General features: G+C 40.5%; 63 protein-coding genes and 1 riboswitch (2 of these 64 only partly in view). Of the genes, 14 read left to right on the forward strand and 49 right to left on the reverse strand.

Going from position 1 to position 57529, the window contains the following annotated elements:
* From QM859_RS07070 to QM859_RS07090, 5 genes are all read right to left on the reverse strand, one after another.
* Positions 1 to 65: the beginning of a glycoside hydrolase family 1 protein gene (locus tag QM859_RS07070; protein WP_414262578.1), read on the reverse strand. It extends 1315 nt beyond the left edge of the window; only the first 65 of its 1380 coding nucleotides appear in the window; the start codon lies at positions 63 to 65; its stop codon lies off the left edge, out of view.
* A gap of 108 nt (positions 66 to 173) precedes the next feature.
* Positions 174 to 2027 (reverse strand): proline--tRNA ligase, encoded by a 1854-nt coding sequence (locus QM859_RS07075; protein ID WP_414262579.1) that lies wholly within the window; start codon positions 2025 to 2027, stop codon positions 174 to 176.
* Between the two features lie 16 nt (positions 2028 to 2043).
* Positions 2044 to 3300 carry an RIP metalloprotease RseP gene (gene rseP / locus QM859_RS07080; RefSeq protein ID WP_223334057.1) on the reverse strand — a complete coding sequence of 419 codons (1257 nt, stop codon included), beginning with the start codon at positions 3298 to 3300 and terminating at the stop codon, positions 2044 to 2046.
* Between the two features lie 21 nt (positions 3301 to 3321).
* Positions 3322 to 4125 carry a phosphatidate cytidylyltransferase gene (locus QM859_RS07085; protein ID WP_414262580.1) on the reverse strand — a complete coding sequence of 268 codons (804 nt, stop codon included), beginning with the start codon at positions 4123 to 4125 and terminating at the stop codon, positions 3322 to 3324.
* Positions 4126 to 4134: 9 nt separating this feature from the next.
* Entirely contained in the window at positions 4135 to 4887 is a 753-nt protein-coding gene (locus QM859_RS07090) for an isoprenyl transferase (RefSeq protein ID WP_223334059.1), read from the reverse strand.
* A gap of 213 nt (positions 4888 to 5100) precedes the next feature.
* Between QM859_RS07090 and QM859_RS07095 the strand changes: the two genes are divergently transcribed.
* The 7 genes from QM859_RS07095 (at position 5101) to QM859_RS07125 (ending at position 13610) form a co-directional block, all read left to right on the forward strand.
* Entirely contained in the window at positions 5101 to 5496 is a 396-nt protein-coding gene (locus QM859_RS07095; RefSeq protein WP_004250587.1) for a helix-hairpin-helix domain-containing protein, read from the forward strand.
* 370 nt (positions 5497 to 5866) lie between these two features.
* Positions 5867 to 6445: a flavin reductase family protein gene (locus QM859_RS07100; protein WP_414262581.1), complete on the forward strand. Its 579-nt coding sequence runs from the start codon at positions 5867 to 5869 to the stop codon at positions 6443 to 6445.
* Positions 6432 to 7001 carry a GNAT family N-acetyltransferase gene (locus tag QM859_RS07105; protein ID WP_414262582.1) on the forward strand — a complete coding sequence of 190 codons (570 nt, stop codon included), beginning with the start codon at positions 6432 to 6434 and terminating at the stop codon, positions 6999 to 7001. Before QM859_RS07100 ends, QM859_RS07105 begins: the two co-directional genes overlap by 14 nt.
* A gap of 29 nt (positions 7002 to 7030) precedes the next feature.
* Positions 7031 to 9685: a valine--tRNA ligase gene (locus tag QM859_RS07110; protein ID WP_414262583.1), complete on the forward strand. Its 2655-nt coding sequence runs from the start codon at positions 7031 to 7033 to the stop codon at positions 9683 to 9685.
* A 109-nt stretch (positions 9686 to 9794) separates the two neighbouring features.
* Positions 9795 to 10727: a group I intron-associated PD-(D/E)XK endonuclease gene (locus QM859_RS07115; RefSeq protein WP_414262584.1), complete on the forward strand. Its 933-nt coding sequence runs from the start codon at positions 9795 to 9797 to the stop codon at positions 10725 to 10727.
* A gap of 17 nt (positions 10728 to 10744) precedes the next feature.
* Positions 10745 to 11965, forward strand: a complete 1221-nt coding sequence (dcm, locus tag QM859_RS07120) for a DNA cytosine methyltransferase (protein WP_414262585.1) — start codon at positions 10745 to 10747, stop codon at positions 11963 to 11965.
* 70 nt (positions 11966 to 12035) lie between these two features.
* Positions 12036 to 13610, forward strand: coding sequence for a hypothetical protein (locus tag QM859_RS07125; RefSeq protein WP_414262586.1), 1575 nt, complete (start codon positions 12036 to 12038; stop codon positions 13608 to 13610).
* Between the two features lie 60 nt (positions 13611 to 13670).
* Here the strand turns inward: QM859_RS07125 and QM859_RS07130 are convergent, their stop codons facing one another.
* From QM859_RS07130 to QM859_RS07190, 13 genes are all read right to left on the reverse strand, one after another.
* Positions 13671 to 14270, reverse strand: a complete 600-nt coding sequence (locus tag QM859_RS07130; RefSeq protein ID WP_414262587.1) for a response regulator transcription factor — start codon at positions 14268 to 14270, stop codon at positions 13671 to 13673.
* On the reverse strand, positions 14271 to 15368 hold the full coding sequence (locus tag QM859_RS07135; protein WP_414262588.1) for a sensor histidine kinase: 1098 nt from the start codon (positions 15366 to 15368) through the stop codon (positions 14271 to 14273). It abuts the gene before it with no gap.
* On the reverse strand, positions 15368 to 16105 hold the full coding sequence (locus tag QM859_RS07140) for an ABC transporter permease (protein ID WP_414262590.1): 738 nt from the start codon (positions 16103 to 16105) through the stop codon (positions 15368 to 15370). The genes QM859_RS07135 and QM859_RS07140 overlap by 1 nt, the downstream gene beginning before the upstream one ends.
* A 1-nt stretch (position 16106) precedes the next feature.
* Positions 16107 to 16991: an ABC transporter ATP-binding protein gene (locus tag QM859_RS07145; RefSeq protein WP_414262591.1), complete on the reverse strand. Its 885-nt coding sequence runs from the start codon at positions 16989 to 16991 to the stop codon at positions 16107 to 16109.
* The gene (locus QM859_RS07150) at positions 16978 to 17172 is read right to left on the reverse strand and encodes a hypothetical protein (protein ID WP_414262592.1); all 195 of its coding nucleotides are present in this window, start codon (positions 17170 to 17172) and stop codon (positions 16978 to 16980) included. Before QM859_RS07150 ends, QM859_RS07145 begins: the two co-directional genes overlap by 14 nt.
* Complete coding sequence (locus QM859_RS07155; RefSeq protein ID WP_049509882.1) at positions 17169 to 17375, reverse strand: hypothetical protein; 207 nt, start codon at positions 17373 to 17375, stop codon at positions 17169 to 17171. Before QM859_RS07155 ends, QM859_RS07150 begins: the two co-directional genes overlap by 4 nt.
* 125 nt (positions 17376 to 17500) lie before the next feature.
* The gene (locus QM859_RS07160; RefSeq protein ID WP_414262593.1) at positions 17501 to 19165 is read right to left on the reverse strand and encodes a DAK2 domain-containing protein; all 1665 of its coding nucleotides are present in this window, start codon (positions 19163 to 19165) and stop codon (positions 17501 to 17503) included.
* A 2-nt stretch (positions 19166 to 19167) separates the two neighbouring features.
* Positions 19168 to 19533 (reverse strand): Asp23/Gls24 family envelope stress response protein, encoded by a 366-nt coding sequence (locus tag QM859_RS07165; protein ID WP_000216443.1) that lies wholly within the window; start codon positions 19531 to 19533, stop codon positions 19168 to 19170.
* A 152-nt stretch (positions 19534 to 19685) separates the two neighbouring features.
* Positions 19686 to 19874, reverse strand: a complete 189-nt coding sequence (gene rpmB, locus QM859_RS07170; protein ID WP_001140948.1) for a 50S ribosomal protein L28 — start codon at positions 19872 to 19874, stop codon at positions 19686 to 19688.
* Positions 19875 to 19980: 106 nt separating this feature from the next.
* Entirely contained in the window at positions 19981 to 20655 is a 675-nt protein-coding gene (locus tag QM859_RS07175) for a LiaF transmembrane domain-containing protein (protein WP_036758119.1), read from the reverse strand.
* A 4-nt stretch (positions 20656 to 20659) separates the two neighbouring features.
* Positions 20660 to 21106 (reverse strand): LytTR family DNA-binding domain-containing protein, encoded by a 447-nt coding sequence (locus QM859_RS07180; protein ID WP_414262594.1) that lies wholly within the window; start codon positions 21104 to 21106, stop codon positions 20660 to 20662.
* Positions 21107 to 21224: 118 nt separating this feature from the next.
* Positions 21225 to 21728 carry a phosphatase PAP2 family protein gene (locus QM859_RS07185; RefSeq protein WP_414262595.1) on the reverse strand — a complete coding sequence of 168 codons (504 nt, stop codon included), beginning with the start codon at positions 21726 to 21728 and terminating at the stop codon, positions 21225 to 21227.
* Positions 21729 to 21841: 113 nt separating this feature from the next.
* Positions 21842 to 22192 (reverse strand): hypothetical protein, encoded by a 351-nt coding sequence (locus QM859_RS07190; RefSeq protein WP_414262726.1) that lies wholly within the window; start codon positions 22190 to 22192, stop codon positions 21842 to 21844.
* A 158-nt stretch (positions 22193 to 22350) separates the two neighbouring features.
* Here QM859_RS07190 and QM859_RS07195 point away from each other — a divergent pair, with 158 nt between their 5' ends.
* Positions 22351 to 23034 (forward strand): hypothetical protein, encoded by a 684-nt coding sequence (locus QM859_RS07195; protein WP_414262596.1) that lies wholly within the window; start codon positions 22351 to 22353, stop codon positions 23032 to 23034.
* 44 nt (positions 23035 to 23078) lie between these two features.
* Here the strand turns inward: QM859_RS07195 and QM859_RS07200 are convergent, their stop codons facing one another.
* Positions 23079 to 23795 (reverse strand): YebC/PmpR family DNA-binding transcriptional regulator, encoded by a 717-nt coding sequence (locus QM859_RS07200; protein ID WP_414262597.1) that lies wholly within the window; start codon positions 23793 to 23795, stop codon positions 23079 to 23081.
* Positions 23796 to 23891: 96 nt separating this feature from the next.
* Positions 23892 to 25262 (reverse strand): MATE family efflux transporter, encoded by a 1371-nt coding sequence (locus QM859_RS07205; RefSeq protein WP_414262598.1) that lies wholly within the window; start codon positions 25260 to 25262, stop codon positions 23892 to 23894.
* Positions 25263 to 25370: 108 nt separating this feature from the next.
* Here QM859_RS07205 and QM859_RS07210 point away from each other — a divergent pair, with 108 nt between their 5' ends.
* Entirely contained in the window at positions 25371 to 25925 is a 555-nt protein-coding gene (locus tag QM859_RS07210) for a GNAT family N-acetyltransferase (RefSeq protein WP_414262600.1), read from the forward strand.
* Between the two features lie 43 nt (positions 25926 to 25968).
* Here the strand turns inward: QM859_RS07210 and recA are convergent, their stop codons facing one another.
* The 6 genes from recA to QM859_RS07240 form a co-directional block, all read right to left on the reverse strand.
* Complete coding sequence (gene recA / locus QM859_RS07215) at positions 25969 to 27117, reverse strand: recombinase RecA (protein WP_006149228.1); 1149 nt, start codon at positions 27115 to 27117, stop codon at positions 25969 to 25971.
* Positions 27118 to 27171: 54 nt separating this feature from the next.
* Positions 27172 to 28428, reverse strand: coding sequence for a competence/damage-inducible protein A (locus QM859_RS07220; RefSeq protein WP_414262601.1), 1257 nt, complete (start codon positions 28426 to 28428; stop codon positions 27172 to 27174).
* 76 nt (positions 28429 to 28504) lie between these two features.
* On the reverse strand, positions 28505 to 29563 hold the full coding sequence (lytR, locus tag QM859_RS07225) for a glycopolymer--peptidoglycan transferase LytR (RefSeq protein ID WP_414262602.1): 1059 nt from the start codon (positions 29561 to 29563) through the stop codon (positions 28505 to 28507).
* A 4-nt stretch (positions 29564 to 29567) separates the two neighbouring features.
* Positions 29568 to 30089 carry a GNAT family N-acetyltransferase gene (locus tag QM859_RS07230; protein ID WP_074324467.1) on the reverse strand — a complete coding sequence of 174 codons (522 nt, stop codon included), beginning with the start codon at positions 30087 to 30089 and terminating at the stop codon, positions 29568 to 29570.
* On the reverse strand, positions 30079 to 30522 hold the full coding sequence (tsaE, locus tag QM859_RS07235) for a tRNA (adenosine(37)-N6)-threonylcarbamoyltransferase complex ATPase subunit type 1 TsaE (RefSeq protein ID WP_414262603.1): 444 nt from the start codon (positions 30520 to 30522) through the stop codon (positions 30079 to 30081). Before tsaE ends, QM859_RS07230 begins: the two co-directional genes overlap by 11 nt.
* An 89-nt stretch (positions 30523 to 30611) precedes the next feature.
* Positions 30612 to 32033, reverse strand: a complete 1422-nt coding sequence (locus tag QM859_RS07240; RefSeq protein WP_036758137.1) for an NCS2 family permease — start codon at positions 32031 to 32033, stop codon at positions 30612 to 30614.
* A gap of 196 nt (positions 32034 to 32229) precedes the next feature.
* On the opposite strand from QM859_RS07240, the gene QM859_RS07245 reads away from it, so the two are divergent.
* On the forward strand, positions 32230 to 33042 hold the full coding sequence (locus QM859_RS07245; RefSeq protein ID WP_414262604.1) for a Cof-type HAD-IIB family hydrolase: 813 nt from the start codon (positions 32230 to 32232) through the stop codon (positions 33040 to 33042).
* Between the two features lie 134 nt (positions 33043 to 33176).
* Here QM859_RS07245 and QM859_RS07250 read toward each other — a convergent pair whose 3' ends face one another.
* The 23 genes from QM859_RS07250 to QM859_RS07360 all read right to left on the reverse strand — a co-directional run bounded on the left by QM859_RS07250 (position 33177) and on the right by QM859_RS07360 (position 53302).
* A complete protein-coding gene (locus tag QM859_RS07250) occupies positions 33177 to 33602 on the reverse strand; it encodes an SP_0198 family lipoprotein (protein WP_414262605.1) in 426 nt (141 codons plus the stop codon).
* A gap of 86 nt (positions 33603 to 33688) precedes the next feature.
* A complete protein-coding gene (locus tag QM859_RS07255) occupies positions 33689 to 34939 on the reverse strand; it encodes a bifunctional folylpolyglutamate synthase/dihydrofolate synthase (RefSeq protein WP_414262606.1) in 1251 nt (416 codons plus the stop codon).
* A 379-nt stretch (positions 34940 to 35318) separates the two neighbouring features.
* The gene (locus QM859_RS07260; protein ID WP_414262608.1) at positions 35319 to 35624 is read right to left on the reverse strand and encodes a DUF1292 domain-containing protein; all 306 of its coding nucleotides are present in this window, start codon (positions 35622 to 35624) and stop codon (positions 35319 to 35321) included.
* A 15-nt stretch (positions 35625 to 35639) separates the two neighbouring features.
* Positions 35640 to 36059 (reverse strand): Holliday junction resolvase RuvX, encoded by a 420-nt coding sequence (ruvX, locus tag QM859_RS07265; protein WP_070678388.1) that lies wholly within the window; start codon positions 36057 to 36059, stop codon positions 35640 to 35642.
* 3 nt (positions 36060 to 36062) lie between these two features.
* A complete protein-coding gene (locus tag QM859_RS07270) occupies positions 36063 to 36329 on the reverse strand; it encodes an IreB family regulatory phosphoprotein (RefSeq protein ID WP_004250500.1) in 267 nt (88 codons plus the stop codon).
* 98 nt (positions 36330 to 36427) lie between these two features.
* A complete protein-coding gene (locus QM859_RS07275; RefSeq protein ID WP_414262609.1) occupies positions 36428 to 37000 on the reverse strand; it encodes an SP0191 family lipoprotein in 573 nt (190 codons plus the stop codon).
* 60 nt (positions 37001 to 37060) lie between these two features.
* Positions 37061 to 37459 (reverse strand): transcriptional regulator Spx, encoded by a 399-nt coding sequence (gene spx / locus QM859_RS07280; protein ID WP_000591164.1) that lies wholly within the window; start codon positions 37457 to 37459, stop codon positions 37061 to 37063.
* Between the two features lie 135 nt (positions 37460 to 37594).
* A complete protein-coding gene (gene mgtA / locus QM859_RS07285; protein WP_414262611.1) occupies positions 37595 to 40255 on the reverse strand; it encodes a magnesium-translocating P-type ATPase in 2661 nt (886 codons plus the stop codon).
* Between the two features lie 344 nt (positions 40256 to 40599).
* Positions 40600 to 40753: riboswitch (M-box (ykoK) riboswitch) on the reverse strand.
* A 53-nt stretch (positions 40754 to 40806) separates the two neighbouring features.
* The gene (locus QM859_RS07290; RefSeq protein WP_414262612.1) at positions 40807 to 41868 is read right to left on the reverse strand and encodes a M24 family metallopeptidase; all 1062 of its coding nucleotides are present in this window, start codon (positions 41866 to 41868) and stop codon (positions 40807 to 40809) included.
* A complete protein-coding gene (gene uvrA, locus QM859_RS07295; protein WP_414262613.1) occupies positions 41861 to 44692 on the reverse strand; it encodes an excinuclease ABC subunit UvrA in 2832 nt (943 codons plus the stop codon). The genes QM859_RS07290 and uvrA overlap by 8 nt, the downstream gene beginning before the upstream one ends.
* Positions 44693 to 45071: 379 nt before the next feature.
* Positions 45072 to 45251, reverse strand: a complete 180-nt coding sequence (locus QM859_RS07300) for a hypothetical protein (protein ID WP_414262615.1) — start codon at positions 45249 to 45251, stop codon at positions 45072 to 45074.
* Between the two features lie 157 nt (positions 45252 to 45408).
* Entirely contained in the window at positions 45409 to 45849 is a 441-nt protein-coding gene (locus QM859_RS07305) for a hypothetical protein (RefSeq protein ID WP_414262616.1), read from the reverse strand.
* A 648-nt stretch (positions 45850 to 46497) separates the two neighbouring features.
* Positions 46498 to 47007, reverse strand: coding sequence for a hypothetical protein (locus QM859_RS07310; protein WP_414262722.1), 510 nt, complete (start codon positions 47005 to 47007; stop codon positions 46498 to 46500).
* Between the two features lie 90 nt (positions 47008 to 47097).
* Positions 47098 to 47622, reverse strand: a complete 525-nt coding sequence (locus QM859_RS07315) for a hypothetical protein (RefSeq protein WP_414262723.1) — start codon at positions 47620 to 47622, stop codon at positions 47098 to 47100.
* Between the two features lie 557 nt (positions 47623 to 48179).
* Positions 48180 to 49679 carry a DNA primase family protein gene (locus QM859_RS07320; protein ID WP_414262617.1) on the reverse strand — a complete coding sequence of 500 codons (1500 nt, stop codon included), beginning with the start codon at positions 49677 to 49679 and terminating at the stop codon, positions 48180 to 48182.
* Positions 49680 to 49698: 19 nt separating this feature from the next.
* Positions 49699 to 50559: a primase alpha helix C-terminal domain-containing protein gene (locus QM859_RS07325; protein ID WP_414262618.1), complete on the reverse strand. Its 861-nt coding sequence runs from the start codon at positions 50557 to 50559 to the stop codon at positions 49699 to 49701.
* Between the two features lie 140 nt (positions 50560 to 50699).
* Positions 50700 to 50975: an XRE family transcriptional regulator gene (locus tag QM859_RS07330; RefSeq protein ID WP_414262724.1), complete on the reverse strand. Its 276-nt coding sequence runs from the start codon at positions 50973 to 50975 to the stop codon at positions 50700 to 50702.
* Positions 50968 to 51309, reverse strand: a complete 342-nt coding sequence (locus tag QM859_RS07335) for a DNA-binding protein (RefSeq protein WP_414262619.1) — start codon at positions 51307 to 51309, stop codon at positions 50968 to 50970. The genes QM859_RS07330 and QM859_RS07335 overlap by 8 nt, the downstream gene beginning before the upstream one ends.
* Complete coding sequence (locus QM859_RS07340) at positions 51306 to 51521, reverse strand: hypothetical protein (RefSeq protein ID WP_414262620.1); 216 nt, start codon at positions 51519 to 51521, stop codon at positions 51306 to 51308. Before QM859_RS07340 ends, QM859_RS07335 begins: the two co-directional genes overlap by 4 nt.
* A gap of 1 nt (position 51522) precedes the next feature.
* The gene (locus QM859_RS07345) at positions 51523 to 51723 is read right to left on the reverse strand and encodes a hypothetical protein (protein WP_414262621.1); all 201 of its coding nucleotides are present in this window, start codon (positions 51721 to 51723) and stop codon (positions 51523 to 51525) included.
* A complete protein-coding gene (locus tag QM859_RS07350) occupies positions 51720 to 52166 on the reverse strand; it encodes a hypothetical protein (protein WP_414262622.1) in 447 nt (148 codons plus the stop codon). The genes QM859_RS07345 and QM859_RS07350 overlap by 4 nt, the downstream gene beginning before the upstream one ends.
* A gap of 293 nt (positions 52167 to 52459) precedes the next feature.
* Complete coding sequence (locus QM859_RS07355) at positions 52460 to 53086, reverse strand: Rha family transcriptional regulator (protein WP_414262624.1); 627 nt, start codon at positions 53084 to 53086, stop codon at positions 52460 to 52462.
* A gap of 15 nt (positions 53087 to 53101) precedes the next feature.
* Positions 53102 to 53302: a helix-turn-helix transcriptional regulator gene (locus QM859_RS07360; protein ID WP_414262625.1), complete on the reverse strand. Its 201-nt coding sequence runs from the start codon at positions 53300 to 53302 to the stop codon at positions 53102 to 53104.
* 206 nt (positions 53303 to 53508) lie between these two features.
* Between QM859_RS07360 and QM859_RS07365 the strand changes: the two genes are divergently transcribed.
* From QM859_RS07365 to QM859_RS07380, 4 genes are all read left to right on the forward strand, one after another.
* Positions 53509 to 53934 carry a helix-turn-helix domain-containing protein gene (locus QM859_RS07365; protein ID WP_414262626.1) on the forward strand — a complete coding sequence of 142 codons (426 nt, stop codon included), beginning with the start codon at positions 53509 to 53511 and terminating at the stop codon, positions 53932 to 53934.
* Between the two features lie 175 nt (positions 53935 to 54109).
* On the forward strand, positions 54110 to 55624 hold the full coding sequence (locus tag QM859_RS07370) for an RNA-binding domain-containing protein (RefSeq protein ID WP_414262627.1): 1515 nt from the start codon (positions 54110 to 54112) through the stop codon (positions 55622 to 55624).
* A 96-nt stretch (positions 55625 to 55720) separates the two neighbouring features.
* A complete protein-coding gene (locus QM859_RS07375; RefSeq protein WP_414262628.1) occupies positions 55721 to 56887 on the forward strand; it encodes a tyrosine-type recombinase/integrase in 1167 nt (388 codons plus the stop codon).
* Between the two features lie 277 nt (positions 56888 to 57164).
* On the forward strand, positions 57165 to 57529 hold the 5' portion of the coding sequence (locus QM859_RS07380) for a magnesium transporter CorA family protein (protein WP_006152791.1). 580 nt of this gene lie beyond the right edge of the window; only the first 365 of its 945 coding nucleotides appear in the window; it begins with the start codon at positions 57165 to 57167; its stop codon lies off the right edge, out of view.

The following is a 57529-nucleotide window of genomic DNA, read 5'->3' on the forward strand; positions in this document are numbered from 1 at the left end:
CGCCCTTCTGTCTGTGGCCCAGAAGTTGAGGAACCCCAGACAAAATCCTTTGGAAATTTTAGCATAGCTCTACCTCTTTTTACGATTTTAATGTTTACTTTCTCTCATTATAGAGAAAAAACAAGTCAAAAACTAGTTACATTTTTGTCTTGTTTTTCTTCTGATTATAGATTTTATTTATTTGTTAGGATTTCAAGGGTTTCAAGCAAGTTATCTGCGTGAACTTCGATAGTATCTCCAGTAGCCTTAATCTTAACTTCTACGATACCATCAGCTGCTTTCTTCCCAACAGTGATACGGATTGGAAGACCAATCAAGTCGCTATCGCTAAATTTAACACCTACACGTTCGTTACGGTCATCCGTCAAGACTTCGTAGCCTTTATTGACCAAAGCTTCTTCGATACGATTTGTCAATGCAAGACTTGCTTCATCCTTGACATTAACTGGAATCAAATGTACATCAAATGGTGCCAATTCTTTAGGGAAGTTGATTCCCCAAGCGTAACGGTATTCACCTTTTGGAGTCTTGTTAACAAAGAGGCGAGCGTGTTGTTCCATGACTGCTGAAAGGAGACGGCTGACACCGATACCATAGCAACCCATGATGATTGGCACAGCACGACCATTTTCATCCAAGACATCTGCCCCCATACTTGCTGAGTAGCGAGTCCCAAGTTTGAAAATGTGACCAATCTCGATACCACGTGCAAAGTTGAGCACACCTTGTCCATCTGGAGAGATTTCACCCTCACGAACTTCACGGATATCAACATACTCAGCAGTGAAGTCACGACCAGGGTTCACACCAGTTAAGTGGTAACCATCTTCGTTAGCACCTACAACAGCATTGCGACTATCCTGCACCTTGCGGTCTGCGATAATCTTGACATTTTCTGGAAGATTGACTGGGCCAAGTGAACCAAAGTCCGCTCCCAATAATTCTTTCACTTCCGCTTCGGTTGCAGGTTCTAAGAAGTCTGCACCAAGGTAGTTTTTCAATTTGACTTCATTGAGTTGGTCATTGCCAACGAGTAGGGCAACAACTGGCTCCTCGTCTGCGATATAAACCAAGGTCTTGATTGTTTGCTCTTCAGAGACATTCAAGAAAGCAGCAACTTCATCAATCGATTTGACACCTGGTGTTTCCACACGTGCTACTTGGTCTTCAGTCACAACACGGTTGCTTGGTTTGTAGGCGTTTGTTGCCATTTCCAAGTTAGCTGCATAGCTTGACTCACTTGAGTAGGCAATAGTATCTTCACCAGAAACCATCCATTTGAGCAATTCTGCCTTGATTTCTTTCTGTACATCTACAGGAATCTCGTCAAATGATGCAACAGACTTATCCAAAACGACCCAGCGGTCAAGGTCTGTACGAGCAGGTGTAATGGCCATAAACTCTTGGCTATCCTTACCACCCATGGCTCCACCGTCACCGATGATTGCTTTAAAGTCTAAGCCACTACGAGTGAAAATACGTTCGTAGGCTGCCTTGTACTCATCATAAGTAACATCTAAACTATCATAATTAGCGTGGAAGCTATAACCATCTTTCATGATAAATTCACGCGTACGGAGAAGTCCATTACGTGGACGTTTTTCATCACGGTACTTAGGCTGGATTTGGTACAAGTTCAGTGGTAATTGCTTGTAAGATTTAACAGAATCGCGGACAATAGCTGTAAAAGTTTCTTCGTGAGTTGGACCCAAGATGAAGTCTGACTTCTCACGATTTTTCAATTTATACAAATCTTCACCGTAGGTCTCATAACGTCCTGATTCACGCCAAAGGTCCGCACTGAGAAGGGCTGGGGCCAACATTTCAACAGCACCCATCTTGTCAAACTCTTGGCGCATAATCTTCTTGGCTTTTTCAATAACACGGTTAGCAAGTGGTAGGTAAGAATAAACACCTGCTGATACTTGGCGAACATAACCAGCACGCAACATAAGGGCGTGGCTGATAACTTGAGCATCGCTTGGCATTTCGCGAAGCGTTGGAATAAGCATTTTACTTTGTTTCATATTTTTCCTCTAATTCTTAAAAGAAGGTACGCATGATGTCGTTCCAAGTCACGGCGATCATCAAGACAACCATAATCACAACTCCAACTAGAGTCACATAGGTTTCAATTTCTTGTTTCAGCGGTTTACGGCGAATGGCTTCGATGATGTTGAGCACGATTTTTCCACCGTCTAGTGCCGGGATAGGAATCAAGTTGAAAATCCCGATATTGATGGAAATCATAGCCAAGAAGAACAAGACATTCTCAAGACCATTTTTAGCAGCATCACTACTTGCCTTAAAGATAGCAACAGGTCCACCCAATTTATTCAAGTCAGGCTGGAAAATCAAGCTCTTCAAGGCGTTGAGAATGCGCAAGGCTGAATCAGCAGCAGAGGTGAATCCACCTACAAACATAGACCAGATATCTGATTTGAGTCTCGGTTGAACACCTAAAATATAGCGACCTTGGTTTTCCTCAGGGGTCACACTAACTTGTTTTTCAGTTCCATTTTCAGAGACTGTTACATCCAATACAGGTGCTGTTTTGTCTTTGGTCTCTGTCTCAACTGCCTGAATCAAGTCTTGCCAGTTACTAATTTCGTGTGAACCGACTTTAGTGATTTGGGCTGTATTTTCAACACCGGCCTTAGCAATCGCGCTATCAGGGATGATACTAAAGTTATTGCTTTGCGTATCTCGAACGCCACCCTGCATGAAAATCAGAATCCAAAAAACGATGACTCCTAGAATAAAGTTATTCATAGGACCTGCAAAGTTGGTAATCAACTTGCCCCAGACAGTCGCATTTTGATACTGAACATCTAGCGGAGCGATACGAACTTCCGTCCCATCAGCTTCTACAATGGTCGCATCATGGTCTACGGAGAAAGTTTTTTCCTCTTCCAAAACCAGACCTGTGATAAAGAGTTTATCCTCAAAGTCAAACTGAGTGACTTGCATAGGAAGAGCCGTTTGGTCGACCTTCTTACCAGAAAGATTGATGCGCTTCACCTTACCATCTTCAGCTAAGGTCAAACTAACAGGAGTTCCTGTCTTAATCTCTGTGGTATCCTCACCCCAACCTGCCATGCGGACATAACCACCAAGCGGTAGGAGACGAATCGTATAAGCAGTTCCGTCTTTCCCGATATGGGCAAAAATCTTCGGACCCATACCAATGGCAAATTCACGAACCAGAATTCCAGACTTCTTAGCAAAGTAGAAATGGCCGAATTCGTGGACCACCACGATAATCCCAAAAACAAGGATAAAGGTTAATAATCCTAACATTTAATATTTGTTCACCTTTCCTTAAAATAAGCCAAAGAGGTGCATAATAGGGAAAACAGCCAACATAGAGTCAAAGCGATCAAGCACCCCACCATGTCCTGGGATAAAGAAGCCTGAATCCTTGACTCCAAAATGGCGTTTCATGGCACTCTCAATCAAGTCACCCAATTGCCCTGCAATACTAAAGAAAATAGCAAAGAGCATCATTTTGTAAATGCCATAAGGGAGGGCAACCGTACTATCCACTAACATAAAGATAAGAGTGACAAGCATGGCAGCTAAAATTCCACCAAAGGCTCCCTCGATTGATTTGTTCGGAGAGACTCTCGGAGCCAATTTTCTCTTACCGAAATTCATTCCGACCAAGTAAGCACCACTATCAGTTGCCCATACGATACAAAGGGCCAAGAGGGCTTTATCCAAACCTGCGATTCGAGCATCCACTAAAGCATTGAATCCAAAACCAACATAGAAACTCATAGCGATTGGGTATACAGCGTCTTCAATGGTGTAATTCTTGCTAAAAACAGTGCAACCTAACATGATAAAAATCACAACACCATATGCAACAACATTCCCATCTACAGGTAAAAATGTCAAGTAGTTTTCTAGGGGGATTGTCAGTGCAAAAGTCGCTAATAAGGTCAGCACCCCCTCAGGGGTCATGGTGTTTAACCCTTTCATCTGAAGCAACTCGTGTACACCTAGCATAGCTAGAAGTCCCATAGCAATCTGTAACCAAAGCCCACCAATCACCAAGAGCGGGATAAAGATTGCTAAGGCCAGAGCGGCAAATATGGTTCTCTTTAATAAATCCTTTTTCATAACTTCTTCCTAAACTCCTCCAAATCGACGATTGCGGCGATTATACTCTGCAATAGCTTCTTTCAAAGCTTCCTCATCAAAGTCAGGCCACAAAACATCTGTGAAATAAAGTTCACTATAAGCTGCTTGCCAAGGCAAGAAATTGCTCAAGCGAAGCTCCCCACTCGTTCGAATGATTAAGTCCGGATCACGCAAGACCTTAGGCAGATGCCCTGTAAAGAGGTATTCCCCAATCAACTCTTCCGTAATATCGCCTGGATTCACCTTAGCATCCAAAACATCCTGTGCAATCAACTTGACCGCTTGTGTAATCTCAGCTCGTCCACCGTAATTAAGGGCAAAGTTAAGAATCAAACCTGTGTTTAACTTGGTCAACTCTTCCGCCTTTTTCAAAGCTTCAAAAGTTTGTTTTGGCAAGCGATCGGTTTCCCCAATCATTTGGATCTTCATGTTCTTTTGGTGCAATTCGGGGACATACTTATCATAAAATTCAACAGGCAAGTTCATGATAAACTTGACTTCCTGGTCTGGACGTGTCCAATTTTCAGTCGAGAAGGCATAAACAGTCATAGCCTTGACACCCATATCACTAGCAGCAATGGCTACCGTTCTCAAAGCATCCATCCCAGCCTTATGCCCAAAGACACGCGGTTGCATGCGTTTTTTAGCCCAACGACCATTGCCATCCATGATAACTCCGATATGTGCTGGCACCACTGCTGGTGTTTCTGTTACTTTATCTTTTTTTAAAAATCCAAACATGATTGTATTCCTATTCAAAAATCTATCGTTTCATTATACCATATTTTTCGCTTTTCTTCTATCATATTCTCTTATTCTAAGGCGGAATTCCCTATAGGACTCCTATCTTTCTAAACTAAGAAGCCTTGCATTTCCCAAAGAAAGTTGATACAATAAAACATAAAGATTTATCCTTGTTCAATCACAGGGGTTTTTTATTGAAAGGATCTTATCATGTCAAAAAAACTACAACGTAAAAAACAATTAAGAAACAGTCTTCGTCGCTCAGGTGCACTTTCAAATGCTGTAAACAAGGTTGTTGAAGAAACAAAAAAAGTTGTGAAGCATGCTGAAAAAGCAGCAAGTGAGGCAGGAAAAGCTGTCTCTAAGCAAGTAGAAAAAGCTGTAGAAGCAACTAAAGAGCAAGCCCACAAGCTTACAACTTCTGTTGAAGATTTCGCAGCTGACCTAGGCGGACTTCCACTTGACCGTGCTAAAACTTTCTACGATGAAGGGATTAAGTCTGCTGCTGACTTCAAAAACTGGACAGAAAAAGAACTCCTTGCCTTAAAAGGAATCGGTCCAGCTACGATCAAGAAATTAAAAGAAAACGGCATCAAGTTCAAGTAATCTTTCTTGTCCCTTGCATTTCCGTCAAAAACTTGTTAAAATAAAGCCATTAGAGGTGTTTTGAGTCCCACATTTTACAGAAAGTGGCGGAGCTGAGAAGTCCACAAATGTGTCAAAACTGGTTGCTAGTGAGTTGAAATTAAAAATTGAAATATAAATCTTTTTGTTTCCTTTTAGGACTAGGCAGCGAGTTGCAGGCTGTACTCAAGTACGCCAAGACGAGCTAACGACGTCATAAAAGCGAAACAAGAAGATTAAAGTTGCGGGCTCTGCCCGAAATTGGGTGGTACCGCGGATAAACACATTCGTCCCTGTCAGATTGATGACAGGGGCGATTTTTATTTTAGATCCCTAGCCAAAGGAGGTTGTCATGAAACAATCTTTCAAAACAAGTAAACTCTACTATGGTTTTCCTATCTTCATCTTAGGGTATCAGGACCAGAACTTTGGGTACAATATCACAACCTGCAGCTCCTCTTATAGTCTGGGCGATTGGCTGGTCATCGGTGTTGGTGCTGAGGAAAATGCAGCCGACCAGATCAAGCATTATCAACAGTTTACCGTAAACATCCCCGATGAAAACTTCATGCTCGAAATGGAACAGGCTGGCTTTATCAGCCATCGGGAGAAATTGAAACATTTGGGACTTGACTACGAGATTTCTGAACAGACTCAGGCGCCGATTTTAGAGGCTTGTCCAGTCGTATTGGATTGCCAGGTGGATCGGATTATCGAGGAAGATGGCATCTGCCATATCTTTGCAAAGATTATCGACCGTCTGGCTGATCCAAAGCTCTTAGATGATAAGGGCCATTTTAAAAATGACTGCTTTGCGCCGACTTACTTTATGGGGGACGGTCATCAGCGCGTTTATCGTTATCTAGATGACCGAGTCGATCCCATGGGAAGCTTTATTAAGAAAGCGAGGAAGAAGGATGACAAGAGCTGAACTGCCAGAACGAATAGAGACTGACCGACTTGTCTTACGAGTTCGTACAGTAGCTGATGCTGAGGATATTCATGCCTACGCTAGTCTGCCAGAAGTTTCTTACCCAGCAGGTTTTCCACCCGTCAAGACCTTGGAAGATGAAATTTACTATCTGGAGCATATCCTTCCTGAACGCAATCAAAAGGACAATCTCCCAGCTGGCTATGGCATTGTGGTCAAAGGGACTGATAAAGTTATCGGATCTGTTGATTTCAACCATCGGCACGAAGATGATGTGCTTGAGATTGGCTATACCTTGCACCCAGATTATTGGGGTCACGGTTATGTACCAGAAGCAGCGCGTGCCTTGATTGATCTGGCTTTTAAGGAACTAGGCCTTCACAAGATAGAACTGACTTGCTTTGGTTACAACCTTCAAAGTCAACGAGTTGCGGAAAAATTAGGATTTACCCTTGAAGCTCGCATCCGAGACCGCAAAGATGCTCAAGGCAACCGCTGTGATGATTTGAGATATGGCTTGCTGAAGAGTGAGTGGGAAACTAAGGGTCAACATTAAAAATAGAAATAACTAGAAAGGACACACACATGTCTAAAGAACTTTCACCTAAATACAATCCAGCCGAGGTTGAGGCTGGTCGTTACCAAAAATGGCTTGACGCTGATGTTTTCAAGCCTTCAGGCGATCAAAAGGCTAAGCCTTATTCAATCGTCATTCCACCACCAAACGTAACTGGGAAACTCCACCTTGGTCATGCTTGGGATACAACTCTTCAAGATATCATTATCCGTCAAAAACGCATGCAAGGTTTTGATACGCTTTGGCTTCCTGGGATGGACCACGCGGGGATTGCCACTCAAGCTAAGGTTGAGGAGCGCTTGCGTGGTGAGGGCATCAGCCGTTATGACCTCGGTCGTGAGAAATTCCTAGAAAAAGTCTGGGAATGGAAAGACGAGTATGCCACTACTATCAAGGAACAATGGGGCAAGATGGGGCTTTCTGTAGACTACTCTCGTGAGCGTTTCACTCTTGACGAAGGTTTGTCAAAAGCCGTTCGCAAGGTCTTTGTGGACCTTTACAAAAAAGGCTGGATCTACCGTGGTGAGTTTATCATCAACTGGGACCCAGCGGCTCGCACAGCCCTTTCTGATATCGAGGTTATTCACAAGGATGTTGAAGGTGCCTTCTACCACATGAACTACATGCTAGAAGATGGTTCACGTGCCCTTGAAGTGGCGACAACTCGTCCTGAGACTATGTTTGGGGACGTTGCCGTTGCGGTCAATCCAGAAGACCCACGCTACAAGGATTTGATCGGTAAAAACGTCGTCCTTCCTATCGCTAATAAATTGATTCCAATCGTTGGAGACGAACACGCAGATCCTGAGTTTGGTACTGGTGTCGTGAAAATCACGCCTGCCCACGATCCGAACGACTTCCTAGTTGGTCAACGCCATAACTTGCCACAAGTCAACGTCATGAACGATGACGGAACCATGAATGACTTGGCCTTCGAATTTGCAGGCATGGACCGTTTTGAAGCTCGTAAGGCAGTCATTGCCAAGTTAGAAGAAATCGGAGCCCTCGTTAAAATCGAAAAACGTGTCCACAGTGTTGGTCACTCAGAGCGTACAGGTGTTGTGGTTGAGCCACGCTTGTCTACGCAATGGTTCGTCAAGATGGACCAATTGGCCAAGAATGCCATTGCCAACCAAGACACAGACGACAAGGTTGAATTCTACCCACCTCGTTTCAACGATACCTTCCTTCAATGGATGGAAAATGTCCACGACTGGGTTATCTCTCGTCAGCTCTGGTGGGGTCACCAAATCCCTGCTTGGTACAATGCTGAGGGGGAAATGTACGTTGGCGAAGAGGCTCCAGAAGGTGACGGATGGACTCAGGACGAAGACGTATTGGATACTTGGTTCAGTTCTGCCCTCTGGCCATTCTCAACCATGGGCTGGCCTGATGTCGACTCAGAAGACTTCAAACGTTACTTCCCAACATCAACCTTGGTAACAGGTTATGACATCATCTTCTTCTGGGTGTCTCGTATGATCTTCCAATCATTGGAATTCACTGGCCGTCAGCCATTCCAAAACGTCCTTATCCACGGTCTTATCCGTGACGAGCAAGGACGTAAGATGTCTAAATCACTCGGTAACGGAATTGACCCAATGGATATCATCGAGAAATACGGTGCTGATGCTCTTCGTTGGTTCCTTTCAAACGGTTCTGCACCAGGTCAAGACGTGCGCTTCTCTTACGAGAAAATGGATGCTTCATGGAACTTCATCAACAAGATCTGGAACATCTCTCGCTACATCCTCATGAACAATGAAGGCTTGACCCTTGAGCAAGCAACTGCCAATGTCGAAAAAGTTGTCAACAAGGAAGCTGGAAATGTCACAGACCGCTGGATTCTCCACAACCTCAATGAAACTATCGGCAAAGTCACTGAAAACTTTGACAAGTTTGAATTTGGTGTTGCTGGACACATCCTCTACAACTTCATCTGGGACGAGTTTGCGGACTGGTACGTTGAGTTGACCAAGGAAGTCCTTTATAGCGATAACGAAGAAGAGAAAGTCATCACACGTTCTGTTCTCCTTTACACCTTGGACAAGATTCTTCGTCTCCTTCACCCAATCATGCCATTCGTGACAGAGGAAATCTTTGGACAAATCTCAGAAGGTTCTATCGTTACAGCAGAATACCCAACTGTCAACCCAGCCTTTGAAGACCTTGCTGCCCACACTGGTGTGGAAAGTCTCAAAGACTTGATCCGTGCCGTTCGTAATGCGCGTGCGGAAGTGAACGTAGCACCAAGCAAGCCAATCACTATCCTTGTTAAGACAAGCGATAGCGACTTGGAAGCCTTCTTTAACAGCAATGTCAACTACATCAAACGCTTCACAAATCCAGAACACTTGGAAATCGCATCAAACATCCCTGCACCTGAACTCGCAATGTCAAGCGTCATCACAGGAGCAGAAATTTACTTGCCACTCGCAGACCTCCTCAATGTCGAAGAAGAACTGGCTCGTCTCGACAAGGAACTGGCTAAATGGCAAAAAGAACTGGATATGGTCGGTAAGAAGCTCTCTAACGAACGCTTCGTAGCCAATGCCAAACCAGAAGTCGTCCAAAAAGAACGCGACAAACAAGCCGACTACCAAGCCAAATACGACGCGACCGTCGCACGTATTGATGAGATGAAGAAGTTAACAAAAAATTAATTTACCTATTAATATTTACGATAAACTAACCTTAATTGCCTTAAAATAAATTTGATAATGATATCAATTATTCCCTGATGCAGTTGTTTAATATATGGAGTATAATAAAATGGGCCTAGAAGAAGACATACGTAAAGACATTATTCTCATTAATAACAACATTTCTCGTTTTGATAATAAAGATGAAATTATTCGATATCTTAAAAAGAAATTTGATACTTTGACAAATTTTGAAAAAGAACAACTCTGGGAAGATTTTAAAAATGAGAATTTTATAAAAAGTCGAATTCCCAAAATTGCAATAGAAAAAGTGTTGTATAAAAAACATGTTGAAGATTATCTTGAATCTAAAATGTTAAACATAATTAAAGAGAAGTGTAATGAAAGTTCTTATGACTCATTATCTGAAGTCATGTCAGAATCGCTATTAGCTGAACTTGATTTCTCATTAGATAAAAAAGAAACAAAAATTTTGAAAAAACGCCTCTCGAAATCAATCATATCTCTATTCCCGTTAATACTATCTGATGGTTTTAGTACTAATCTTAGTTCTGTAGATACTGGTACAATGACATCCAATGCAGGAGATTCTGCTCAATTTTTGTTTATTGCAAGGGCTATATTAGCAGGATTTGATAGTTCAAATGTTGATGTTAGAACTTCTAGATACGATGCAATTGTTGGATATAAAGGAAAAACATTTAGAGTTCAAGTAAAAGGGATTAGTGGTAATACAATTTATTTTAAAGATCGCGCAAGAGGTGGACAAGGAATCGATTATACTCATGAGAGAAACAAAGGCAGACGTATTACAAAAGAAGATTGCGATATCTATGCAGCAGTTAATAAGAAAAATGGCTTGGTATATTTAATTCCTATAGAAGTTGTAGAGCAAAGTAAGGAAAAAGTTTCAACAAATGAAATGAAAAAATATCTTGAAAACTGGAGTATCTTTGATAAATATCTTAAATACTGGAGTATCTTTGGTGAACTTGTAAATCAAAAATTAAGAACACGTAAGTGGAAAGCAAGAATTAGATAATTAGTAAAGGAGCAAACATGACAAATTCTGTAAGTTCGAACCGACCTGAGAAGTACAACATTGCAGCATTCTTCTCTGGTGTTGGGGGAATTGAGTTGGGATTTGAACAGACCAACGAGTTCAGAGTGGTGTATGCCAATGAATTTGATAAGTATGCGCGTCAGACTTATCAATTAAACCATCCAGATACCTATTTGGATGGTCGTGATATTCACGATGTTCAGCCAGAGGATATTCCGGCTGAGCGCGTGGATGTGATTATGGGAGGATTCCCTTGTCAGGCCTTTAGTATTGCGGGTTATCGCAAGGGCTTTGATGATGATCGTGGTGATCTTTTCTTCGAATTGCTTCGCATGATTGAAGGATGCAAACCTCGCGCTATTTTCATCGAAAACGTCAAGAACATGGTCGGTCATGACCATGGCAATACCTTCAAGGTCATCCGTGAGGCCTTGACGGAGAACAACTACTTTATCAAGTGGAAGGTTCTCAATGGAAAAGACTATGGAAATATCCCACAAAACCGTGAACGTATCTACATTGTTGGTTTTGATACCAAGGAAGCTTATGACTTGTTTGAATTCCCAGAGGAAATCAAGCTGACTACGACTCTTCAGGATCTGATTAACTTTGGTGATCAGCTAGACGAGGTCTACTACTACCGTGAAGGCAAGCAGAATTTCTACGATCAGTTGAAGTTTGAAGTGACTAGCCAAGACACAGTTTACCAGTGGCGCCGTCAATATGTCCGTGAAAATAAAAACGGTGTCGTCCCTACTTTGACAGCCAATATGGGAACAGGCGGACACAACGTTCCATTGATTTTGACGGATAGTGGTGAGATTCGTAAATTGACACCAAAAGAAACCTTTAACGTTCAAGGTTATCCTAAGTCCTTTAAAATTCCAGAAGGGGTTTCCAATGGTCAGCTCTACAAACAAGCTGGAAATAGCGTAGTTGTTCCTGTGATTAAACGCATCGCAGAGAATGTTGCCAAGGCTTTAAACGAAAGTCAAGGGCAGTCTCAACTGGAACGGTCAGGGAAATTCGCCATTATCTACACCAAGATGAATGGCCAGTTTGAAGGGGAATCCTATGTCAAGGACTTTGTAGATAGCTATGACCAAGCTCTTGAAAAAATCAAGGCTTATGATGATGGCTTAGCCGTTCTGTCAGATGAAGAGTATTTGAGACTTGTCAAAAAACAAGGCAAACTTGAATTTTACAGTATTAATTAACGAATATATAAGAGGATTAGTGAAAAACTAATCTTCTTTTGATATACTGAAAATAGAAAAGAGGGTGCTTATGTGGGAACATCTAAAGTCTGAACAAAAAGAAAAATACAAAACCTTAATTACCAACTTCGCTAGTTTGAGCCAAGCTTTCTCTCAAAAGGCAGAATCCGAAGACGAGGGACAAACAGAGAATTATGTGGCTCCGATCATTAACTCCAAATTTCAGGAGACTGTTTTCCAGAAGTCCTTTAATGCCGTAGGGGAAGATATCGCCAATACTTCCTATGATGCTTCTGTTGTTGTGGATGAAAATCATAAATACCTAGTAGGTATCAAATCTTTTGGGATTAATTCTGGAGACCAAAAAATTGCCCAGTTCAAGAAAGATTCTCAATCTTGGACGGACTTGTTGGGTGATATCAAGTTTCATGCTGATATTTCAGTAGATAAAGAAGCTGCAGACAAGGAAAACTATCAGCGCTATGAAGAGTTGGCGCGAAAGATTGCGACTTTGAGGAATCAGAGAATCGAATCCTCTAAGGCTCAAATCAAGGGTTTTAACTCGGATTCGGTCAATGTCGAAGCCGTTTACCATGTTTTGATGCCAACACCAAAGGGTGAAAATCCTAAGATTTTTGTTGGTGAAACAACTTATTTACCAGTCGATATTGATAATCTGGTCATTGAAGGCTCAACTACCAAAAACAATCCAACCAATTTCCGATTTACAGATGGACAACACCACTACAAGTATACAGCAGCTGATAGCCAGCTTCACATGACTTTTAACAATAAAGACATTGTGGTAGATACTTGGGACGTTCATTACATCGAAGATCCTTTTTCTCTCTTTGAAAATCTTCATTTGCTAACATCTGAAAAGGGACAATCCGATATCTTAGAAACTGTGTCTTGGGTAATCACAGACAAACATGGAAATGTAGAAGAAAACTCTGGTTTCAATGCCTTTAACGGTGGTTCAAAACTAGCTAAGAAAGATCGTCTGCCACGAATTTTAAAGATCCAGGATAAATTTAAGAACAGTCTGGCTCCTGAAGAACTAGCTTTCGTGACCTTCTCTCTGGAAGAAATCCTCTTGAAGAAATGGACCAGTAAGGAAGAAAAAACTCAGATGAAGGCGATTCGTGAGGACTTGATTCACTTTGTTCGTAATACTGGCAATGAAAAACTCATTAAAGAAATTGAACAGCTGGTTTATCGGCCAGTTAGTGAGGTTTACATTCCTCTGCCTGACTCCAAAAATTTCCACGATGAAAGGCCTGACTTCTTCGGACCAGGATTTGGAACCTTTGAACCTGGCTCTAAAAAACTAGCTCTGTCTAAAGAAGAAAGAACCTTTAAACTAAGATTTTTACCTTCTGGTGATGTCATCAATGCCTATATTAACCAAGAAGCTGGCAAGGCGATTCAATCCACTGATAAGCAAGAAATTCTTGGGAATTGGATCTTGCGTGGTGTTTTCCAGTTGAAGGAACGAGAAATATTGACAGGTCAACGACTCAATGAACTAGAAATCAATGGTATTCGATTGACCAAGTTTAAAAACGGGGAAATCGGTATTGAATTCATCTGGATTGATACCGAAAACCCACCAAGCGATGCTATCGGCTGGGTAGCAAAATAGATTTGAATAGTGCAAAAAATCTCTTAGATCTATTTCTAAGAGATTTTTTCTTTCTCCCCCTCACAACCAGCCTTCTTCTTCGGCAGTTTTGGTCGCTTCGGTTCGGTTGCTGGCGCCTAGTTTGGAGAGGATATTGGTCATGTAATTACGAACGGTACCGTTTGAGAGGTAGAGCTTGTCCGCAATTTCTTGGTTGGACAGCCCCTGTGCTACTCCATGCAAGACAGCAACTTCCTGCTCGGTCAAGGGGTTGGGATGAGTCATCATGACTTCCATCAGCTCTGGAGAATATTCCTTGCGTCCCTCTAACACCGTATGTAGGGTTTGCATGAGCTCGGCGATGCTTCGCTCTTTCAAGACATAGGCATCGACTCCTGCTTTGACAGCTCGTTCAAAATAACCTGGGCGTTTAAAGGTCGTAACGATAACCACCTTGGTTTCAGGCACCTCTTGTTTAATCCATTCGAGAGCCTCCAGTCCTGTCTTTACTGGCATTTCGACGTCAAGGATGGCAATATCTACTGCTTCTTTCTCCAAAACCTCGATAGCCTCGGCTCCATTTTTCGCCTGCAAGACAGTCTCCACATCTGGTTGAAAACTCAAGAGCTGACACATGGCATCTCTAAGCATACTTTGATCTTCTGCGACTAATACTTTCATCTACTTTCTCTCCTTATAAGGCAGATGCACGCGCACCTCTGTTGGATCTTTCAAACTGACCAGCTCTACTTGACCTGAGAAGGCTGCTGCACGGTCACGGACTGTATGGAGTTCATTCCCTTTTACAGTTGCAAATCCTTTCCCGTCATCTCTGACTGTCAGGACCAATTCCTGATCTGTACGTTCCAGTTTTAGATAGGCTTTTTCAGCACTGGCATGTTTGATGATATTGGTCGCCAGTTCTAACAAAACCATAGCAGCTGTCGACTCCACATCTTGGGTCAAACTAGCCTTGTCCAACTGATTGTCAACCTCAACTTCAATCCCAGCAATCTCTAGCATCTTCTTAACAGTCTCAAGCTCTGATGCTAAGGTCCGTGATTTCAGATTTTCCACAATGGTCCGCACTTCATTCATGGAATCCTTGCTGATCTGGTGAATTTCTTTTAATTCCTTTTCCACCTGTGGATAAGCCTCCATCTGAAATAACTGCAAGGCCAGATCTGTCTTGACACTCAGCATAGCAAAGGTATGTCCCAAGCTATCATGCAAGTCCTGACCGATACGACTACGTTCATTTTCAGCAAGCAATAGATTTATCTGGGCATTTTGCTTGGCCTGAGCTTCTTTCAAATCCTCGACAATGCGAATCCGAACCAAACCCAATGTCATTAAATCGACAAAAGTAAGAATCCCAAGCTCAAAGGCTACAGCCTCAGTTTCGACTGACTGAAACATCATGAGTTGTCCAACAACAAGAACTTGAGCAAGGAGAAAAGTCCAGACATGCAGAGAACGAAGACTCCGCACCCTGAAATGATAAATTAAGAGATTAGAAAGGTAAAAGAAAAACCAGATATAATTAACAGCAACAAAGGCAGTATAACCAACTACATAAGTCAGCATGATCCCCCAGAAAAGCCAAGATAGGCGCTGGCTCTTGGTTGTTAAAATACCCAAATACGCCACTACAAATAGAATATCAATCAATAAATGCCAGACAGAAAGCCACCCAGTCACTACAGGTAGGATGGGGAAAATCATAAAAATTAAACTGACCCAAAACATATAGTGTATGCTTTTTAGTCTTTCAAGCATTAAGCATTCTCCTTATGACCTTGAAGGTAAATAGTCAAACCAAATAAAACTGCTGAAAAAACAAGTAGATAAATTGTGGCTGATAAATTGATGCCATCCTCATTTAAGAAGGTCTTGATCAATTCCATCAACTGATAGCTTGGTAGACGCTTCCCGATTGCTTGCATCCAGTCTGGAAATAAAGAGACAGGCATCCAGAGTCCGCCTAACACAGCCAAGCCAAAGTAAAGAAGATTGCCCACGACTGACATCAGCTGACTAGAAGGCAAGAGAGTCAAGGTCAAGCCAAGAGCTACAAAGGCAACACTTCCTACTATCAGCAAGAACGCAGCCCCAATCCAGTTTCCAAGAGACATATCCACACCTCTTACAAAATGCCCAACTGAGAAAACAACCAGAATTGAGACCAAATAATCAACCAGCATACTTGTTATCTTTGATAGATAATATTCTACCATATTTACAGGGCTATGACGTAATATTTTCTGCCAGTTGTTGATCTTATCGGTATGTAAAACAACTGGGAATGAAAAGATAGCTGTCGACATCATGGAAAAAGCCGTCATGGAGATGAGGTAGTCGCGCATAAAATTAGCCGGTCCACCCGGTGTTTCCTGGTACATACCTGAAAAGAATAAATAGAAGGCTGTCGGCATCCCTACGGATAACAGATAATAGACTAATTGTCGTTTGGTCAATAGAAATTCTATCTTGTTTAGTGCGATCCATCGTTTCATCTTAGTCATCTCCTTTTTGTGTTTCTTCAAAGATTGTATCCAACAAGCTACGATTATTGACTTCAATTTCTTGAATCCTACATCCTGCTTGCACTAACAGTTGCCAAAAAGCATTCGCTTCACGTGTAACTACTTGCAAAGCATCTTGTTTTTGTGACCAGTTTTCAACCAAGTTTGACTGTTCGACAACTTCCTTATATGCTGGGGGAAGGATAAAGTGCTTTTCAATCTCCTCACTGCGCATGGCTAGAGGTGTTGTATCGCGAATCAACTCTCCCTTATTCAAGACCAAGATTCGGTCCGCTGTATGCTCTACCTCTTCGATATAATGGGACGAATAGAGAATAGTTACTCCCTGCGCTTTTAGATCCTGAACAATTTCCCAAAAGCGTTGACGGGTTGAAGTATCCATGGCAGCAGTTGGTTCATCTAAAAAGACAAGCTTTGGTCGGCCAATCAAGGTTAAGACAAAAGAGAAGAGACGCTTTTGCCCACCTGACAATTTTTCTGCGAATTGCTCTTTTTGTTGCTGGTCAAACTGCAATAGTTGATCGATTTCCTGATTGCTCAAGGGATTTGGATAAATACTTTGAAAGAAAGCAATCAACTCTTTGACCTTTAATTTCTGAACGATGACATTTTCTTGAGGCAGGTAGCTTCTAATATAGTCTAACTGAGAACTCGTCACCGGCAAACCTTGGATGGATACTTGACCGCTGGTGACCAGTTTATCTCCAAGCAAACAGTCCAATAGCGTTGTCTTTCCGGCACCATTTGGCCCAATCAAGGCGACGCATTCACCTTCAGCTACCTCAAAGGAAATATCCTTCAAAATAGCCTTGCCCTTGATGTTTTTATGTAAGCCTTGTACCTTAATCATGTTCATGATATTCTCCTTTCAGCCATTCCATCCCCATCGGAAAGGCGATAAAAATCATAAATCCTAATCCCCAGGCACCGCGAATGACTTGGTGAAGGAAGGCTTGATCAAACCAACCTGTAAACATTTCTACCAACCATACCACTAGTGACAGTCCAATAAAAAGAAAGAGAATCGCTTTTTTCATTTTTCAAACTCCTTTTTCACATCTGAGACCAATTTCAAACCTTCTCGAATCAACCAAGACATGATTCCAAAGCTTGCAAATAACTCCCAAGGAAAATGATAAAAGCCTTCATCCAATCCTGAAAACATGAGATAAGTCATGACTCCTGCTGCTACTAAACTCATTGCGACAATTACTTTATGTTTCATTTTTTCTTCCTCCATTTGATACATCTATTATAATTCTTTGAAGGTTGTGTCACTAGAAGCTTCTGTCATTAGGAAATATGACAAATGTCACAAAAAAAGAAAGTTGATTTCTCAACTTTCTTTTTTCTATTATTTAATCTTTATTCCACACTGAAAAGATATGGATAAACCGGTTGTTGACCTTGGTGAATTTCTACTTCGACATCTTCGAATTCTTCTGCGATTTCTTGAGCAATTTCATTTGCCAATTCTTCGCTTCCGTCTTCTCCAACATAGAAGGTTACGATTTCACTGTCTTCATCCAACATGTGTTTCAAGGTTTCAGTCAAGGTTTGGTGCATGTCAGGGTTTGATACGAGGATCTTACCATCTACCATACCAAGATTATCATTTTCATGAATTTCTAGACCATCGATAGTCGTGTCACGAACGGCTGTTGTTACACTACCACTGATGACATCGCCAAGGGCTGCAGTCATGCGTTCTTGGTTTTCTTCGATAGACTTGCTTGGGTCAAATGCTAGAAGGCTAGTCAATCCTTGAGGAATTGTACGAGCTTCTACTACAACAGCTGGTTGTTCCAATACTTCAGCTGCAGATTGAGCTGCCATGAAGATGTTTTTGTTGTTTGGCAAGAAGATGATGTTACGAGCATTAACTTTCTCAACAGCCTTGACAAAGTCTTCTGTCGAAGGGTTCATGGTTTGTCCACCCTCGATGACATAGTCCACACCTTGGGCACGGAAGATGTCTGCCAATCCTTGTCCAGCTACTACTGCGATAAGTGCATATTCTTTTTCTTCAGCTGGCTTGCTGACTTGCGCTTCTTTTTCTACTTGCGCTTCGTGTTGGTTACGCATGTTATCGACTTTAACCTTAACCAAGCTACCATATTTCAGACCTTCTTGCATAACAAGTCCTGGATCTTCTGTATGGACGTGAACTTTAACGATTTCGTCATCATTGACAACAAGTAGAGAATCCCCAAGTTCGTTCAAGTAGTTACGGAATTCTTCGTAGTCAAACTCTTTAGCATAAGTTGGACCTTGTTTGAGGGCGACCATGATTTCAGTACAGTAACCAAAGGTAATGTCTTCTGTTGCCACATGTCCAGCTACAGATTTGTGGTGTTCTGCATTGATCATCTCACCCATATTGGCTGGAGTAGCTACAAAGTCTTCAGACGCACTGTATTCACCAGTAAGAGCTGAAAGGAATCCTTCATAGATGAAGACCAAACCTTGACCACCTGAGTCCACAACTCCAACTTCCTTCAATACTGGAAGCATTTCTGGAGTTTTAGCGAGGGCTGCTTTAGCTCCTTCCAAGGCTGCACGCATAACTTCAACTGCGTCATCTGTCTGCTCTGCTTTTTTCTTAGCACCGATGGCAGCACCACGTGATACGGTCAAGATTGTCCCTTCAACTGGCTTCATAACAGCCTTGTAGGCAACCTCAACACCTGATTGGAAGGCAAGAGCTAGGTCTTTTCCTGTTAGCTCTTCTTTTGTCTTGATGGCTTGTGAAAATCCGCGGAAAAGCTGAGAAGTGATAACTCCTGAGTTTCCACGCGCACCCATCAAAAGACCTTTAGCCAAGATACTTGCAGCCTCACCAACAGTTGAAGCTGGTTTGTCTGCTACTTCTTTAGCACCATTTTCGATTGTCATTCCCATGTTTGTTCCTGTATCTCCGTCTGGAACTGGGAAGACGTTCAATGAATTGACGTATTCGGCTTGCTTGTTCAAACGAGTTGAAGCAGCCTGTACCATTTCTTGAAATAAGCTTGTAGTAATATTTGACACGATTATTCTCCTACAACTTTGATATTTTGAATGTAGACATTCACAGTTTGAGCAGTGATTCCAAGTTGGTTCTCTAAGCTAAAGCGAACACGTTCTTGGATGTTTTTTGAAACTTCACTGATTTTTGTACCGTAGCTCAATACAGTATATACATCAACTGCAATACTACCGTCTTCAGCTGCTTTAACGACTACACCTTTTGAATAATTTTCCTTACCAAGAAGGGCTTGGAAATTATCTTTGAGGGCATTTTTACTAGCCATACCGACTACACCAAAAATTTCAGTTGCTGCACCACCTACGACAGTAGCGATTACATCATCTGTCAGTTCGACTTGACCATCTTTTGTATTAATTTTTACAGTCATTTTTTTTACCTCAAATAGTTGATACTCTATTTTATCATATTTCAGCCCAACTGTAAAAGCAGAATGATGTATCATCGGATATTTGCTTGATTTTTCAAATGATTTCAGCTTTCGAGCAAAAGAAAAAGACCACTTAGGTCTTTTCATGTTTATTAAACGCGTTCTACTTTTCCTGATTTCAAAGCACGAGCTGAAGCCCAAACTTTTTTAGGTTTACCATCGATAAGAACAGTAACTTTTTGAAGGTTTGGTTTTACGGCACGTTTAGTTTGGTTCATCGCGTGTGAACGGTTGTTTCCTGATACAGTCTTACGACCTGTAAAGTAACATACTTTAGCCATTGTGTTTTCCTCCTATTAGATCTAATATAGCGGATGTGCTAGCACCACATACCGTACTATGTTATCACACTTTCTTATTTTTGGCAAGGGAATTGGAAGACTTTTTTTATTTGACGTAGACAACTTCTAATTTACCAAAAGCTACCTCTCCACGGATAATCAAGGTTTTGCTGGTTGGGGCTACAGGAGCATCTGCCTTAGCTACTCCACAAGAAGTCTCCACCTTCAGGTCCACTCTCCAGTGTTGGGGCACATAGATAACTGCATTCCCTAAACTGACTTCTACCTTCAAGGTTGCACTATCGCCTAACATCTCTGCATTGTCATAATAAATCTTGGCATTTCCACAGCTAACTTCAAACTGGTCTTCTACCAAGTCTTGGTCCTGTTTGTAAAAAGTTCCACTACCAAAGGAAACTTCCTTTTCTGTTAGAATGGTCTTTTCAGCGTCATACCACCATTTTTTCTCGTTCCATGTTTTGTTCGAATTAGTCAACATGCCAACTCCGAGAACGATTAGCACTCCCGCCCAGAACAATGATTGATTGGGAATCGGTAAAATGTCATAAAAATGATTAGCAATCATGAGGGCCACTAGGGCTGTAAAAGAGGCTGAAGTGAAATGACGACGAAGGATTGCCTCAACTGATTGATAGGCAAAAAATCCAATACCAATCAAGGGCCAAATCTGCCCTCCAAATGAAGGAATTCCAAAATTCCCCTGTAATAATACTAAAGCTGCCAATACTAGCAACACAATACCAAATGCTTTCTTTTTCATATTCTTACCTCATGTTTCTTAGATTTTCTTTTAGGAGGGATTGGTAGTGCCGTGACACGTGAACCTCCTTGTGGGTTTGATAAAAGGAAATAGTGCCTGTCCCTGAGAAGGACTTGTCAACCGAGTAAACTTGCCGGATATTGGCAATGGTCGACTTGGATACCCGACTGAAATAACGTGGCAGGATAGACTCCAACTCATAAAGCTTGAGCCGAACCTCGTAGGCCTCTTTCTGGGTATGGGCGTAAATCTTGCTACCTTCCGTCTCAAAGAAGAGGATTTCTGCCAAGTCTAAGTAGTACTCACCCGTCCCCTTGTAAAAGATCAACCTAGGAGCCTTGGTTTCTTGCAAGAGTCGTTGCAAGTCAGCTATCTCATCTGTCAGGGCTACAGCCTTGATGACAATCTCTGTCTCAGTTAATTCACTATCAATCTCGATTCGTAACTTCATCCTATCTCCTTTCTGCATCTACTATACCAAAGGCCAGAAGACTTTACAAGGGCAAAAAAGCAAGTGGTCACTTTTAACCCGTAAGTGGTTACGAGGCCAAGCCCACTTGCTTTGCTTCTTACAAAATAAAGAAAAGAATTCCCAAGAGGAGACCACAGGCGTAGCCAACTAAAACATCCTTGGGATAATGAACGCCTCCTAAGACCCGCACAAGACCGAGAAGAACTGATAAGACCAACAAAACCAACCCCACAGGCAGATTTGCATGCAAGCAAGCCATGGAAATGATGGTTGCCGAAAAGACGTGGCGACTAGGCATTGAATTCCCAGAGCTGTCCTTATCTAGTAGTGGGACAATTTCCCAAGTTTCATAGGGACGCGGTTGATTGATCCACTTACGTACAAGCGTCAATAGGAGAAATCCTAAAGCTGGAACTAAAATATAAGCGTAAAGGTCTTGTCCCAAGCCCTTGCTTATAAGGACTGTTCCCAATAAGCTCAAGTAGGCCAAGGGCATCAGAACTGTCATCATGCGATTAAAGACTCGCATCAATTGCAATAATTGTGGGTGTCGAAGAAGACTTGATTTCCTCTTATCGTACCACTCTTGATAGTTTTTCATCTGTTTTCTCGTTGTTTCTAGATTTTACACAAGAAGCCTGACAGAACAAGTCTGCAAGCATCTCCTATTCTAGTATAGTGCAGAAAAAGAAGGCCGTCAAGCCTTCTTTTGATTTATTCTTCTGCTTGGTCTTCTGTAAATTGACTATTGTAGAGGTCTGCATAGAAACCATCTTGCACCATTAACTCATTATGATTTCCTTGCTCGATGATGTTTCCTTCTTTCATGACCAGAATCAAGTCAGCATTGCGGATCGTTGACAATGACTCCACCACTACTGCCCAAATCCAGTATTCTGACATGCCAAGGATTTTCCCAATGGCCCAAATAGCCATGATAGGACCACGAGTGACCACTTGGAGTCCCATGGTAAAGAGCATCTGAATCTGCGTGATATCATTAGTCGTCCGAGTCAATAGACTGGGGATTGAAAAACGTTTAAAGACCAACATCGGTTTATCCATTCTTTCTCCCTTCTAAGTAAAAATAGTTCTCATATGAACATTTAAGTTTCAATGAGAACTATCTAAGCAGAAATTGACATCAGCTCTTATTTTATCTATAATAGACACTATCTCACACCTATAAGAATACACCCTGATTAGAAATGAGAAACTCACAAATGAAACATAAAGAAGAGAAAATTTTAGGAATCTTTGCCATCATCTTTGGAACCCTGGCCCTTCTTAGTTCCTGGCTACCAATCATTAGCATTCTAGCCTTTTTCTTTGCCATTATTGCTATAGCCCTAGGCATTTTTGGTATCGGCCTTAATCTCAAAAATCGTAAAATATTGGCTATTATCGGAACAAGCCTAGGTATTCTATCCATTTTTCTTGTCTTAATGACGCAAGTATTACCTTCTGGTGTCTTTACTGACTTGGCTAAAAACTTTCGACACCCATATAGAAGTCTGACCTCTTTAACAGAAAATGAGGAATTTGGAAAATTACCAGATTATAGACCAGATGAAGATCATGATGAAGAGGATATCGAAGATACCGATACCTTCTCTTGGACCCAGGAGCAGTTCGATGCTTTGATAGAGGGAGACACTGCAAACAGAGGAAAAGGCGGCTCCAACTACAAAGATATCATCAGCAAGCATGGATTACCAGATTCTGAAATTGAGTCAACCTCAGGTGATTACGACATTAAGAAAATCACCTATCTATCCCTCGGTTCAAACACCAAGACAGTCGTACTCACTTTCGCAAAGCAGGAAAACGGCCAGTTTCTTCTCGTCCGTAAATTTGCCCTAGGCTTGGATAGAAAAGAGAAAACTGATGATGGAGTGAAAGTTTAACATAACAAAAAAGCGAACAGCTATTAAGCCTGTTCGCTTTTCTATTAGAATCCATCTACGTTTGTGTAGATTTTTTGTACGTCTTCGTCGTCTTCAAGAACGCCATAAAGTTTTTCAAAGGTTTCAAGGTCATCCCCTGACAACTCAACTTCTGATTGAGGAATCATCTCAAGTTCTGTTACTTGGAATTCTTCGATACCAGATTCACGCAAAGCCACAATAGCTTTGTGAAGGTCAGTTGGAGCTGTGTAAACAGTGATTGTTCCTTCTTCTGCTTCTACATCGTCTACATCGACATCTGCTTCAAGTAAGAGTTCAAAGATAGCATCAGCGTCGTCACCAGAAAATACGATGACACCTTTGTTGTCAAAGAGGTAAGATACTGAACCTGAAGCTCCCATGTTTCCACCATTTTTACCAAAGGCAGCACGGACATTGGCAGCTGTACGGTTAACGTTTGAAGTCAAGGTATCCACGATGAGCATTGAACCATTTGGCCCAAAGCCTTCGTAACGTCCTTCTGTAAAGGTTTCGTCTGTATTTCCTTTAGCCTTATCCAAAGCCTTATCAATAACGTGTTTTGGCACTTGCGCTTGTTTAGCACGGTCGATAACGAATTTCAAAGCTGAGTTTGATTCTGGATCTGGATCACCTTTTTTAGCTGCTACATAGATTTCTACACCAAATTTTGCATATACTTTAGAGTTAGCTCCATCTTTAGCCGTTTTCTTGGCTACGATATTGGCCCATTTACGTCCCATTAGGAATCTCCTTTTTCACATTTTAATCTTTCTTATTATAACACAAGTCTAGTCGATTTTCACTAGAGGAAATGGATTTTTCTTTTATAAATGAAGCTAGGATCGTCCGCCGACAGCCAAGATTTTCTTGCCTTCTTTTATCCAAGGGTGCTGAGAGAGTGAGATATAAAGCTGTGCAGTCATAACAAGCCAAAGTAGCGGTTCACATAGAATCACACCTGTATAACCTGCCCATGGAATAATCCAAGCGACGAAAACAATTTTCCCGATAAATTCGATAAAACTAGAGATGAGGGGTAAGAGTTTTTGACCGAGTCCCTGCAAACTATTTCTATAAATCAATAAAAGACTCAAAAACGGATAGAAAACAGAACTAATACGTAGGTACAAGGTTCCATTTTCAATCAAGTAACCATCTGTTGAACTCGCTAAGAAAGAAACTAGGCTAGGACTTGCAAAAAATAGGAACACACAAGCAAAGGTTGCCCAAGCCATACTCAAATAGCTCCCTACACGAAGACCTTGGACGATACGATCTGGACGTTTTGCCCCAAAGTTTTGAGAGATAAAAGTTGTCATAGAAGCTGAAATTGCCGTCATTGGCAATAGGGCAAAGGCCATGATTCTACGTGCTGCCGTTTGGGCACTGATAATAACTGCTCCAAAGCCATTAACAGAGGATTGCAAGATGACACTTCCGACAGAGACGATTGAACCCATCAGCCCCATGGCTAGCCCCTGCTCCAAGAGATCGACATAGAGATCCTTATTCCATTTGAAGTGCTTCAAGCTTGGAAGAAGCTCTGGAACACTCTTTCGGATATAGAAATAACAGAGAATAGCGGACAAACCTTGCGAGATGATAGTTGCAAGACCTGCAGACTGAACCCCCAATTGCAGTTGTGTAATAAAATACAAATCTAAAATGACGTTAACAATGGCTGAAAAGATAAGAAAGGCAAGCGCCGCAAGGCTGTCACCAATTGATCGTAGCAATCCTGCAAAGAGATTGTAAGCAAAGCTAACTCCCACACAGCTGACAATCATAGAGATGTATTCATAAGATTGGGGGAGAATTTCTGCAGGTGTTTCGAGATATTGTAAGAGCGGATAAAGACCGAAGAATCCCATCAGCATCACAAGACCACTCAGGATTGCACCTAAAATCCAAGTCGCTGCGACAGCCTCTTTAATCTTTGTGAAATTACGAGCACCATAAAGCCGAGCAATAACGACTCCCATCCCATTTCCGACTCCGAGAGCAAAGCCAATAATCAAATCAAAAATAGCTGTCGTAGCTCCGACTGCCGCCAAGGAATTTTGTCCTAAAAAACGCCCAACAATCAAAATATCAGCTGTATTGTATAGTTGCTGAAAGATATTGGACAGTAAAATCGGTAATGCAAAACTAATCAGTGAAGGAAGAATGGGACCATGAATCAAGTCCACCGTTGATTTCTTATTCATAAGGCTATTATATCAGCTTTCAAGTTGAGGAACAAGGGAGTTTCCTTGAGAAAACGTTGCCTATATGTAAACAATCTGGTATAATCGTGACAGAAAAGGAGGGTATGTATGAGCTTAACAAGTCAGTTAATTACAGATGTATTCCCAGACCTTGAAAAAGTGGAACAATTAAACAAGGAGGCCTTCCCTGAAGAAGAACGCGTCTCTTTGGAGGAATTTTTAAGTTACCAGGATAGAGATGACGCCCACTTTTTCGCCTTTTATAACGAAGAAGAATTTGTCGGCTTCGCTTTTGCCATTTCTAATCAAAAAGCTTTCTACATTAGCTTCTTTGCCATTATGCCCCATCTCCGCAGTCATGGATACGGGAGAGAAATCATTGAAAAACTCATTGATTTTTACCAGCGTACTATGATTCTTGAAGTGGAGCGATTAGACGAAGACTGTGACAATCTCGAACAAAGAAAATCCCGCATGGACTTTTACTTACAAAATGGCTTTAAAACTGCCAACGCATTCTTGGAATACGAGGGAATGAGTTTCGAAATTCTCTATCGTGGCAACTACTTTGATGAAGAGGCCTATCGGAACATCTTTCAAAAATTGCAAGAAGAGAACTACTTCGACTTTCGTATCGAATACCGACGCTTTAGTGACCACTAGTCATCATGAAACAAAAGTAGCAGTTTTACTGCTACTTTTCTTTTTATTCTTCGATTTCGATTTCAAGAGCGTCGCCCAAATCAAGTGTGACTTCTTGGTTAGAATCTGCATCAGCTGCTGCACTTGCTTTAGAACCTTCTTCCTCTTCAATTAAACCATATTGAACACGAACTTGGTGGTCAATTTCATCAAAGATTTCTGGGTGATCTGCTAAGTATTTCTTAGCATTCTCAGAACCTTGTCCGATTTTTTCACCCTTGTATGAGTACCAAGCACCTGCTTTTTGGATAATATCCAAATCACTAGCAATCTTCAAGAGTTCACCAGTTCTAGAAATCCCTTCACCATACATGATTTCAACAAGAGCTTCTTTGAACGGTGGAGCCACCTTGTTTTTCACAACTTTAATCTTAGTTTCTTTACCAACGTTCGTATCTTTTTGATCACCAGTTCCCTTGATTTGTGTACTTCCACGAACGTCTAAACGAACTGAAGCATAGAATTTAAGGGCGCGTCCACCAGGAGTTGTTTCTGGATTACCAAACATAACCCCTACTTTTTCACGCAACTGGTTGATGAAGATAGCAATTGTCTTTGTCTTGTTGATAGAAGCACCGAGTTTACGCATAGCTTGGCTCATCATACGAGCTTGAAGACCAACGTGGCTATCTCCGATATCTCCATCGATTTCCGCACGAGGTACAAGAGCTGCAACTGAGTCAATAACCACAAGGTCAACCGCACCTGAATCGATCAATTTCCCAGCAATTTCAAGACCTTGCTCACCTGAGTCTGGTTGTGACAAGAGCAATTCGTCAATGTTAACCCCAAGAGCTGCTGCATAGGCTGGATCAAGAGCGTGTTCCGCATCGATAAAGGCTGCAATTCCACCTTCTTTTTGTGCTTGCGCTACAGCGTGAAGGGCTACTGTTGTCTTACCTGATGACTCTGGACCGTAGATTTCGATGATACGCCCCTTTGGATAACCACCTGAACCGAGTGCAATATCAAGTGCCAAAGAGCCTGAACTCATCACTTGCACTTTTTGTTCTGCTCGCTCACCCAAGCGCATGATTGAACCCTTACCGAAGTCTTTTTCAATCAATTTAAGGGCATCATTCAAAGCTTTTTCACGATCAGCTCCAAATTTTTTCCCAATTTCATCTAATTTTTTTGTTGGTTTTTTCGCCATTTTGTTCTCCTATATTTTAATGATTCTAAGAACCTTCTTCTATTATATCAAAAGTCAGTCACTTAATAAAGCTTTGCGAACTAAGTTAAAAGCATGCATGACTGCAATTTTACGAACGTCTGCTCGGCTTCTTCCAGCTATATTGACCTGAACAACTTCTGTGCCTGATGCTTGAGACAAACCGATAAAAACTGTACCAGCAGGATGGCCTTCTAGACTATCCGGACCAGCCACTCCTGTCAAGCTAACCCCAATGTCTGATTGAGTTTTAAACCGTGCCTGATCTGCCATTTTTTCCGCCGTAAAGGCTGAAACAACTCCATGTTTTTCCAACTCTACTTGTGGAATATCTAACATCTTAGCCTTTTCTTCCAGACTATAAGTGACAAAACCACCTTTAAAGATAGCTGACACTCCCGAAAAGTCTGCCAAAGTTGCTTGAAAAAGCCCTGCTGTCAAACTTTCCGCAGCCGTTATGGTTTTATGCTGCTTTTTCAACTCCTCAACAACTACACTAGCTAGACTCGCTTCCTCACCATAACCATAGCAAATATCCTTTAAAGCAACACCTTCAAAAGTCTGGCGTGCAAGAATTTGAACCTCAAGACGATCCAAAGATTTTCTTGCTTCTTCTTGACTAGTAGCCTTGGTAGATAAGCGCAGAGTCACTTCTCCTATTTTTGCATAAGGTGCCAAGGTTGGATCTGTCTGCTCTTCAATCAAATCCGACAGAATCGTTACTAGCTGGCTCTCGCCAATGCCAAAGAAACGCATCACACGTGAGTACAACTTAGCTCCAGTTGTCAATCTTGGCAACAGTTCATTTAAAACCATGGGTTTTAGTTCGCTTGGTGGCCCTGGTAGGACGACATAGGTCACGCCAGCCACCTCAATCATGCCTCCGACTGCTAGTCCTGTTTCATTAGGTAGCGGGATTGAACCCTCAACGATTTGAGCTTGGCGTTCATTATTTGGAGTTCGGGCATAGTCTGGGCGATGGGCAAAGAAATTATCTAATTTAGCCTGCGCTTGAGCATCAAAAGTTAAATCACGCCCTAGAAATTGTGCCAAGGTTTGTTTGGTCAAGTCATCCTCTGTCGGTCCCAGTCCTCCTGTTAGGATAACCAGATTGCTACGATTCTTAGCAATCTCCAACAAAGATAACAGACGAGCCTCATTATCTCCTACAGCCGTTTGGAAGTAGACATCAACACCGATTTCAGCCAACTTTTCAGATAAAAACTGTGCATTGGTATTGACAATTTGACCTGTTAGAATCTCTGTTCCAACAGCTATGATTTCCGCTTTCATTTTTTCCTCCTACCTATCTATTCGGATTTCTTTGAAAAAATCGCAGGAAAATTCCTACGATTTTAGTATTCATTTCTTATTGTTCTTGTTGTACTTGTTGGCCTTGTTGTTCTTGATCTGCAACAGAACCAGTTGTTTGTGGTAAACGCCCATAAATATTTTCATACAAGACTACATTTGTCTCCAATTCGGTAACTTCTGGCTTATCCAATGAACGACGTAAAAGATTTTGCATCTCTAACATATGCTCAGATGTCACGATTTGGTATGATGTCCCATCAATCATTGCATCCTCTCCACGCAATTGCTGAGACTCAATATTCTTAAAGGAATCTTGGTAGCCCATCAACTGAGGAATCGTTGTTGTCGTAATCTCGATATTTGTCTGCATGTTATCGCTAAGAGCCTTCAAAATTTCTTGATAGTGGCTGACACTATTCAAACTAAGAATTTTTTCAACAATCTTTTGGATGACTTCGCGCTGACGTTTCTGACGACCGTAGTCTCCCTCTGGATCCTGATAGCGCATGCGTGAGTATACTAGCGCCTCGTCACCATTTAGGGTTTGTTCCCCAACACCGATAGAAATCGTGTTAAATGGTTCCTGGTCTTGGATAGAGATTGGAAAACCTAGAGTGTTGTTTACTGTGATACCTCCGACAGCATCAACCATTCTTTGAAGACCGTGCATATTTACCATAACATAGCGGTCAATGTGGATATTCATCATATCCTGAATCGTCGAGATAGCTAGTTCAGCTCCACCATCAGCATAGGCAGCGTTGAGTTTAGCTTCTCTAACACTACCATCTGTTTGTTGGATTTGTGTCAGAATATCACGTTCCAAACTCATCATAACGACTTTCTTGGTTTTAGGATTCACTGTTACCAAGATCATTGAATCACTATTTCCTGCCCATGGGTCTGTACGTTCAACATTCCCCGTATCTACCCCCATAAGAAGGATTGTCAATGGTTCAGTTGCCTCGATAACCTTGGTTTCTTCTCCGATTTGTTTATAAGTTTTGGCTAAAGTCTGTGTACTTTGTTGGTAGATAGTATAGGCATAAGCTCCCACACCAAGCACTGTCACAAGAACAAAGCCTAAAAACATTCCGATTATTTTTTTTACCATATATTTATTCGTCTATCAGTCGACCCATCAGGTAAACATCAAGAAACTCTCCTCCTTCTATACAAGCGCCGCGTTCCTGTTGGCCTTCAATGATGAAGCCAAGCTTTTTATATAGATGAACAGCTGCCAGATTTCGTTTTTGAACTGTCAATTGTAAGCGTCGAATACTTCCACTCGATTGGGCCCACTCAATAGCTTCTTCCATCAAGATACTACCGAGACCATTTCCCCAATAGGCTTTTTTAATACCCAAAAAGATATCCCCAATATGCCGAACTCGCGGACGTTGATCAGCCGTTATATTGATCACTCCTGCCAATTCTTCATTCAAATAAGCTAGTAAAGTAATCTGATTATCCGACTGGGCCTGCTTGTTAATAAAACGCTGCATCTCAGATTCACTCATTGCAATTCCATTTTCATCCAGACTGGTAAAACTAGATTCATGACCAATCTGATCCAAAAGTGCAATAAGTTCTGTAGCATCTTCAACTTCTGCTTCACGAATTAATAAATCATATTCCATCTGTCAACCTCTGCAAGAGTTCTGCTGCTCGTTGACCGTGGGCATGAAAGACAATTTCGCGCCCCTCACCATCTTTAAGAACTTCTAATTCCAGATAGTCTGATGGGAGAGCCTCGCCTAATAGGTGTCCCCACTCAATAACCGTCACACCTGAACCAAAAAGAAATTCATCAAGGTCGATTGAATCAGCATCTCCTTCGATGCGGTAAACATCCAAGTGATATAAGGGTAGGCGTCCTTCATATTCTCGAACAATGGTATAAGTAGGACTTTTGATCATTTGATGAATCCCTAGTCCTTTAGCTAGACCTTTTGTTAATGTGGTTTTTCCAGCACCTAATTCACCAGTTAAAATCAATACATCATTTTTTTCAAGTAGACCACCCAACTCTTGTCCAAGAGCGATTAGTTCATCTTCATTTTTTGTGTGCATGTTATTATTATACCAAAAAGTTTTCTTTTGCGACATTTCTAGTAATAAAAAAAGAGGAGTTTCCTCCTTCTTTTTTAAAGTTTTTGTCTTTAGTTTAGAGCCATGCTAATGTAGTTCAAGATGAACAGAGCGTCTAAAATCCAAATCATGACATGCACTTCCTTAACTTGACCTTTAACAATCTTCGCTAAAGTGTAAGTTAGGAAACCAACGGCAATCCCCTGAGTGATTGAGTAGCTGAATCCCATAAAGATAGATGTGAAGAAGGCTGGAATAGCTTCTGACATATCATCCCAAGGAATGTTTTTCAAGTTAGAGAGCATCATAATTCCGACGATAATCAAAATTGGTGCTGTCGCAGCTGAAGGCACAATGGCAAGAAGTGGGCTAAAGAAGCTTGATAGAGCAAAACAGATAGCAACAACTAAAGCTGTCAAACCTGTACGTCCACCAGCACCGATCCCTGCTGCTGACTCAATATAAGTTGTAACGTTTGAAGTACCTGCAATGGCACCAACTGATGTCGCCACCAAGTCAGAATATAGAGCCTTATCCAATTTAGCTGATTCATTGTTCTCACCACTTGATGCGATGATCCCAACTTTTTCACCTGTACCGATAAGAGTACCAATTGTATCAAAAATATCAGTCAATGAGAAGGCAAGAATGGCCATCAAGGTTTCAGGTAAACGCGAAGTATTTGAAATCAGAGAACCCAAACCTTCTGAACCAAGGGCTGCACCAAATAAAGTTCCTAGGTCGTTAACTGCTGCTGAAAGATTGTTGCTAGCAAAATCAATTCCTGACAGATTAACAAGACCAACCGCAATAGCAAGGACTGTCGTTGTTAAGATAGAAAGGATGATCCCACCTTTAATACCTTTGACAACAAAGAAGATTGTAATGGCAAGACCTGCAATAGCTACCAATACTGCTGGAGTATTGAAATCTACCAATCCTGGAACAGCTGCTGCATTTGCAGTAATCGCTGCTTGAGCCTTATCTGCTCCTTCACCTGCTACAGTATAAGTCCCTGGGTCAATTGAGAATTTCAAGAGACCAGCATTCTTAATACCAACATAGGCAAGGAAAACACCAATACCAGCTGAAATCGCTGAACGAAGAGTTGCAGGAATAGACTCAATGATCATTTTACGAACATTGGTTAATGTGATAATCAGTGAAATAATCCCACAGATGAAAACCATACCAAGAGCTTCTTTCCAAGTATAGCCCATTCCGAATACAACCGTAAATGTAAAGAAAGCATTAAGTCCCATACCTGGAGCTTGTGCGTATGGCAAGTTAGCATAGAAAGCCATCATCAAAGTTCCTACTACAGAACCGATGATTGTTGCCAAGAATACACCCTGAACAGGCATTCCTGTTTGCGAAAGCATTTGAGGGTTTACAAAGAGAATATAACTCATTGCAAAGAAAGTTGTTAAACCAGCAAGCACCTCTGTACGAACATCTGTCCCGTGCTCTTTTAGTTTAAATAATTTGTCCATTTTTAATCTCCTTTGTCATTTTACGAACAATATGTCTATTATATCATTAATCATTCACATTTTCAAGCTATTTTTCTTATTTTTAAAAATTCTTAGAGGATATAATTCTTCTTATTTTTGCTTATAGTCAGCTTTTCTTTAAGCTTTTTGATATAATAGGAAACATCTTATCTGAAACTAAATTCGGGAGGATTTTATGACTAAAAAAATGATTGCCGTGGACTTAGACGGTACCTTACTTAATGGAGAAAGCAAACTCTCTGACTTTACAAAAGAAACCATTAAAAAAATTTCTAAGAAAGGCCACCATGTGGTTATCGCAACCGGTCGCCCATATCGTATGGCCAAAGATTTTTATGACCAACTTGAACTTGAGACTCCTATGATTAACTTCAACGGTTCGCTCACTCACCTACCTGGTAGGGCTTGGAAACATGAAAAATGTCTTACTGTGGACAAAAAATATCTCTTGGATATCGTAAAACGAAAAGAGGATATCGAGGCAGACTTTATCGCAGGTGAATACCGTAAAAAGTTTTACATTACAGCACCAGACAAGGAAATTGCAGATCCTAAATTGTTTGGTGTTGAAAATTTTCGCCCTGAAAATCAATTCAAGTCTGACTTAGTGACTAAGGGGCCTAACTGTATTTTATTACAAACTAGGGCAGACGATAAATATGCACTAGCAGAAGAGATGACTAGCTTTTACAAGCATCAGCTTAATATCAATACTTGGGGCGGTCCCTTGAACATTCTTGAATGTACTACCAAAGGGGTTCACAAGGCCTTTGCCCTTGAATACCTCCTCAATGTCATGAATATAGACAGACAGAACCTGATTGCCTTTGGTGACGAACACAATGACCAAGAAATGCTCTCCTTTGCAGGTAGAGGATATGCCATGAAAAATGCTAATCCCGCTCTACTTTCTTTCGCAGACGAGCAATTACCACTAACCAATGAAGAAGACGGAGTCGCTCACTTTTTACAAGAGCAGTTCCTTTAATAAAAACTATCCCTCCATACTTTTTTGGTAGAAAATAGCTACCTTAATCGTATGGATTTTTTATGCCAAAAATCGATTAAAGAAAAAAGGACCCGAATCCGTGTTAACGAGATTCAAATCCTTACAAAAGATGTCTATTTTTTTAGAACGATACGATCAGAAATTTCGCGATCCATATCATCAATGATCATTTGATTGCCATCAGCTACATAAACCTTGATATCATCTCCAATAAAGACTCTCTGGTTTTCTGGTTCGAAAGTTACCTTCTTAATTTCCTGATCACCATCAGGCTCTACTTCCGTCCATGTTCCAGTATTACCAGTAACAACGAGAGTAATGCTGTCTCCCTCATCTTGCCCTTTATAGGTTCCATCAATGTTAGTTACTGAACTAGCCGTCGAACTAGAAATAGTCGTTTCCGCTTGCTGACCAGTTGTTACTTCCGTACTGGTGCTTGCTTGAGTTGAAGGAGCTGCCTGCTCTTTTGGTGAACATGCAACTAAGAGACTAAGACTTGCCAAAGAAGCAAGAGAAAGTGTGAATTTTTTTAGTGACATCATGTCTCCTTTCTTTTAGTGGCTTAAAATCAGAATAACCCTGCTGAGCTACCACATCTTTACTATAACAAATAAAGATAGGAGGGTCAATCAAATGACTTTTGTTTCATAAGACAAGCGCGAACCTCAGATATAAAATAGAGAGATCCTGTCACAAATAGCAAGTCTTGCTCCCCTGCAGAACTCTCAAAATTATCTATAAAATCTCGATAAGAAGCAATGCTTGTATAATCTCCAAAGTCTTGCTCTTCCAAGGAACCCTGATAGTCAAAACTAGTAACATAGAGAGCTACATCAGGTAAATGCTCTGTTAAATAAGTAAGCATTCCACTGTAATCTTTTCGCTTTAGGGCACCAAATAGGATGTGAGGCTGATACCCTTGCTGGATTTTTTCTTGGATAAACTCAACCAAACGCTCTAGAGCTGGTATATTGTGAGCCCCATCTAGATAAATGTGCTCAGTGACAGCTTCTAGCCTTCCAGCCCATTTGGTCGCTTGTAAGGCATGTCGAACCGCTTCTTCCCGAACAAGTTCTTGTCTAGCTTTCATAAATAGAAGAAAAGCTTGCAAGGCAAGAGCTGTATTTTCCTCCTGATAGGCTCCCTCTAATCCCAATATTAGGTGGTTAAAGTTAGCTAGAGAAGAATAGAAGTTCCCATTTCGGAAAGAAAAATCTTTGTTAGCTTGATAGAGAGCGACACCTAAATCTCCAGCAATTTTTTGACAAACTACCTGAGCTTCAGGAGCCATCTTGGCAATTACAGCTGATTTGTCTGACTTAAAAATTCCTGCTTTCTGCTCAGCAATTGCTGCTAAACTATCTCCCAAGGTCTCCTGATGATCAAGGCCGATTGATGTGATGACTGCAATCTCTCCAGTTACCACGTTGGTTGTGTCTAACAGTCCCCCAATCCCGACTTCCAGCAAAACCAGATCCACTTCCTGCTCTTTAAAATGAAGTAAGGCAATTAGAGTTAACAACTCAAAGAAGGACAGTTGGTCATGAGTTTGCAACAGAGTTTTTTCCATGACTTTGATTTGGTCAACCAAGCGGATAAAATCTTTATCAGCAATTGGTTGACCATTGATGCAGATGCGGTCATGGATGCTGACAATGTGGGGCGAAGTAAAGGTCCCTACTTTCTTGTCATGAGAAATAAACAACTCTCTCATAAAAGCAATAGTAGAACCCTTGCCATTAGTCCCTGTGACATGGATTATAGGATAAGATTGTTCAGGATTTCCTAGTAAATTTACAGCTTCTTGTATCCGTCCCAAACCAGATCTAAAGTTCAATCCAATCCGACTATGAAGCCATTTTTCTACTTCAAACATGCTTGTCTCCTTAATAAAAAAGGCGGTAGGACAGAAATCAATTGACGAAGTCTCGGTTTCGTAGTCCCAGTCTCGCGAGGCTTCAACAATTCATTTGATTGTTGAAGGTTGCGGATAGAAAAAATGAAATTTTTCACCAAAAAGTCCAATCAACTATCGCGTCAAAATTTGATGGCTAATAAAAAACGAGGCCGGGATTTTTATCCCAACCTCTTACCTAATTAGCTAATCCCTAGCTATATTTTATTTCAATATAAACTAAAAACGTCCCCCGAACTTACTGACGGTTTTTATTTTTAGCGTCAGGCTAAAAACGTCCACTGGACTGACTTGCGGTCTTCATTTCTATCGCAAGGGTAAAAATGTTCACTGAACATTTTTACTCCTCCATAAAGCTGTTGAAGACTTCTTCAATCATGTTCCATTCATCTTCTGAATCTTCTGGGATTGGTTGCAATTCGCCTTCTGTCCCATCTTCATTTTCAGTGAATGAGTATGCTTGGATTTCCACTTGTCCATCTTCGTCTTCTTCTGCATTAACTGGTACTAGAAGAACATAGTTTTTACCAAACTCTTCTTTGCCATCAATTGTTAAAAGAATTTCAAACAAGGTTTCATTTCCCTGCTCATCTACAAGTGTAATTAATTCACGTTCTTCGTGATCGTGGTTGTGATTGTGTGACATATTATCTCCTCTGTCTTAAAATTTTCTATCTAAATAATTTTGTAAAATTAACTGAGCTGCTAATTTATCAATAACTTTTTTACGCTTATTGCGACTAACATCTGCTTGCTCAATCAACATGCGCTCAGCAGCAACCGTGGTTAGGCGCTCATCCTGGTACTCCACTGGCAAACCAAAGAGTTCTTCCAGTTTTGCTCCATACGCTTGACTCGCTTCCACCCGAGGTCCACTGGTATTGTTCATATTTTTAGGTAAACCAACAACAAAGCGCTCCACCTTATAGGTGTCAACCAATTCCTTGAGTCGTTCAAAGCCGAATTCTCCTTGATCTTCATTGATTTGGATGATTTCGAGTCCTTGTGCTGTAAACCCTAACGGATCGCTAATTGCTACACCTACTGTTTTGGAACCAACGTCCAACCCCATAATTCTCATTGGTTATAGATCGACTCCTTGTCCCTTAAGGTAGTAGCGGACCAATTCTTCAACAATCTCATCGCGTTCGTATTTACGGATTTGATTTCTTGCGTTATTGTAACGAGGAACGTAAGCTGGGTCTCCACTGAGAACATAGCCCACAATTTGGTTAATAGGGTTATACCCCTTCTCATTCAATGAAGCATAAACTTCTGTCAATGTCTCACTGATCTCTTTTTTATTGGAATCGTCCAATTTAAAACGTACGGTTTCTTCAGTAAATCCCATTCTAACACCCTCTTTCCTTAGAATAGTACTATTATAGCACATTCACAGCTGTTCTACAAATGACACAGCCTGATTTTTCCTGATTTTCTGCGACTTCCTTACTGGACAGTCGCACCACTTGCAACTCGACTTGCGATATATTCTTCTGGTTCGTTTTTTAGTAGATTTTCTAATCCCACATTTTTTAAATATTCGCTTTCGCTTGCCTTTTTAACGTCTAGAACTTGAAAATCATAACTTGTTTTTGTTTCAATCTCGGTTTCACTTAAAAGATTGGTTTCAAGGTTAAATCCAGGAATTTTACGTGCTTCTTGGACCGTCTCATCCTTGTCTTCTCCTTCTTTCAAGGCCTTTTTTGCTTCCTCTAATCCATGCTCTGCAATAAAGTTCTTGAGGTCTTCTGAAACTTGTCGTTTTTGCTGAATCGTTAAGGTCAAGAACTGTTTGCCCTTATAGGTAATGGTCTGGGTTTGTTGAACCCCATTTTCGTCAGCAGGTAGAACAAGTGTCTTGGTTACAACTGTATTGTTATTGGCATTTTCTAGAACAGGCAAAGTTGTTTGAAGAGCTTCTGTCGTTGTATCTTTAGAAGGTTCTGCAGACTCTTTTTTCTGTCCACAGCCAGCTAGCAAAAATAGGAGCGCAACTGTACCAATAACTATCTTCTTCATATTTATTTTTCCTTATTTATCTATCAAATAAGGCTAGGAGTCACTCCCAGCCTTTATGTTTTATAGTGCTGCACGTAAACGTGCTTCTGCATTTTCTACATTGCGGACAGAGCGTGGCAAGAAGGCACGAATGTCATCTTCTTTATAGCCAACTTGTAAACGTTTCTCGTCAACAAGAATTGGACTTTTTAGGATGCGTGGTGTTTCCATGATTAAATTAAGCACTTCATTGACACTCAAATCTTCGATATCAACTCCAAGAGCTTTAGCGTAGCGATTCTTTGATGATACAATGCTCGCAATTCCATTGTCTGTTTTTGTTAGAATATCTAATAATTCTTCTCTAGAAATCCCCTCTTTACCGAGGTTTTGTTCTTTATAACTTAACTGGTGGGCATTGAGCCATGTCTTAGCTTTTTTACAGCTAGTACAACTTGAGACTGTATATATTTTGATCATGTACCTACCCCTTTCGCTACATGTTACTATCATTTTATTCTATTATACCATAAAAAACATCCGACTTGCGACCTATTTTTAAAAAAATTTAACTTTTTCCCCAGTTTTCTATCTTTTTTCTTGACAAAAACCGAACTATAACCATTCTTTGTACTTCCTAATATAACATTTCTTAATAACTGTAACGCTAAACATGTACAAGAAAATAATACAGGTTAGGAACAAGAAATAAGGAAGTCCTAATGGAGCTAAACGAAGAATATTTACTAACGGTCCATAAGGCAGACTAGTTACGAAAATTGCGGCAACCAAAGTTGTCAAGATTACAAGCCAAGCTGGTCTGCTTTGTACAAAAGGAACTTTTGCCGTACGAAGCATATGGATAACCATAGTTTGAGACCACATAGATTCAATGAACCATCCTGTTTGGAATAAGATAATAAACTGAAGGGCAGATTCAGAACCATGAACATAATGATAGCCTGTCACCAAAGGAACAATAATAAAGTAGAGGAAAATAAAGGTCAAAATGTCAAAGATAGATGAGATTGGCCCCATCCAAACCATAAATCGCGTAATGGATTTTGCTTCCCATGTATGGGGTTGTTTTAGGAAGTCTTGATCCACATTATCAAACGGCAGTGCCACACAAGATAAATCGTAGACTAGGTTTAGGACAATGAGATGAACAGGAGCCATTGGTAAAAATGACAAGAAAATACTTGCAACCAATAGTGAGAAGATATTCCCAAAGTTTGAACTAACTGTCATCTTAATATATTTGGTCATGTTGGCGTAGACCTTGCGGCCCTCAACGATACCAGTTTCAAGAACCATGAGATCCTTATCCAGCAAAATAACATCAGCTGTTTCCTTTGCGATATCTACTGCTGTATCAACGGAAATTCCAACATCTGCCACCTTCATAGATGGGGCATCATTAATACCATCTCCCATATAACCAACACCGTGACCATTTCTCTTTAACTGTAGAATGATACGCGCTTTTTGGTCAGGAGACAATTTGGCAAAGACTGTTACACTTTCAACCGCTTCTGCTAATTCTTGGTCTGTCATTTGGTCGATATCAGCTCCCAAAAGCATCAGCTCAACATCCAAACCAACCTTTTCACAGATGGCTTGAGTTACTTTTTCATTATCCCCAGTTAAAATCTTTGTTCTGACACCATGCTCAAGCAAAGCTTGAATAGCGGGTGCTGCAGATGGTTTTGGTGGATCCAAGAAGGCAAGGTAACCTGTAAGGATCATGTCACTTTCATCAGTCACAGCATAGGCATAATCTTCACGTAGACCTGACTTGTAACCAACACCTAATACACGTAAACCTTGACGGTTTAATTGACCAACTTCTGCCAGTACTTCTTGGCGAATACCTTCCGTAATAGGGATTATTTCTCCACGATATTCCACATGTGTTGAAATGGTCAACATTTCTTCCAAGGCGCCTTTGGTCACCATACTAACAACATTGCTATCATCTTTGACGATAACACTCATGCGTCTACGTTCAAAATCAAATGGTAGTTCGTCGATTTTTTGGAAGCTGGTGTCTAGATTTTGTAGGATAACATGTTCCTTGGCTTCTTTTTCAGTTCTACTGATGATGGCACGGTCCATCAAGTTTTTCAAACCTGTTTGAAAATGTGAATTTAGATAAGCCCTTCTTAAAACCGCCATATCCAAATCACCATGGATATCCAAGGGATATTCTAAGACAATCTCATCTTGCGTTAGAGTTCCAGTTTTATCCGTACAAAGGATATCGATTGCTCCTAAGTCTTGGATAGCATTGAGTTTTTTAATGACCACCTTTTCCTTGGCCATAATAATAGAACCTTTGGCCAAGCTGGCTGTGATAATCATTGGAAGCATTTCTGGTGTCAGTCCGACACCGACGCTCAAGGCAAAAACTCCAGCCTCTAGCCAGTCTCCATCGGTTAAACCATTTGCAAAAAACACAATCGGAACCATGACAAGCATCAAGCGGATCAAGAACCAGGAAATGCTGTTCATTTCACGTTCAAAAGAAGTTGGCTCATCATAGGTGTTAAGAGTTTGCTCAATAGCTCCCATCATGGTGTCATCACCAACCGCTAGAACCATAGCTGTAGCACTTCCTGAAATAACGTTTGTCCCCATAAAGGCCAAAGATTCTGCTTCTAAGAGGCTATCTACATTTTGACCAGTGGCTTTATTTAAAGCTAGCTTTTCAACTGCATCACTTTCTCCAGTCAAACCTGACTGTTGAACGAAAAAGTCGCGCGATTCGAATAAGATGACATCTGCTGGAATCATATCTCCAGCGCTCAATTTCACGAGGTCTCCCACAACCAACTCATCGATTGGCAACTCTTGTTCAAGACCATCGCGAATAACAGTTGCAGTGTTGACAATCATTTTTGAAAGATTGGTTGTCGCCTTGTCGCTCCGCAACTCTTGGACAAAACGGATGCCTCCTGAAATCAAAACCAAGACAACGATAATAATAGAGGTCGTAGGGTCCTCTTGGCCAGGTTTGGCAAGCCAGACGTTTGTAACGAGAGAAATAAAGGCAATCACAAGCAAAATAATTGTGAAAGGATTGATGATAGATTCGTAAATCTTTTTAAAGATGGAATCCTCTTGACCCTTGGTAATGGTATTTTCACCATATAGGTCACGGTTTTCTTCGACTTGTTCTTGGTCTAAGCCTTTTAGACTTGTATGGTAAAAAGCTAGACTATCTTTTAATGGAGTTTGAATAGCTACTGCTAGTCTTTCTTTTGTAGTTTTCATTGGTTTCTCCTATCTGTATGAATGGTGATTTCATACTCAATGAAAATCAAAGAGCAAACTAGGAAACTAGCCGCAGGTTGCTCAAAACACCGTTTTGAGGTTGTGGATAGAACTGACGAAGTCAGTAACACATATACGGCAAGGCGACGTTGACGTGGTTTGAATTTGATTTTCGAAGAGTATCATACACAGAGACCAATCACTTTATAGGGACAGAACGACACAAATCAGCGATTGGGTGTGTATGTGCGGTTCTGGATGATCGTCAATTTGCATCGTTTGTCTCCTTTCTTTGTTTTAAAACAGCAGAAAATCCTACCATAAAATGGCAGGACTAAAAAACTTATGATCTGTTTTCGTTCAAGCTTTAACTCCATAGGGCGATGTAATGAGCTTAGTCTTGACCTTCGCGATCAGGACTGTTGACCAACGAGTAGTGTCTCCACTGCTTTGCGGTAGTCATCCGTATCCCTATGGTAGCCTCACCTACCGTTTTCGCCTTTCAGTATAAACCTTTAACTAGTAAAAGTCAACGATTTATCTCATTTTTCTTAGATTACGATTAATTCTTTTGGAGCAAGGGTTAATACCTCGCAACCTGTATCTGTGATCAAGATATCATCTTCAATACGAACTCCGTATTTACCTTCAATATAAATACCAGGCTCATCAGTCAAGACCATACCCGATTTAATAACTTCTGTAGAAGTTTGGCTAAAGTATGGCTCTTCGTGGATATCAAGTCCGATACCGTGTCCGATACCGTGTGTAAAGTATTCTCCATAACCTGCTTCCACAATGATATCACGAGGAATTTTATCAAAGTCACGGAAACCTAAGCCAGCCTTAGCTTGGTCAATCAATGCTTGATTAGCCTTCAAAACAGTGTTGTAAATTTCTGCTTGTTCGTCACTCACATGGCCTAGGTAGATGGTACGAGTCATGTCACTCACATAATGCTCGTACAGGCATCCGAAGTCCATAGTAATGGCTTCGCCTAGTTCTACTGGCTTGTGCATTGGGTGAGCATGGGGTTTAGAAGAGTTGATCCCACTTGCTAGGATAGTATCAAAAGATAATCCTGCCGCTCCCAACTCACGCATACGGAAGTCGAGGAAATTAGCAATTTCAATCTCAGTTTTCCCTGGCTTGATAAATTCAAGCGCATCGTGGAAAGCTTGATCTGAGATTGAACAAGCCTTGCGAATGGTCTCAATCTCTGTCTCATCCTTAATCATACGAAGAGCTTCAACAAACTGTGTCTGTGGAACTAGTTCCAAACCTTCAAAAGCCCCCTGCATACGGTGGTAATAAGAAACTGAAATTTCATCTTCAAAACCAATACGAGAAAGATCCATGTCTTTTGCAATCTTTGCGATAGTAGCCAACTCGTCACGCTCTGCAAGAATCTCAAAACCTGTCACTTCCTGCTTAGCAGCAATGATATAGCGAGCATCCGTCACTAAGACCTGACGGTCACGACTGATAAAGACCGTTCCATTTGAACCCCAAAATCCTGTCAAATAGTAGACATTTTTAAGGTTATTGATAATGATTCCATCTAATTCTTTTTCTTCCATTTTATCTAAAAATGCTTGCACACGTTTATTCATGATGTAACTTTCCTTTCAAATACTGTCCTGTATAGCTAGCTTCATTAGCAGCTACTTCCTCTGGAGTTCCTGTTGCAATGATGGTACCACCACCAACACCGCCTTCTGGACCTAAATCGATGATATGGTCTGCTGTTTTGATGACATCTAGATTGTGCTCAATCACGAGAACTGTATTGCCATCATCGACAAAGCGAGACAAAACGGTGAGTAATCGAGCGATGTCCTCAGTATGCAAACCAGTTGTCGGCTCATCTAAAATGTAGAAAGACTTACCTGTCGAGCGCTTGTGGAGTTCGCTAGCCAGCTTCATACGCTGCGCTTCTCCACCAGAAAGTGTCGTAGCTGGTTGTCCCAAGGTCACATAACCTAGACCAACATCTTTGATTGTCTGGAGTTTGCGTTGAATTTTCGGAATGTGTTTGAAAAATTCTACCGCATCGTTGACTGTCATATCCAAGACTTGCGAGATATTCTTTTCCTTGTAGTGAACTTCTAGCGTTTCACTGTTGTAGCGGGTCCCATGGCAGACTTCACAAGCCACGTATACATCTGGCAAGAAGTGCATTTCAATCTTGATAATCCCGTCACCCGAGCAGGCCTCACAGCGACCACCCTTGACATTGAAACTGAAACGACCCTTTTTGTAACCACGGATCTTGGCTTCATTTGTCTGAGCAAAGAGGTCTCGAATGTCATCAAAGACACCTGTATAGGTCGCAGGATTAGACCTCGGTGTCCGTCCGATTGGACTTTGGTCAATGTCTATCAGACGGTCGATATGCTCGATTCCTGTAATCGTCTTAAACTTACCAGGTTTATCTGAATTGCGATTGAGCTTTTGAGCAATGGCTTTTTTGAGGATGCTGTTAATAAGTGTCGACTTCCCTGAGCCAGAGACACCTGTCACCGCAATGAATTTCCCTAGCGGGAAGCGAGCAGTGATATTTTGCAAGTTGTTTTCACGCGCTCCAGTCACCTCAATAAAGCGACCATTTCCTACACGGCGTTCTGACGGCACTGGAATCGCACGTTTTCCTGATAGATACTGTCCTGTAATTGACTTACTGTTGCGAGCCACCTGTTTAGGCGTTCCTGCCGCAACAATCTCTCCACCAAAGACCCCTGCACCAGGGCCGACGTCTATCAGATAATCGGCTTCTCGCATGGTGTCTTCATCGTGTTCTACCACGATAAGAGTATTACCCAAATCCCGCATCTTTTTCAGACTGGCAATCAGACGGTCATTGTCCCTCTGGTGAAGACCGATTGACGGCTCGTCTAGAATATAAAGCACTCCTGAGAGATTGGAACCAATCTGAGTCGCCAAGCGAATACGTTGGCTCTCCCCACCTGATAATGTTCCTGCAGAACGAGAAAGGGTCAGATAGTTGAGACCGACATTATTGAGGAAGGTCAAGCGATCTTTGATTTCCTTAAGAATCGGACGAGCAATGATGGCTTCATTTTTTGATAGGCTCAACTGATCAATAGCCTCCAAATGGTCTGCGATGGAGAGGTCTGAAATTTCTCCGATATGAGGTCCTTCCTCTCCTCCTACACGAACGGATAAGGCCTGATCATTGAGGCGATAACCGTGACAAGTGCCACAAGTTAGCTCATTCATATAAAGACGCATCTGTGTGCGGGTGTAGTCGCTATTGGTTTCATGATAGCGTCGTTTAATATTTCCTATAACACCTTCAAATGGAATATCGATATCACGAACTCCACCGAATTCATTTTCATAATGGAAATGGAATTCCTTACCATCTGAACCATAGAAAATGAGATGTTTCTCCTCCTCAGACAAGTCCTCAAAAGGAGTATCCATATCCACTCCAAAGGCTGTCATGGCTTGTTCTAGCATATTTGGATAATAGTTAGAAGAGATAGGGTTCCAAGGTGCTAAGGCTCCCTCACGAAGGGTCTTGCTAGCATCTGGTACGACTAAGTCCGTATCAACCTCTAGCTTAATCCCCAAACCATCACACTCACTACAAGAACCAAATGGAGCATTGAAAGAGAAGAGACGAGGTTCTAGTTCCGGAACTGTAAAGCCGCAAACTGGACAAGCATAGTGTTCTGAAAAGAGTAACTCTGAATCATCCATAGTATCGATAACCACATAACCTTCTGCGATACGAAGGGCTGCTTCGATGGAGTCAAAGAGACGACTACGGATACCTTCCTTGATGATAATACGGTCTACCACCACATCGATGTTGTGTTGTTTATTCTTTTCAAGTTCAGGAACTTCGGTCACATCATAGACAACCCCATCGACACGGACACGAACATAGCCATCCTTTTGAATTTTTTCAATCAGAGTCTTATGTTGCCCTTTTTTCTTACGAATAACAGGAGCCAAAACCTGCAGACGCTGGCGCTCTGGCAATTCCAAAACCTTGTCGACAATCTGCTCTACAGACGAAGCCTTGATAGCCCCATGTCCATTGATACAGTAGGGTGTTCCTACACGTGCATAGAGGAGACGTAGGTAGTCGTTGATTTCCGTCGTTGTCCCAACCGTCGAACGAGGATTTTTACTGGTTGTCTTCTGGTCAATAGAAATGGCAGGGCTGAGACCATCGATAGAGTCCACATCTGGTTTTTCCATATTGCCCAAAAACTGACGAGCATAGGCTGATAGACTCTCGACATAGCGGCGTTGCCCTTCTGCATAAAGGGTATCAAAGGCAAGACTCGACTTGCCCGAACCCGACAGCCCCGTCACCACAACTAGCTTGTCACGTGGAATTTCCACATCAATATTTTTTAAATTATGGGCGCGTGCCCCATGGATGACAATCTTATCTTGCATGTTACTTCTTTCTAGTCCATTGTTGCTTTCCATTATACCAAAAAAAGTGAAATTCTATTACCAAAAAAGCCGATTTTGTAGTATAATAAAAAACTTCTTATTTTATGTTTCCTTATAGTTCCCTAACCCTTATATCACGCGCTTTTTAATAAAAATTACTAACATTACTATTTACTACTTGCTCCCCCAAAGTACGCAAAAAGGGGAGCAAAAAAGCCCCACAAAAGGGCTAAGATTTGACGAGTTCAGCAGGCAAGAAACTAGCACGGTCAAACGTGCTTTTTTTATTGCTGATAGGTTCATTATAGCACATAGCGTATAAAAGGCAAAAATAATTCATATCAAAAAGCACTTAGATTTCTCTAGGTGCTTTTGATTATTAATAAGCAAATTCAAGTTTTGGTTTTATATCTTGATAAAGTTTTAAGATTTCAGAAGGAGTGTCCTCACGGAAAATAAATTGTTTCTTTCCTGAAATAGTTTTATCGCCGATAATCCAGTGGCGGATTTGTTTTGTAAAAACCAAAACTTCTTTGCTAGGCATAGCCATTACTTCCATTTCAATACCTCTACACTTTATTGATTGCCTCACTTATTGAACCACTAGAGAGGCTAAAGGAGCCAACTTATTAATACCATGATTATAGCTCTTTTTTCTGCCTTTAGCAACGTATTTATTATACCACTCGCCATAAGTCATATCAGCAGGCACTTACTCATTCAAGTCCTACCATGTCGTAAGTATAGTTTACCTCAGCTTCCAAGTGTTCAATAGCTTTATTTTTGACTTTATATAACTGAGTTTTTGACACTCTTAACTCCTTACAAATTATCTCAACAGGTTCACAAAGTACATAAAATTTAGTTATAGCTAGCCACTCTTTATAGTCGCTTAGATTATCGATTAAGTCCAATACTGCTAGCTTTTCTTCAGTCAAGGCTATAATCTGATCTATGACTTCTTCTTTTTTCTGAATGATACTAATAAGTCTATTCTCTGTGGTGTTTACCTTACTTGTTGTTACTCTCTGTTCAAAGTTTGCAGATTTTGGATAGTAGCTATTATCTAACTCGTTTAGTTTTCTTTGTAAGCTGATTGTTGCCTTTTCTATCTTCTTATAGTTCTTTAGTCTTTTAACTATATCATTAGTAGTCATTCATCTTTTCCTTTTCTTTATTTTCGCACGAAAAAAATGTACAGTGACGGTGTGAAGCTCATAGAAGCGCGTGGGGAGGGAGATAGCCCCCGTATCTCCTTGCGATTTGATAAGCAATTAAGGCAAGTTATTTCTTTGCTTATCTGCTTGTCGTTTTTCAGGGAGTTAAGGAGGATTATTATTGCTCTTATCTGCTTGATAAATGATAGGGGGGATATATCTACTTTTCTCGGCGTTCGCTCGGAGTTCAACACACATAATCCTGCCATTTGTCAGGCATATTTTTTGCCACTACCTAAGCAAAATCTCACCATTGGAAAACTTCGATACCTTACCGTTCTTTGTCTCTAAAAGTATCTATATCTTAGGAAATCTTAGTGTTTTATCTCTAGAACAAAGCCCTGTACCTTACTATTATTAAATGCAAAACCTAATTTAAACCTTACCAATACCATACCAAAACCTAAGTATTTCCTGTTTCCTTTTCTTAAACGAATAATTTTTTTATCAAAACACGCGCTCCCTTTATCGCACTCTTTTTTGGAACGCTCTACTTACTTAAATCCTTGATATATCTAGCTTTTTTTAAATTTTAAACCGTCTAATATGTAGTATTTGTTTGTTTTGTAAATTGCACCCTACTAAAAATTACCTTAGAGAACTCAATCCATTCAGCCAAAAACTATCTCCTTTTCTGGTGTAGTTCACAAACTTTTGATAATGCTTATAATACTTGTCACGTCTCATATACTTTGGTCTTTCAGGAAAACTATCAAACATATATCCGCCACGTTTTGGACTCCAACCTGGTTCTACTTTTCTAGCTTCCCTAAGCGCAAGCTCCCAATAGTATTGGCAATCTGTCTTACTTCGGTTTAGTGTTGACTTGTGTATTTTCTGGCATGATCCACAACCATATTGAAGCAGTCTCTTATAGAGTTTTCTGCATCGATTACCACAAATAGGACAGAGAAAAAAGTAGCGATTACCTCCCTTGGTTCCTGGTATACTTGCTAAATCAAAATGATCACGTTCAAAGGTGATATACAGATTATCTAGGTCTATCTCTAGTTTTCTACCGTCCAACTCAGCTATACCGTGACTGATATTCTGGTTTTTCATTGGTTTTATAAATGTCTCTATGGTTATTGATTTTATAACTTCCATTCGTTCAAAAATACCCCCTATATGGAAAAACCCAAATCTATTACCTAAATGCTAAAAGGGGATTGCTCCCCTTTCTATGTTTTATTGACCAGAATAATCAGCAAGGCCTTTATATTCGCCCTCTATGTCCAATTTTTGGAGCAGGCTAATACTTTCATCGCCCAGCATTTCCAACGTACCAAAAGCGGTCATAGAGTCCATAGGGATAGGTTTATCAGAAAGCAAGCGATCAGCATAGTCTAATAGTTCCAGCTCGTAGTTTGTGACCTTATTCAGCAAGCTCTCAAAGTTCTCTGACTCTTTGAATTGAAGCACGCGCTCCCGTTTGTAACGTTCTTCAAATGCTTCATCTCCCTCTGGTTGCTTGTAATAGTCTTTGAAACTGTCACAAATAAGCTTGAAAGTCTTGTTTAGCTTGTGATCTTCCACATACTCAGCGACAAGCGTGCCTTTATCCTTGTAGGTCAATGAGATTGTAGGCTGGCAATATTTCCCAGTCATATATCCCAGTAGCGCGTGACCTGCAACCATAGCAGTATCTAGGTCTTTAAATTCGTAAGTGAAAGTAAATGTTTTTGCTTTATCTGAAAATGTTTTTAGTGTCATGTTTTTATCTCTTTCTGTTTTTAGTTCATCAATCTCTTTAAAGACTGTTTCAAAGCTCTCCTGAATCAGTTCAATGTTTTTATTATTTACTGTAGAGTTATAGATTTCATTCTTAACAATTTCGTATAAAACCTCACTGAACCGTCCAATACGGTTTTCAAGTTCCGTTATTTTTTCGTCTAGGTCTATTATATCCGTCATAGTCTATTCTCCCTATTTTAAGGTAAATTATGTAATATTTTTTAGATTTGTTACCTTCTTTAGTGATTTTGTTACCTTCTAGGTAACATAGTTCAGCCTTACTGCCACAAGAGTTTAGACTGTTTTGTTACCATGTTACCTTCTTTTGAAGTCATAACCCTTATATATAAATACTATTTTTTCCCTATATAGAGAGTTAAAAATAAGGTAACAAGGTAACATTTTCCCAAAAAAGTCAGTAGTATCAAGGGTTTAACTACGTTACCTTCTTTCTAAACAAGGTAACAAGAAGGTAACATTTTGGGGTGAAAACCTAGATATACCAAGGGTTTAGGGCGAAAAAAGAAGGTAACATTTTAGTCTTTAACGACAGCGTGATTAGTTTTAGCTAGTTTTGTTCTTTCAAAATCGAAAGGGTCTAATTTATCAAAGTCCTCAACTTTAACCCTCGCCCGCTTTAGCTGGTACTTATTAGGCGTCAACTGTTGTAGGTGTCTGATAGTATCTTTTCCTGCCCCGTAAACATTGGGCTTGGGTATTCCCATATCTTCAGCATAATGTTTCAGCGATCTGGTCAGTATAAAAACAGGTACTACGTCCAGCTCATGCCAACCTCTTTCCATGTATTCATGCTTAACCCATGAAAGCAAGTAGTCATTTTCTTCCTGGTATTCTTCTAGGAGGCCTTTAACTGCTTTAGGTTCGATAAAGTGAGTAAATGGCTCTTGGTTGATGGCTTTGTACAGGGCATACTCTAGGACTTCCTTGTTTGCTAAAAACTCGTTTTTTATCCAAGGTTTTTCCTTCTCCCCGTTAAAGTCAGCATTAAAAGGGACGATCATAATTCTACGATACCAGCCTTTTGTCTTATTGCCACCGTTGGGGATATAGTTCCCTGAAAAGATATTGAATAGCTTAAAGGTAGCTTCAAAAGCTGGCCGACCTTTTGGATTGACTAGCACGGTGTCCCCGCTAGTGATACTCATTAGATCAGACGGATTTTTTAAGTATTCGTTTGGGGCTTCATCTCCGATATTACAAACTTTACCTACCAGGGTTTCTAAGTTATGCTTTTCAGCAAACTGTGCAGGTTTTAAGGCTGATATATTGCTTTCCCCTATCAGATTGATAAGGAAGCGCTGAAATGTTCCCTTACCATTGTTACCGTCACCGTAGAAGATAGCGAACTTATTTCGGGTGTGGTTAGGATTGATAGCTTCTAGGATAATCTGCCAAAACAGTGTCACTAGTTCACTATCATTACAAGCGATTGAGTTCAACCAATCATCAAAAGTTTTGCCCTCTCTATCTATTGGGACTCGTTTAGGCGCGTGGTAAGCCGTGCTGATCTTGCTTGTAATGACATAATCAGGGCTAAATGGTAGTAGCTCCTTAGTTCTTAGATCAATAATACCATTCTTTACAGGTACAAGGTCAGCACTTTCAAAAGGTTTCTTTATCTTGGTCAATGTCCTAACCATTAACTTAATCTGTGCCCACTCCCTGGGCTTAATTCTCACGTCAAAAGTCTTACAGAATAGGTTAAACAGGTCATTACTAGCGGTATAGATACCCTCGTCTAAATCATAGATATAGAGTAGGCTATAATCAGGTACATTGCTCTTACTGATAAAAGTAAACGTGACAATATCGCTTAAAATTTTAGCGACTGTGAAGGTTTGGGGCATAGCGACCTTTTCGGTAACGTCCCCTGTGGACTCGTTTACCTTTGTTTCAGTATGTTCTGCTCGCCATTCTTCGCCAGCCTGAAAGATACGATTTTCAAGCTCCTTCATCGTTCTAGGTGGTTGTTCTTGCTCTCTCACCTCTAAGATTTCACTTTCCAGGCTTTTCAATTTTTCCTTTTCTATGGTTCTACCCTCTCTTTCTGTATTCTGCCCGTGCTATACTGCTGAATGTACGGTCTAGTTCCTCGATTGGTAAAGGTTCAGCAGTCACGCTATTAGCTATCTTTGTAAGTTCGTAGGCGGTCTCTAGATCACAATCAACCCACTTGTTAAAGAGCAAGCCTACAAAGCGTGTCAGCGCCACCTTACGACCTCCCTCGTCTCCAAAGCCATTGAAAAGCGTGTCAATAATTCTCATGGTCATTGACCTCTGGCCACTTGCTTTAGGCTTGTAAAGCTCAGTAGTTTCTTGCTTCGCTCTTGGTTCAACCTTGGGGACTGGATAATCTAGGCCATGCTCTACGATTTTTTGATAGTCTGCTGTGTTGCCTGTTGTGACTGGTAGCCCTTGGAGTTGTGACCAGGTTAGACTGGCCATGTCAAAGGGTAGCCCTATCTTGTCCGCTATCTCCTTCACTACCTGCTTATAGGTTGCCTCGTTCATCACGTTGTCAGGCTTCACTACAAGGCGAAAACGGGGCTTTTCTAAGCTATGTTTGATAGTCGGGTATAAGATATAGGAGTAGCCAAATAAAGCGCTAGAGACGGCTTTTATGAAGTCCTCAGACGTCCCCTGTATATCGTCATAATCAAGGAAAATCAAATCCCGATAGATTAGACTGGAGTTGTTTCGCTTGTAACTGCCATTCTTTTCTGGTGTCACTTTACCACTGATACAGTATGGCGCTTGTGTACGTTTGAAGTCTTCAATGTTTGACCCTTCAGGGACTACCAAAGGCTTAAAGCGTTCAATATACTCGAACGGCTTAATCTTATCAAATGGATAGACAAGATTACTCTGAAATCCTTTGGCCTCGTAAATTGTCATACTATCGCCCCTTTTTGCGTTTCTTTTTTAACTTCTTCAGTAGCTTTTGTTCTTGGAACTGTTCCAAAGATCTGCCACGGTGCTTATACAATTTAATGTCATGATAATGACCTCCACCTTGTACTGGGTGTGTGTTATATCTAGCCATTTTCCACCCCCAAAAACTTCAGCAAGTCAGAAACTCTATAATAGATCTTCCTAGTATCTTCTAGTGGGGGCTGGTATCGTCTTAACCCTGCACTTTCCCACCTTTGCAAAGTCTTATATTTTATGTCTAATTCGTCCATGGCTTCCTGTGCCGTGATTAATCCCGTCAAACGTGATTTGACTGTATCACGCGCTTCCAGGTAGTTCTCCACAAGCTCCAGAACGCCATGAGTTAGCTCATATTCGCTCTCTTTGCTGAGACTAAACAAATTCATCAGCTCCCTTCAGTAGTTGCTTGTAGCTCTCTAAATCGGCATTCAAAAGGACAGTCAGACGCTTCTGCTCCTCTTGTACTTGGTTATAGAATGCCTTTGCTCCGTCCAGTAGTTCCTCTTTGTTAGCTGGGATAAAGTAGCCTCTAAAAGCTCCGTGACGTACCCCAACGATAGGAACGCCGTAGCGCGTGATTAAACGGCTAATAATGTCCTGTACGGTTCTTTCTGCTAGCTTAGTGATCAGGCTGATTTCTGCCCCTGTTATGGAGTTCTCAGCCCCGACCTTGATTAGTCTTAATACTCGCTTGTCATTCATTGTTAGACTCATTCAATTCCTCCCCATACATTGACTCCTGCAAGCTGGATATAACGCCCATAATCGGGGGTTAAACTCTCGCTAGATGTTTCTATCGTCTGTTTGCTTTCTCGCTCAAATTTGGCGCTTTTTGGGCGGTCTCGGTTGTTTAGATAGAGTAGTACACCAATCAATACCATCATGAAGATAACCGCCTGTGTATTGGTTAAATCTAGTTCGTTCATGTTATGCCCTCGCCTTATAGTTCTTGATGTAGTCCACTTGGTCGCTTCGTCCCATCTTCAGGAAGTCGTCCACCTCTTCGGTGCTTACTTTTCGATCTACAAAATCAGAGATAAACTGGAAGAGGTTAGGGTGTCTCTCCTTGATTTCAGCCATTTGTTCATCAAATTCTGCTTGTGTCATGTTGTCTAGGTCTGTTATCATTTCAATAGCCCTCTTTCTTTCAAATCCTTTATAATCAAGCTACGTAGATAAGCCCAAATATTACCAGTATCAGCTGTTGCTAGTTCCTGAGGGTCAGTGAAACTCCTAACAGCTTTATTCAAATAGTTGAATAATAACCAGTGTGGGCGCCCTTCCCCTAATTTTATAGAATTGTTCTCTAAAAATTCATCATGTTTTTTCAACTCACCCAATAAATTTTCTACATTGGCATTGAAAAACGCTTCATGGTCAGCTTCCTGTTGTTTATAGGTTTCTGAAAGCTTATAAAATTGAATCCATAACTGACTAATTACTGATCTACAATCTTCAGCAATCTCTGTTGCCCCATGGTGTTCCTTGGATAAATGCCACTCTGATAAAATATCTAGCTTTTCTTCTACAAGTCCCAGCTCTTTTTCAAAATCTTCAAAGTAGGTGTCCATGTTTTTTACCTCTGTTTCTATGTTTATGTAATCGCCTTGATGGGCTTTTTAATGGTTGTTTCCTATACTAGCTAATTCCCTCGCCCAGACTCGCCAAATTGAAAGCGTGAGAAAGTACCAGTTTTAAGAGTTGGCGCTCTCCGTATGGTCAAATTGACCTAAATATGCTATAATCTAGGTATAAATCTTTACTAAAACCTCTTTAATAATAGCTTGCCTGCGTTGTTAAATTCGTTTTAGTGTTAGTGTGAAAGGCTTTGCTGATTGGTCTCGGTAAGCCTTTTTTGTTGCTCTCACGCGCTTCTATGGCGTGTATTTTTATTTCTGAATGCCATAGCCTTGATTTCTTGGTAACTCATATTCAAGCCAATCATAGCTATTACCATATCCTCAAAGGCTTGATATTGCTCCAGCTCGTCACTGGTCAAGCTATCAATGCCGTTATAGCCCCCACGTTCTTTCCTTAACTGCTTAGCGTTCCTGTCGGTTACTGCCTTCAGTAGCAAGTTGTTCATGGTGCTATGCGCGTGCTTGGGTGCATTAGTCCATGTCTCAATACTGTCATGCAGTGTTTTTCTTTTTGGTTTTTCTAGCGCTCTCTGAATACGAAACTTAGAAAGTTCCTCACGCATTTCAAAGAATGCTTTGACAAGATTGGTTTTGAAGTTGGCCACTTGCTCGGTATTCTTTAAGAATGTAACTAACAAGGTCGCTTGTTGCTCATTCAAAATATAGTCCTTGGTATTCTGGCCACTTTCCATAGCTTGGATTTTAAATCCAACCTTTCCGAACCGTTCAAACCTTTCTTGATGTTTGCGGATCGTTTTGGTTATTGTGTGATGTTGCAATCCCGTGCATTCTGCCACAATACTACTTAATGTGTACGGTTCTTTCTTACCGTCCATATAAACTAGATCCATTCGGTTCACTCCTTTCTAGCTATAAAATAGTTCATCTATAGTTATATCTGGTTTGATTTCTGCAACCATTGACTTAACCGCTAGGCGTTCCTTGTCATTGAATGGCGTTTTACCTAATTCTTTGTTGTTGTATGACTGCAAAGAAATTTTTAGCTTGTCCGCCATCTGTTGTTGAGTTAGTCCTAACATAACTCGATAGCCTCGTAGTTTGCTCATAGTTTTCCCCCTTTCTAAAAAATCCCCCTCCATAAATAGATTGAAAGTGTGAAAGGTCGGAGGGGGTTAGCACACTTTTTCTGTGCTTAACTTGTATAATACACAATACTTTTTCTACTGTCAACTGTTTTTTTAATTTTTGCACAAAAAAAATGTACTTTTTCTAAGATATAGTATATAATCATCTTTGAAAGGTGTGATAAAACATGAATAGATTGAAAGAATTAAGACAAGAAAAAAAGCTATCTCAAAAAAAGTTAGCTGAAAATATTGGGGTTCATTATCGAACTCTTCAAAATTGGGAAAACGGAGAGAGCCAAATCAAACCAGAAAAAGCCCAGCAACTAGCTGACTACTTCGGGGTAAGCGTTGGGGTATTGTTGGGGTATGAAGAAGCAAAAACTCTTGAAAACATTTTAAAAGATGCAGAAGAATACTTAGAAATGACTGAAGATGACCTTTTATCAGATAATTATAGTTCAAGAATAAAGATAGCCTTAAGCGAAATGTCTGATATTCCTGTACTAAAAAACGAAATCATATATAATTTAGACTTTTTGTCATACGATAATTTAAAAGCTATTTGTCAAATTATTAATGAATTACCTAAAAAGGAAAAATACGACTTATAGCCTACCACGCGCCACAATGTTCAACAATCCTGAAGCGCGTGTGCGAATGCGTGTGCGAATGCGTGTGCGAATAATCTACTTTCAAAAAAACCTTTAATAGCACTGTTAGCTAACTAAAAATAAACTATTTTTCCCGCGCGTGTGCGAATGCGTGTGCAAATTGATTGGAGAAAAAATGAGAAAATACGATATACAAAAATTGTTATTATCAGGGGAGAACCAAAGTGTTGAATTCAAAGAAGCTAAAAATTCTTTCCCTAAAGATGGTATGAAAACAATTTGTTCCTTCGCTAATACAAATAATGGTCTGTTAATTCTAGGTGTCTCAGAGAATACAAAGAATAAAGATTTTTATATTTCTGGAGTTAATGATCCCGATAAAGTACTGGACGAATTATATAGTTTACTTAATAACCCTAATAAAATTAATAGAAATGTGATTAATGAAGAAAGTGTTGAAGTCGTAAATATAAAAGGAAAAGAGATTGTCATTATCCCTGTTAACAAGGTAGACTACAAGGATAAACCTATATATCTTAATGACAACATAGCATCTACCTATTTTCGTCAGGGGACTGGTGATTTTAGGTGTTCACAAGAGCAAATCAATGCGATGTTAAGAGACTCTGCAAAAGAAAGTTTTGATAGTACACTTGTTCAGGATTTCTCTATATCAGATTTAGATAAAGAAACAATAAACCATTATAGAGAAAAGTTCGATAATATTAATGCTGAGCACCCTTTTTCCAAATTAGACACCGAGCAATTTCTATTAAAAATAAGCGCTCTACGAAGAGATCGTACAGACAATAAAATAAAACCAACTGTGGCTGGATTATTAATTTTTGGAACACATAATGCCATAAAAGAGTTTATTCCTCACTATAACGTAGAATATGTTTTAAAAGAATTTACCGAAAATAATCGCTTTAAAGACCGAGTAATTTATGATGGTACGTGGGGAGAAGATAATCTTTTTAATTTCTTTCACCTAGTTATTGAAAAATTGTATCTAACTTTAAATGATAACTCTAAAATTCAAGAAAATTCTATGAATAGAATTGGGATTTCAAAGTTACGAATTGCAATTCGTGAGGCATTCGTTAACAGCCTTATTCATAGTGATTATAAAAGCGAAAAAGGGATAATGGTAATTAGATATTCTGATAGATACATATTCACAAATGGCGGAACACTTAGAATTGACATAAAGGACTTTTTTAGTGGGGCACATTCTGATCCAAGAAACTACTTAATACAAGAAATTTTTAGGTTTTTAAATTTATGTGAAAAAGCTGGAACTGGTATACCCAAAATAATGGAAGCAGTTAAAGAGAGTCATTTAAAGTATCCCAATTTACGAACTGAATTAGACTCAGTTGAACTTACATTATGGGATACTTCCCTTATAGATAACCTGGATATTGATAACGAATATGAGAAAAAAATATTAGAATTAATAATCGAAAACCGTTTCATAACAAGAGAGACTTTGGAAGAAAAACTAAAAATCCACAAAAATACAATTTTAAAATATTTAAAGAAATTAGTGGAAAAACAAGCTATCGATAAATTCAAATCCGGTAGACAATACGTATACTTTATTGCACAAAACCAAGATCCTGAATTTCAAAAATATAACCACATTGATGCTATGTATTCTCTACTGGAAGAACTGAAACGAAAATAAGGGTCTTATCGTAAGCCCTAGCATGATATAAACCACAATCTAAAACCTTTTTAATAATAGCTTGCCTGCTGATGTATTTTAGAAAGGTTTATCATCATGAAAATAACTGAAGTTATAAAAAAAGACGGTAGTAAAGTCTACCGAGCAAGTGTTTACCTAGGAGTTGACCAGGTAACAGGAAAGAAAGTAAAAACCAAGGTAACGGGGCGAACACAAAAGGAAGTAAAACAGAAAGCCAATCAGGAAAAAATTGCTTTTCAAAAAGCAGGATCTACTAGACAAAAAGCTAGTACCATAACAAGCTATCAGGAATTAGCTAATCTCTGGTTGGAAAGTTATAAGAATACAGTTAAGCCAAACACTCAAGGTAATGTTAGAAAGTTAATCGATAACCATATATTACCTATTTTCGGGGACTATAAGCTCGATAAGCTCACTACTCCACTTATCCAGTCAATTATCAATAAACTTGCTGACAAGACTAATAGAGGCGAAAAAGGGGCTTTTCTACACTATGACAAGATACACGCGCTTAATAAACGTATCTTACAGTATGGTGTAACTATGCAGGCGATACCGTCCAATCCTGCGCGTGATGTTGTTTTACCTCGTAACACTCAGAAAGCAAAGCGACAAAAAGTAAAACACTTTGATAATCCAGAATTAAAAAAGTTTCTTGTTTATCTCGATAATTTAGATAGCAATAGATATCGTTATTACTATGAGACAACGCTCTATAAGTTCCTACTGGCTACTGGTTGCCGTATCAATGAAGCTTTATCCCTTTCTTGGTCTGATATAGACTTAGATAATGCCATAGTGCATATTACCAAAACACTAAATCGGGAATTAGAAATTAATAGCCCAAAATCTAAGGCTAGTTATCGGGATATAGATATAGATTTATCTACTATCGATATGCTAAAACAATATAAGCTACGCCAAACTAAGGAAGCATGGAAGATAGGAAAACGTGAAAGCGTGGTATTTTCCGATTTTATTCATGAGTACCCTAGCAGTTCAAAACTTAAAAGAAGACTGCTAACACATTTTAAGCGTGCTGATGTTCCTAACATAGGTTTCCATGGTTTTCGTCATACTCATGCAAGTTTACTACTTAACTCTGGTATTCCTTACAAGGAGCTTCAGCACCGTTTAGGTCATTCCACTCTATCCATGACTATGGATATTTATAGCCACCTCTCAAAAGAGAACGCAAAAAAAGCAGTCTCATTCTACGAAACTGCACTAAAAGCACTATAAGGGGAGCAAAAAGGGGAGCAAATTAAAAAAGCAACATTTCAAGACAAAACGAAAAGCCAATAACAACGGTATTTTTGTAAGATTTTGTTTGAAAAAAGCCGAATTTGTAGTATAATAGTACGGTGTCAAAAATCACTTTATACTCAATGAAAATCAAAGAGCAAACTAGGAAACTAGCTGCAGGCTGTACTTGAGTACGGCAAGGCGACGTTGACGCGGTTTGAATTTGATTTTCGAAGAGTATTAACACAGAATAGATTAGGAAAGGATCGGAGATATGAAACAAGTCTTTCTCTCAACAACAACTGAATTCAAAGAGATCGATACGCTCCAGCCGGGCACTTGGATCAATCTCGTCAATCCTACCCAAAGCGAATCGATGGAAATTGCTTCTGCATTTGATATTGATATCGCGGACCTCCGTGCACCACTCGATGCCGAAGAAATGTCTCGTATTACCATTGAAGATGAATACACTCTGATCATCGTAGACGTTCCCATTACTGAAGAGAGAAATAATCGCACCTACTATGTGACCATTCCCTTGGGGATTATCATCACTGAAGAGGCTATTATTACCACTTGTTTGGAACCTCTACCACTTCTAGATATCTTTATCAATCGGAGACTTCGGAATTTCTA

The organism is Streptococcus infantis, from assembly GCF_047463175.1.
In the GTDB taxonomy this organism is placed as follows: Bacteria; Bacillota; Bacilli; order Lactobacillales; family Streptococcaceae; genus Streptococcus; species Streptococcus infantis_AC.

Coding starts and splice junctions, on each gene's coding strand:
- QM859_RS07175 (WP_036758119.1), bottom strand. CDS start 20,655: ATGAAAAAGAAAGCATTTGGTATTGTGTTGCTAGTATTGGCAGCTTTA.
- QM859_RS07205 (WP_414262598.1), bottom strand. CDS start 25,262: ATGAATAAGAAATCAACGGTGGACTTGATTCATGGTCCCATTCTTCCT.
- QM859_RS07260 (WP_414262608.1), bottom strand. CDS start 35,624: ATGTCACACAATCACAACCACGATCACGAAGAACGTGAATTAATTACA.
- QM859_RS07155 (WP_049509882.1), bottom strand. CDS start 17,375: ATGGAGGAAGAAAAAATGAAACATAAAGTAATTGTCGCAATGAGTTTA.
- QM859_RS07370 (WP_414262627.1), top strand. CDS start 54,110: ATGAGAAAATACGATATACAAAAATTGTTATTATCAGGGGAGAACCAA.
- QM859_RS07255 (WP_414262606.1), bottom strand. CDS start 34,939: ATGTTTGAAGTAGAAAAATGGCTTCATAGTCGGATTGGATTGAACTTT.
- QM859_RS07300 (WP_414262615.1), bottom strand. CDS start 45,251: ATGGAAGTAATGGCTATGCCTAGCAAAGAAGTTTTGGTTTTTACAAAA.
- QM859_RS07315 (WP_414262723.1), bottom strand. CDS start 47,622: ATGACACTAAAAACATTTTCAGATAAAGCAAAAACATTTACTTTCACT.
- tsaE (WP_414262603.1), bottom strand. CDS start 30,522: ATGCACACAAAAAATGAAGATGAACTAATCGCTCTTGGACAAGAGTTG.
- spx (WP_000591164.1), bottom strand. CDS start 37,459: ATGATCAAAATATATACAGTCTCAAGTTGTACTAGCTGTAAAAAAGCT.
- QM859_RS07195 (WP_414262596.1), top strand. CDS start 22,351: ATGAAACATAAAGAAGAGAAAATTTTAGGAATCTTTGCCATCATCTTT.
- QM859_RS07125 (WP_414262586.1), top strand. CDS start 12,036: ATGTGGGAACATCTAAAGTCTGAACAAAAAGAAAAATACAAAACCTTA.
- QM859_RS07360 (WP_414262625.1), bottom strand. CDS start 53,302: ATGAGCAAACTACGAGGCTATCGAGTTATGTTAGGACTAACTCAACAA.
- recA (WP_006149228.1), bottom strand. CDS start 27,117: ATGGCGAAAAAACCAACAAAAAAATTAGATGAAATTGGGAAAAAATTT.
- QM859_RS07250 (WP_414262605.1), bottom strand. CDS start 33,602: ATGTCACTAAAAAAATTCACACTTTCTCTTGCTTCTTTGGCAAGTCTT.
- ruvX (WP_070678388.1), bottom strand. CDS start 36,059: ATGAGAATTATGGGGTTGGACGTTGGTTCCAAAACAGTAGGTGTAGCA.
- rseP (WP_223334057.1), bottom strand. CDS start 3,300: ATGTTAGGATTATTAACCTTTATCCTTGTTTTTGGGATTATCGTGGTG.
- QM859_RS07270 (WP_004250500.1), bottom strand. CDS start 36,329: ATGGGATTTACTGAAGAAACCGTACGTTTTAAATTGGACGATTCCAAT.
- QM859_RS07100 (WP_414262581.1), top strand. CDS start 5,867: ATGAAACAATCTTTCAAAACAAGTAAACTCTACTATGGTTTTCCTATC.
- QM859_RS07095 (WP_004250587.1), top strand. CDS start 5,101: ATGTCAAAAAAACTACAACGTAAAAAACAATTAAGAAACAGTCTTCGT.
- QM859_RS07305 (WP_414262616.1), bottom strand. CDS start 45,849: ATGACTACTAATGATATAGTTAAAAGACTAAAGAACTATAAGAAGATA.
- QM859_RS07210 (WP_414262600.1), top strand. CDS start 25,371: ATGAGCTTAACAAGTCAGTTAATTACAGATGTATTCCCAGACCTTGAA.
- QM859_RS07145 (WP_414262591.1), bottom strand. CDS start 16,991: ATGAACATGATTAAGGTACAAGGCTTACATAAAAACATCAAGGGCAAG.
- QM859_RS07335 (WP_414262619.1), bottom strand. CDS start 51,309: ATGAGTCTAACAATGAATGACAAGCGAGTATTAAGACTAATCAAGGTC.
- QM859_RS07290 (WP_414262612.1), bottom strand. CDS start 41,868: ATGAATAAACGTGTGCAAGCATTTTTAGATAAAATGGAAGAAAAAGAA.
- QM859_RS07275 (WP_414262609.1), bottom strand. CDS start 37,000: ATGAAGAAGATAGTTATTGGTACAGTTGCGCTCCTATTTTTGCTAGCT.
- QM859_RS07150 (WP_414262592.1), bottom strand. CDS start 17,172: ATGAAAAAAGCGATTCTCTTTCTTTTTATTGGACTGTCACTAGTGGTA.
- QM859_RS07130 (WP_414262587.1), bottom strand. CDS start 14,270: ATGAAAGTATTAGTCGCAGAAGATCAAAGTATGCTTAGAGATGCCATG.
- QM859_RS07185 (WP_414262595.1), bottom strand. CDS start 21,728: ATGAAAAACTATCAAGAGTGGTACGATAAGAGGAAATCAAGTCTTCTT.
- QM859_RS07115 (WP_414262584.1), top strand. CDS start 9,795: ATGGGCCTAGAAGAAGACATACGTAAAGACATTATTCTCATTAATAAC.
- QM859_RS07350 (WP_414262622.1), bottom strand. CDS start 52,166: ATGGACACCTACTTTGAAGATTTTGAAAAAGAGCTGGGACTTGTAGAA.
- QM859_RS07200 (WP_414262597.1), bottom strand. CDS start 23,795: ATGGGACGTAAATGGGCCAATATCGTAGCCAAGAAAACGGCTAAAGAT.
- uvrA (WP_414262613.1), bottom strand. CDS start 44,692: ATGCAAGATAAGATTGTCATCCATGGGGCACGCGCCCATAATTTAAAA.
- QM859_RS07375 (WP_414262628.1), top strand. CDS start 55,721: ATGAAAATAACTGAAGTTATAAAAAAAGACGGTAGTAAAGTCTACCGA.
- QM859_RS07220 (WP_414262601.1), bottom strand. CDS start 28,428: ATGAAAGCGGAAATCATAGCTGTTGGAACAGAGATTCTAACAGGTCAA.
- QM859_RS07135 (WP_414262588.1), bottom strand. CDS start 15,368: ATGCTTGAAAGACTAAAAAGCATACACTATATGTTTTGGGTCAGTTTA.
- QM859_RS07325 (WP_414262618.1), bottom strand. CDS start 50,559: ATGACAATTTACGAGGCCAAAGGATTTCAGAGTAATCTTGTCTATCCA.
- QM859_RS07355 (WP_414262624.1), bottom strand. CDS start 53,086: ATGGATCTAGTTTATATGGACGGTAAGAAAGAACCGTACACATTAAGT.
- dcm (WP_414262585.1), top strand. CDS start 10,745: ATGACAAATTCTGTAAGTTCGAACCGACCTGAGAAGTACAACATTGCA.
- QM859_RS07345 (WP_414262621.1), bottom strand. CDS start 51,723: ATGATAACAGACCTAGACAACATGACACAAGCAGAATTTGATGAACAA.
- QM859_RS07075 (WP_414262579.1), bottom strand. CDS start 2,027: ATGAAACAAAGTAAAATGCTTATTCCAACGCTTCGCGAAATGCCAAGC.
- QM859_RS07090 (WP_223334059.1), bottom strand. CDS start 4,887: ATGTTTGGATTTTTAAAAAAAGATAAAGTAACAGAAACACCAGCAGTG.
- QM859_RS07180 (WP_414262594.1), bottom strand. CDS start 21,106: ATGAAGTTACGAATCGAGATTGATAGTGAATTAACTGAGACAGAGATT.
- QM859_RS07140 (WP_414262590.1), bottom strand. CDS start 16,105: ATGAAACGATGGATCGCACTAAACAAGATAGAATTTCTATTGACCAAA.
- rpmB (WP_001140948.1), bottom strand. CDS start 19,874: ATGGCTAAAGTATGTTACTTTACAGGTCGTAAGACTGTATCAGGAAAC.
- QM859_RS07085 (WP_414262580.1), bottom strand. CDS start 4,125: ATGAAAAAGGATTTATTAAAGAGAACCATATTTGCCGCTCTGGCCTTA.
- QM859_RS07105 (WP_414262582.1), top strand. CDS start 6,432: ATGACAAGAGCTGAACTGCCAGAACGAATAGAGACTGACCGACTTGTC.
- QM859_RS07340 (WP_414262620.1), bottom strand. CDS start 51,521: ATGAACGAACTAGATTTAACCAATACACAGGCGGTTATCTTCATGATG.
- QM859_RS07110 (WP_414262583.1), top strand. CDS start 7,031: ATGTCTAAAGAACTTTCACCTAAATACAATCCAGCCGAGGTTGAGGCT.
- QM859_RS07165 (WP_000216443.1), bottom strand. CDS start 19,533: ATGACTGTAAAAATTAATACAAAAGATGGTCAAGTCGAACTGACAGAT.
- QM859_RS07190 (WP_414262726.1), bottom strand. CDS start 22,192: ATGGATAAACCGATGTTGGTCTTTAAACGTTTTTCAATCCCCAGTCTA.
- mgtA (WP_414262611.1), bottom strand. CDS start 40,255: ATGAAAACTACAAAAGAAAGACTAGCAGTAGCTATTCAAACTCCATTA.
- QM859_RS07240 (WP_036758137.1), bottom strand. CDS start 32,033: ATGGACAAATTATTTAAACTAAAAGAGCACGGGACAGATGTTCGTACA.
- QM859_RS07245 (WP_414262604.1), top strand. CDS start 32,230: ATGACTAAAAAAATGATTGCCGTGGACTTAGACGGTACCTTACTTAAT.
- QM859_RS07365 (WP_414262626.1), top strand. CDS start 53,509: ATGAATAGATTGAAAGAATTAAGACAAGAAAAAAAGCTATCTCAAAAA.
- QM859_RS07230 (WP_074324467.1), bottom strand. CDS start 30,089: ATGGAATATGATTTATTAATTCGTGAAGCAGAAGTTGAAGATGCTACA.
- lytR (WP_414262602.1), bottom strand. CDS start 29,563: ATGGTAAAAAAAATAATCGGAATGTTTTTAGGCTTTGTTCTTGTGACA.